The following is a 57,671-nucleotide window of genomic DNA, read 5'->3' as shown; positions in this document are numbered from 1 at the left end:
CCACAATCATTTTTCCACCATGATTACGGAGTTTATCCAGATTCAATTCATCAGGCGGCATCATGAATGACATGGAGCTTTCAGTGTATACATCATTGGTTGCCGATAGTTTTGGATAGTCGGTGTCGAAGTTAAAATTAAAGGCAAATTGTCTAGAATTTTGAGTCACAGTTGGGTCTGGTGGAACCTGAAAAAGAATTCCAACTGCAACTGGGTCTCGTGCTGTTCCCACCGAAGATTCGAATTTCCAGCTTGCCCAGTTACTGCCGACTAAACCGGGGTCGAAAGGCTGGGTTGCATAGAGCGCTTGTCCAGCCGAATTTACAGGACCTCGGTAAATGTTGGCTAATACATCAATTTGTTCGGCGCTCAAACAAGTACCATCTCTTGTGCTTGAACAAACGGGTACATGTTGGCGAATATCAAAAGCCGTACGGCAAGCCTCGACATCTTGAACCAAGCCATCTGCAACACCGTCTAAAGCATCGCATCGATCTAAAATCGCTTTTGCTATAACTTTACGCTCTGAAAGGGTAAGAGCCGTACTTAGGTCATTTTCATCTGTTGCGACACGACGAAGCTGCTGCGCTGTGTAGAGTTGAGCCGCGGCTGCACGAGGTAAATGAAAACCCGGTGTACTTGCCAAAATTCCATCATATTGGTCGCCCAAACGGGTTGCAGCAATCATGGCATGACGCCCGCCGTTTGATGTGCCACCTGCATAGGAGCGATCTGGCAATTTACCATATGCTGTTTTAATTAGATTTTTTGCCATAGGCGTGAGTTTGGTAATTGCGCCATAGCCATAGTTAATTCTGGCTTGAGGGTCTAAACCAAACATTGGATTTTGTGAAGCATTATGTCCTGCATCGGAAGAAATAACAGCAAAACCATCATGTAGAGCATTGGTCAGTGGACCACCGCTGCCGACCTGACCTGTTGCAGGTACTAAGTTACCATCGGTTCCACCATTACCTTGATAGAGAAAACGGCCGTTCCAATCTATTGGTAGGCGCATTTCAAAACCAATTTGATAAGTTTGTCCATCGATAGGGCTTACACGTTGGTCCATATATCCTTTGAGCAAACAATGAGCGCCAATTGGTTTGTTGGCTACAGTTAATGTGCCTGCCTCTTGAAGAGTGGCTGAGCTAATCACGGTATTGTTGTATTGAAATCCGAGTAAGTCTGAACAGCTTCCTGTCATTTTTACACCCACAGCAGGAGACAACTGAGGCGGTTTGGTTGTTGAGGGAGCCGATGTGTCATCATTATCACTTCCACAGCCTACCAAAGCGCCAAGCATGGCAAGCACTAAAGCGGAATGGGTTAAAATTCGTTTATTGTTGGTGTAATTCATTTATTCATATCCTTATTGAATGAATGTTTGCAATTAATCTAAAACCAGAAAATTAGCTGTGCTTCGTGCAATCATTTTGTTGTTTTGCCAAGCTTCACTTTCGAGATTCAGTACGGTTTTGCCTTGTTTAATGAAACGGCATTTTGTAATGACTTCGCCTACAGCACAGGGTCTTAAAAAATCCATCGTTAAGTTGATGGTGGTAGCTGGTTTACGGTCATTGGCGAGATATGCAAAAAGTCCCATCACGTCGTCAAGCATGGCGCAGATCATGCCGCCTTCAACGGTGCCGCGTGGATTGGTAAAGCTTTCTAGTGCCGTGTAGTGGATAGTGAGTTCAGTGTTTTTGTCATTCCAATGGATATTATGTCCACCCAAATGGTGGTGGATGGGCGGTAAGTGTTCTAAAGTTTTTTGATCCATAATGAAGCGTTCATCCTTTTTGTAAGTGTTATAAAAATTATTATTTCAGGGTATAGGCATCATAAATAACCGCTTTGCCCAAGCGCATTGCACTACCTACTGCAACAGTCTGATTAAGCCATGAATATTTTGGTGAGCTGGTTTCAAACTGCATGGTAATTTTGAAATAGTAATTTTTCGGGTCGATATCTTTGCCTTGAGCAAGCTGTTTTAACGTTTCTGCCGAGCCATGTCGGTAACCTTTGGTTTGAAGATAAATGAGTGCACCGTCATCGGTTTCTAACAAATATCGCGTATCAATAATGGCTAGTCCTTTACTATCGACTATTTGCCAATCTGCGCCATTATTTAAAATGCGGCCTTTAAGCGATTTCCCTTCAAATGTTCCACCTGTAATAGGAATAATTCGGCGTTTACCAGCATCACTGGTTGTGCCTAATTCCCAAACAGGCGCATTTAAATCCACACTAAATTTTGCTAAAGGCTCTAGCTGAATGGGCGGTGGGCTATATTGAGTTTCGGCATGAGTCAGGGCAATCAGACTCATTCCGCAGAGTAGCGTTACAACTTTCTTCATGATGAATTTTCCGAAATAAAAAGAGGTTCTATGTGTGACAGAACCTCTCGTTTTGAATTATTTAAATTTCCATGTGTAGTCAATGTTGATGCGGGTTTCGTTTACAGGTTTGATGTTGGCTGTAGAGAGCATGTTGTTGTCATAAATGGCATAACGCGCGCGTAGCCCTAGATTTTTTAACCAGCCACTTTGAACCGTGTAGCCTAAATCAAAGTCTGTTTCGCGTTCTTTTAGATTGGTCCCACCTAAGTTGGGTGCATAAATATTGTGACCTGTGGTGTAACGAGTCATGAAACGTAAACCCGGCACATAATCTTTAAAGTCGTATTCATAGCGGAAGCTATAGGCTTTCTCTTTTGGGTTTAAAAACTCGCCCGGCCATGTGTCTATGAGAAGCCCAGTTTCACCACCAGTCAAATACGGAAACGCGGTGTCGCCGTGATGTTGGAAGGTTCCAAAAATAAATTTATGGTTTTGATGTTTAAGTTCGAAATGCGCATGATAAAGATCATTATCGACTAAGCCTGCTTTTGCTTGTCCGTCATCTCGGCTACGGTAATAGCGTAATTGCGAGCTAAGATTAGTGGTGTCATTAATTTTATGTTGGTGTAGGGCACCGACCATGGTCTGGTTATAAAGATCATCAACATCCATGTAAAAAGCGGTGAGTTTGATTGTTGGATCAAGCTGATAGTTTCCACCTAAATAATAGAGACCATCAGTTTCAGCACTTTTAAATCGTCCATTCACCCCTGAAATTTTAATTTTTTCATAGTTGGTCGAATCCCGATGATTCACTTTATCGAGGTAAGCCGCTTGTAAATCAAAATCTTTAATATCTTTACTGGTCAGTGAAATGCCTCGATAGGTTTGAGGAAGCAAACGAGCAGGTGAAGCCACTAACACCGGATTCATTGGCATGAGCGTACCAATACGTAGCTCGGTCTGGCTCATTTTCGCTTTTGCTGTGACACCAATTTCGCCATAAGAGTCAGCAGGTTCATTAGTACGCGTGTCTCTAGGTAAGTTTCCTGTACCACCATGTTCTGCGTCGGCATCGAGTTTAAAACCCGCCGTTGCAAGCACATCCAGCCCAAAACCAACAGTCCCTTCGGTATAACCTGAGTTGGCTTTAAGAATAAAACCTTGTGTCCAGTCCTTGGCAGCAGGGTAAGCAGATTGCTCTTGGTAGTCGCGGTCAAAATAGAAATTTCGTGTGGTGAGTTCTACTGAGCTGTTGTCAATAAAATTGCCAGCCCACACTGAACCAGAGAGCATGAGGGTAGAGTACATCCATAATTTCGACATAGCATTTCTTCCTGAAATAACATTTTTTGTTTTCAATAAGGCTTAGTTGTTGTGTCAGCCTTGTTTGGTTTTTAAATCGAATTATTTTCCGAGCAGTTCTCGGGCCACGATTTCTTTCATAATTTCATTGGTTCCCCCATAAATTTTTTGTACCCGCGCATCGACAAAAAAGCGTGAAATCGGGTATTCCTGCATGTAACCGTAGCCACCAAAAAGCTGAAGTAATTGATCAATCACTTCACATTGAGCATCGGTAATAAAGCATTTCAGTGCGGCAACTTGAGTGACGCTTAACAGGTGTTGTTGATACAGCGCTGCACATTGATCTACAAAGGCTTGTGCGGCTTTTGCTTTGATTTGAGCGTTTGCGAGCACAAAGCGTGTGTTTTGCATTTGACTTAACGGTTGTCCGAAAGCTTTACGTTCCAAAACATAGTCTTTAGTAATTTCAATAGCCCCTAAAATTGATCCCAAAGCCATCATAGAAATGCTCAAACGCTCACGCGGTAACTCTTGCATTAAATAAGCAAAACCTTGTCCCTCTTCACCCAAACGCTGAGTTGTAGGCACACAGACATCATCAAAAAACAGTTCGGCTGTATCTTGGGCATGCAGCCCGATTTTTTGTAATGAACGGCCTTTTTTAACGCCATCTAACGCAGCATCGACTAGAAAAATCGAAATGCCTTTTGCTTTAGCTTGCGGATCAGTTTTCGCAACCAGAACGATCAGATCGGCATGCAAACCATTTGAAATAAAAGTTTTTGAACCATTAATACGGTAATGATCATTTTCTAAAATCGCTTGAGTGCGTATGGCCTGTAAGTCTGAACCAGCATTCGCTTCGGTCATGGCAATTGCAGTGACGACTTCACCTGTCACCATTTTCGGTAACCAATAGCGTTTTTGCTCTTCAGTTCCAATATTTTGCAGGTAAGGAGAGACCAACTCATTTTGCCCGCCAATGGCAACCGCTAAAGATGCAAAACCAGCTTGAGCAGTTTCTTGAACCAACATGAGTGAGTAGTGCACAGGAGCGCCATAGCCGCCATATTCTTCGGGTACATCGACGCACAAAAAGCCATTTTCCCCAAGACGAAGCCATAGGTCACGTGGGATGAGGCCATCGTATTCCCATTGTTCATAATACGGAGCAACCTGTTCTTTTAAGAATCTGCGATAGCTGTCCCGAAATAGTTCAAATTCTGTATCGTGTGGCATGTTGAACCTTTTTTAGGCAAAAGTGAGGCTGTAGCTCAAACCGAAATTTGAGCTTTCTTTTCTATTTCAATTGCTTATTGCTTTAAGGTGGGCACCCGAATAATCAGTGGGTTATCATTCTGCTTTTGATAAAGCTCATCAATTAAAGCAGCACGACGCTTGGTAATATTGCCTTGATTAAGGTTGCCTTTATCGGTCACTTCACCTGCATCGAGTTGAGGTGGCTCGGTCATTAAATAAAGCATGGAGACTGTATTTGAGCTACCAGTCGCATCTTTATTAAAGGTCGTTAAAAATTGGCGGAACCATTGCTGGACTTTAGGGTGCTGTAGTATCTCTGTTGGAGAATGTTCGCCCAGCTTAAGGCCAGCTTGTTGAGCACAAGCATCTAGTTTTGGAAAAATCAAAAAGCCAACCGCATTCAGGTTTGAACCTGTAATACAAACATCTTGAACCAGTAAATTACCTTGAATGAGTACTTTGTTGCGTAGTGTGCCCACATTCACAAAAGTGCCTGTATTGAGTTTAAAGTCTTCAGCAATTCGTCCGTCGTACATCAGGCCTTTAGTTGGATCATTCACATCGACCAAACGAACAGCATCGCCAGTGTGGAAAAAGCCTTCATCATCAAAAATAGTACTTTGCTGGTCCGCTTTTAAGCGCCAATAGCCTTTCATGACATGTTTGCCACGAACACAAAACTCAAGTTTGTCACCACATGGAACCAGCTTAATTTCACACCCCGGAGCAGGGTAACCAATAAAGCCAGCCATCACCCGTGGACCAGTGGTAAAAGCACAAGAGGGAGCTGTTTCAGTCATGCCCAAGCCGCTCATGATGCGAATTTTTTCTCCGCAATGTTGCTGAGCAATTTTATCGAGTCTGTTCCAGCCCGCTTCGGAAAGCGCTGCACCTGCAAAGAATAGAATTTTAACTTTGGCAAAAAAGCGGTCTCTTAATTCTTCATCTTTTTCTAAAGCTTCGGTGAGTTCTTCCCAACCTTTTGGCACATTTAAATAAACTGTCGGAGAAATTTCTTTCAGATTACGAATGGTTTCATCAAATTTTCCTGCAACGGGTTTGCCGTCATCAATGTAAATGGTACCGCCGTTATAGAGCGCAATACCGACATTGTGACTGCCGCCAAAGGTGTGGTGCCAAGACAGCCAGTCGAGTAGGACAGGTGGCGTTTCTTCAAACTCAGGGAAAGTCTGCAACAACATTTGCTGATTAACACACAGCATTAAATGCGTGGTCGGCACAGCTTTAGGGAGTTTGGTTGAACCTGATGTAAATAAGAATTTGGCAATTTGGTTTTCATCAAGGGTTTGGTAAAACTCTTGAACATTTGAAACAGGCGTATCTAAAAGCGATTGAAAAGATGTGCAGATCTGATCGCCCACAATCCCTTTATTGGTCACCACTTCAATGTCAGGTGTAATACATGCCTGAATGGCTTTGGCAAAAGCTTGTCCATCGCTGGCATAGACCATACCAGGTGTAAGCACTTCAAACACATGTTTAAGTTTGCCAAAGTCTTGAGAAATTAGAGAGTAGGCGGGTGAAATAGCAGAGAAAGGCACGCCTGCCAGCATGGCAGCCATAGACAGTGTTAAATGTTCGAGATCATTACCACTTAAAATAACCAGAGGTCTTTCTTGGCTTAACTTACGTTCATGTAATGCCTGAGCAATGTGCCATGCACGTTGTAAAACTTCTGCATAACTCAGTTTGACCCATTCACCTTGAGCATTGCGTTTTGCTGCAAAAATATGGTCTGGTTTGGTTTGTGCAAAATGAATTAACCGATCTGTCAGTTTTTGTGGATACGGTTTTAATTGCTCTTTTGGGCTGATATAGAGCGTGTCATCTTTATGGTGATAATGAATATCATGTTGCCCTAATTTTACGAACCGTTCGCGGTCTTGTGATTGAGTGGCATTCATTTGCATTTCTTTCACTCCATGGAAAGCGCATCACTGCGCTTTATTTTTTTGCATCATGCAATTTTTATTTAATATGTTGTTGTCTGCATTACCCTGACTAAATCGGGTAATGACGTGATTGGGTTTGAATGGTAATCCAGCGTAAGTCGGTAAATTCGGCAACAGAGACTTTACTACCAAAACGTCCGTAACCACTCGATTTGGTTCCGCCAAATGGCATTTGAGCTTCGTCATGTACGGTTGCGCCGTTAATGTGACAAATACCCGAGTCAATCTGTTGAGCGACTTCTAATGCCTGTGAAATATTTTGGCTAAACACTGCTGAAGAAAGACCGAACTCGCTGTCATTTGCCAGTGCTATGCCTTCTTCAATGCTTGAAAAACGTTGAACTGTGCATACAGGCCCAAATGATTCTTCGCGGTAAAGCAGCATGTCAGGTTTAATATTGAGCACCAGCGTCGGTTGCATGGTGGTGTCTTCAATATGAATACCTAAAGGTAAGTCAGCACCTTTGTTTTGAGCATCTTCCAACAAATGCTGAATACGGTTTGCAGCGCGGCGACTTTCTAAAACACCGAGTACATTGTCTTTTGAGGTTGGATTACCTGCTCGAATAGAGCGAGTTTTTTCAATCAGTTTTTCAATAAATTGGTCGGCAATTTTGTCTTGAACCAAAACACGTTCGGTCGACATACAAATTTGCCCCTGATTAAAGAATGCTCCAAAAGCGACTGCATTTACGGCTTCATTAATATCAGCTTCATTTAAAACCACGACAGGCGCCTTACCACCCAATTCAAGTAAAACAGGTTTTAAATATTTGGCAGCAGTCTCGGCAATAATTTTTCCGACTTTGGTTGAACCCGTAAAATTAATACGCTTCACGGCTGGATGAGAGACTAAACGCTCCACGATTTGTGGTGCATCTTCAGCGGCATGCGTAATTACATTCACCACACCTTCGCCAAGACCTGCTTCATGTAACACTTCACCAATGAGACGATGTGTTGCTGGACAGGCTTCCGATGCTTTTAATACAACGGTGTTGCCACAAGCCAAAGGCATAGCAAGCGCACGTGTTGCCAAAATGACAGGGGCGTTCCAAGGTGCAATGCCAACAATCACACCACAAGGAACTCGCACACCCATTGCAAGATTGCCCGGCACATCTGACGGAATGAGGCTTCCGTCAATTTGTGTGGTCATGGCTGCGGCTTCACGTAACATGTTGGCAGCAAGGTGAACGTTAAACCCATACCATGTTGCAGTTGAACCTGTTTCTTGCATTCCAGTTTCAATGAATTGCTCAGTCTTTTGGTCCATTAAATCGGCTGCTTTTAATAAACGTAAGCGACGTTCCGTAGGCGAGAGTTTCGACCATATTTTAAAAGCTTGTTGTGCCGAGTCTATTGCACGATCAACATCTTCCAATGTTGCAGCAGCAGCTTTAGTTGCCACTGATCCATCAATGGGGCTAATACGCTCAAAAGTTGCCTGATTTGATGCATCAACAGATTGACCGTGAATAAGTAACTGTACATTTTGCATGGGTTGTGTCCTTACATTGCCATTAGAGAATCAAAAGTTAACCAGTACGTTTATAGCTCTGTAAACCCGGTTTAATTGATTTTTCATCTAAAAATTGTTTCAAACCTTCTTGGCGACCATTTTCTGTATCACGGTGGATACATTGATCAAGTTTGGCATATAAGTAGTCTTCGTTTTGATCCCAAGTCAGTTCACGACAACGCTTAAATCCATTTTTAGCGGTACGAAGAACCACAGGGTTTTTCTCAAGTAGACAGTTTGCAAGCTCAGTCACTTCAGCTTTTAGCTGTTCAAGCGGTACACTTTTGTTCACAAGGCCCATGGTTTCAGCTTCTTTACCACTAAAGGTTTTACCCGTCATGATGTAGTACAAAGAGGCACGGTGACCAACAGTGTCTGCCATTGCTTTGCTTACAAGGTTACCCGGTGGGATACCCCAGTTAATTTCAGATAAACCGAAAGTTGCTTCATCTGCTGCAATTGCGAGGTCACAAGCCACTAAAGGTGAGAAACCGCCTCCAAAGCACCAGCCGTTGACCATAGCAATGGTTGGTTTTGAATACATGCGAAGAAGTTGCCACTGCCAACGGCATGAGTCGCGGCGGATACGCTCTTGATAAATTTCAGGCTGCGTATCGACTTCACGGAAATATTCCTTTAAGTCCATGCCTGCTGTCCAAGAATCGCCTGCACCTGTCAACACAAGCACACGTGCATTTTGATCAAGTTCTATCGCTTCAAGTACATCAATCATTTCACGGTTGAGTGTTGGGCTCATGGCATTTTTCTTTTCTGGGCGGTTTAGTGTTACCCATGCAATTCCATCTTCAACTTTAACATCTACTGTTTCCCAGCGGTTTTCATAACTCATCTTCATACTCCTTGAATGATTTTTAGCTGTTCTGGGATTTAATTTAATATCAGTTAAACTTACATTCAAGTCTTTTTTATAAAATTTCATAAATATTTTATAATTCATTGTATTTTAAATATTAATTAATTTTATTGTTGATTTAATATAAAAATATGTTGATTTTTTAGTAAGTTTAACTGATATTTTTGGTGTGTTTAAACAATAATACACAAAGGGCTAAATGGAACGACTAGTCAATAAGGGATAACACAATGGAAAAGATATTAGGACAGTCTGCAAGGGCAAAAATCACGTTGCTATTATGCTTTGCAATAGCAATTTTTGAAGGTTTTGATCTTCAGTCAATGGGGGTAGCCGCTCCAAGAATGCGGGCTGAGTTTATGTTGGACAATGGCCAGATGGCGTGGGCATTTAGTGCTGCAATTTTAGGAACACTACCAGGTGCCATATTGGGTGGTAGATTTGCCGATATTGTCGGGCGTAAGAAAATTCTGATTTTTAGTATTTTACTTTTTGGAATAATGTCTTTGCTAACGGCATATGCTGCTAACTTTAGTTTGCTGTTACTCATTCGTTTTTGTACTGGTTTAGGAATGGGTGGGGCACTTCCAATGATGATTACACTGGCATCTGAAGCTGTACCTGATAAATATAAAGGTACCGCGGTGAGTATTATGTACAGCGGTATTCCTTTTGGTGGGTTACTTACTTCTGTCGTTGCTATGTCGTTGGCAGGTGATGCAGAGTGGCGTCATATTTTCTATATTGGTGGTATCGCGCCAATTTTACTCATTCCACTGATTATGCGTTTTTTACCTGAGTCAAATGATTACCTGCAACGTAAAGGTCAAGCGCAAAAAACGACGCCATTTTTGGAAGTTTTATTTGCGAAAGAACGTCGTATGTCGACCATTCAGCTTTGGGTCAGTTTTTTCTGTACGCTCGTTGTACTGTATTTCTTGTTGAACTGGTTGCCGTTACTGATGGGCGCGCAAGGCTTATCGAAACTTCAGGCAAACTATGTACAGATGGGCTACAACGTTGGTGGAATTTTAGGTTCAATCCTGATGGGTGTATTACTTGATAAATTGCGCATGAGCTTTGTGATTAAACTGATTTATCTCGGCATTTTATTTTCGCTTTGTTGTCTAGCGATATCCCCAACCGTTGCTTTACTTGCACTTTCGGCAGTGGGCTGTGGTTTATTCATTGTGGGCGGACAATCGGCGTTGTACGGTTTGGCTGCCATGTATTATCCAACCGAAATGCGTGGAACAGGTGTAGGTTCAGCGGTTGCGATCGGGCGTATTGGTTCTTTTGCAGGGCCTTTAATGGCTGGTTTTTTACTCTCGCTTGGACAAAGCTCGACCATCGTGATTGGTTCAAGCATCCCAGTGATTTTAATTGCAGCGATCTCTGCATTACTTCTTGTCAAAAAACCTAAACAGCCTGTACATTTAGTACAAAGCTCAGGTGCTCGCTAAGTTTTAACGAAAGTATGGGGTAGATCCTCATACTTTCACTACAGATTTTCTTATGATGATTGAAAGGTTATGGTACGTTCGAATTCAGTTCAAAAAAAAGTAGAAGATGAGCCTAAGTTAAGTTACATGATTGCTCGTGTTGACCGAATTATTAGTAAACATTTAACAGAACATTTAAAAGAGCTTGAGATTACCTTGCCGCAATTTACTGCGCTTTCTGTTTTAGCTTCAAAAAGTAATGTATCCAATGCTAAGCTCGCTGAGCGGTCTTTCATTAAGCCGCAATCGGCCAACAAAATTTTGCAAGATTTACTGGTGAATGGCTGGATTGAGAAAAAACCGGACCCAACCCATGGCCGCCGTATTTTAATTACCCTGACTGAAAGCGGTGTTGATAAGCTAAATAAATGCAATGAAGTGGTTTTAAAAGTTGAAGAAAAAATGCTTGAAGGCATTGATATTAACTTGGCTTATTTAATCCGTAATAATCTCGATATTATGGTCAATAATCTTAAAAACCTTTGATAAAAGGTAGTTTGCAATTTAATTTTTTAAAATCTACAAAAATGCTTAAGCACTGATTCACACAGAAAATTTATTTCATTTTACAAATGAACTTGCTAGCATCGAAGTGACGTTTTTGGTGATGTGTGGCAGCGAATGTCTTCAGGACAACAAGTTTTACTTAAACTAAGAAAAATGATTATTTCAGGGGAACTTGAAGGCGGTGCCAGAATTGCCGAAATTCCGACTGCCGAGTTACTTGGTGTTTCAAGGCAGCCTGTTCGTATTGCCTTTCGCTTGCTCGAGCAAGAAGGCCTCCTCATTAAAAACCCAACTCGTGGTTACACGGTTCGTGAAATTTCAGAACAACTTGTTCATGATGCGCTTGAAGTGCGTGGTGTGCTCGAAGGATTAGCTGCGAAAACTTTGGCAGAACAAGGCTTAAGTGAAGAGCAGAAAAAGACGCTACAACATTGCATTCAAGAAACTGAAAAACTATTTAATGATAAAGACGAGTTTGGCGATGCTGAATTAGAACGTTATCACCATTTTAATGTCATTTTTCATGACACCATTATTGAGGGCGCACAAAACGTTGCCCTCATACAAGCCTTAGCGAAAAACAACCAATTGCCGATGGCTTCTGCTCAAGCCATTACCTATGACCAGAACCGAGCTTTGTCAGAATATCGTCGTTTGCACTATGCGCATTTACAGCATTGTTCGATTTTCGATGCATTGGTAAATCGTCAGGCAGGGCGTGCTGAAACGTTAATGCGCGAACACAGTAGTGTGGTGATTTTAGGTGAAACCCTAAGAAATGTTCTCAGCGCTTAAAGTGAAAAGTTCCTTTATTTTTGAATAAAGGAACTCAAATATTAAAGTTCAATCACAAGGTTTTTAGTTTTTGCACGAGAACAGCAGGGCGTAAATTGGTCATTTAGTGCATGTTCTTCATCGGTCATAAACATATCTCGATGATCTGGAGTGCCTTCTACTATGCGGGTAATACAGGTACCGCAAATACCTTGTTCACATGAAACTGGGATATCAAAACCATTTGCAATTAATGCCTCAGTAGCAGTTTGCTCTGGTAATACTTCAATTCGACGGCCCGTACCTTTAACTTCAATCGTAAAAGCTTCATCGTTAGATGTATCTACTTTTTGAGCGACAAAATGCTCTTGATGTAACTGTTCGCTGTGCCAGCCAGCTTGTTCGGCTGAGCTCATGACAAACTGCATAAACCCTGTAGGCCCACATACATATAAGTGTTTATCTAGTGAACTCTGACCTAAAACCTCTGCCATATTACATTCGGTATCTGGCTGATCTTGAATATGAAAATGAACTTGATCACCAAAGTGCTCGGTTAAATTGCCATAGAAGGCAATCATTTCATGACTACGGACAAAGTAGTGCAATTCGAACGGAATATTGACTGACTTAAGTCGATACGCCATCGATAAAATGGGGGTAATGCCAATACCACCAGCAAATAAAACCGCCTGCTTTGTTTGAGGATGAATCTCAAATAAATTACGTGGTTCACCAATCTTTAAATGATCACCTTCACGATATTCAGTATGGATACAACGTGAACCACCGCGTGAGTTAGCATCATGTAAAACACCAATTACATAACGATGCTTTTCACTGCAACAATTTGAAAGTGAATATTGACGGGTTAGGCCGTTTTTAAGATGCACATCAATATGGGCACCTGCTTCAAAATTCGGTAGCGCTGTGCCATTTGCCGCAACCAATTCAAAGGCACGAATGGTCGGGGTGAGCTGGTGAATTTTTTGAATAATAACGTCCATGTTCATGCTCCTTTAAATAATCCGAATGTTTGGAAACTTCTGAGCGGACGTTTCAGGACGTGTTTTATTTTCTTCGGCAAGTAGTCGCTCAATCACCTTACGAGACTGTACACCGCCTGCGTCGATGTTGAGCATGAGTAACTTGCGATGTGGATTGTTTAAAATATTTTGCTGTTGTTGCTCCAGCATTTCTAAATCTTCAGTAAAGATTTTGCCTTGGCCTTCACGAATTTGATCGGTGAGTTCAGCATTGTCAGGTTGGAAGTTACGTGCCATTCCCCAGAAATACCAGTGCGAGGTTTCGGTTTCTGGCGTAATAAAATCGACCACGATTGAGGAAACTTTTTTGTCTTTTGGTGCGTGATAACCACCATGTCCAGCATGCGCTACACCTACTTCAATGTGGACATTACTTGGCGCAAAGAAGTGGCAACGTTGCCAACGGTCAACAGGTACATCATCAGCCAAATGATTGCCGCGGAGAGCCATTTGCCAAAATGGGGGCGCGATCACATTTTCCATATAGCGTTCGGTAATGACATGGTCGCCGTCAACTTTAGTGACAGGCAAGGATTCATCAATCTCTTTTTGTCCGATGCTGCTTGAGTGAACATAGGTCTCGTGGGTTAAATCCATCAGGTTATCGACCATCAAGCGATAGTCACACTGAATATGAAATAGGCCTCCACCATAGCTCCATTCAGCATGATCTGCCCATTCTAAAGTTGGCAGTTTTGTTTCATCTGCTAAAGCTTTCTCGCCCGGCCATATCCAAATAAAACCGAACTTTTCAACAACTGCATATGATTTGTTGCAAGGAAAACCGTTAACACGTTGAGCTGGCATTGAAACGGTCTTTCCGTCACAACCCATGACTAGGCCATGATAACCACATACAAGGTTGCCATCTTCTACATAGCCAAGTGAAAGTGGGGCACCGCGATGGGGACAAAAATCTTCAACGGCTGCAACTTGGTTTTCTTTACCACGATAAAAAACAATTTTTTCACCACAAATAGTGCGACCTAGTGGTTTGTCTTGGATTTCTTCTGGACGGCAGGCAACATACCAAGCATTTTTAATAAACATTTGTGACGACTCCTTATCACTTATTGGATCCAATTTATAATAAATAAAAATATTGGTCAATTGATAAGCAGTATATTTTTTAAAAAATATTGATCTTTTAATTTGGTTATTTTGTATATTTTTAATTGCTATTAAAGACTTTTGTATTTACTTTGAATTTTAGAGGCTAAATTTTTATTCATCTTAATTTGGATCCATAATGGCTGTGGTTAATCCATTATGGGAGTGTAGAGATTTAGAAATTAACCGTGTAGTGAAGCATCATGCGCTGTTCATTCAGACTTTTGCCATGTTTGGTGTCGTAGTTAATATTTAAGAAAAGAAACTTAAGATTTTTAATCCAAGCATTTAGGTCGTACTGAATCAACACATTACTTTCTTGCTCAAAATCATTTTGATTCATGGTTTGAAATGAATCGCCATAAATATATTTATAGGTCACTTTTAGGCCCTTGATATAGTCTTTAAAGTCATACGAGGCAACGAAATGATAAGATTTTTCATCTGCTTTGGTAAACGCGCCTAAGGTCCAGTTCACCATGTGCGGGATGGGCATATTGTCGAGTTTTGGAATACCATCTTTGCCAAAGTTTTCTTGATAGCCAATTCCAGTTGTAAAGTTTCCATGTTTAATGAAATGCATGGCCCCTACAGATGTATTGTCATATTCGCCAAGTTTTGATTTGCCGACATCATCGTGGCGAAACACACGTAATTTTGTAGTGTGCTGTTTTGTCCATTGATAATCAAAAGCAAAGTAACTTTGATTGATGAGGTCAGTTAAATAGCCATTATAAAATTTCCAATTATATTGAGGCGTTTTCCCATCCCATTGGAAAAAGTAAAGCCCATCAGATTCATGTTTTGAGATGGCAAGTTTGTGGTAGTCCTCCTCATTTTTTGGCGAATAACGGTTAATCAAACCTAGCTCGAAATTTTGTTGTGGTGTCTTATATTTTAATTCCAAGCCTTTATAGTTCACTCGTAATTGATGTGTATCCACTTGTGGTGTAAGTGGTGAATCGGGAGTGATTTCACCTACATTCATGCGAAAGTTTTGATATTCAACTCCAGCACCTAATCCATATTTAACTTGGTCTTGCGCTTGTTTCTTGGTGTTAGGGTCAAAGGGTATGACCATATCATTGGTGTGTTGGTCGTTACTTAGGCGATAAGCATATTGGATGCTTGGATTGAGGTGTAGTTGAACCTCATTAAGTTTGGTTGACCAGTCGCCACGATACATTAAGCCTTGGCTCAAGCTATGAGTATCGGGGCTAATGCCATTTTCATATTGTCTGTCGAAGTTAAATGTTTTGAGTGTGAGTGTATTTTGAAAATTAACATCTACTTCACTGTGAGCTAAACAGCAGGCAAGGGTTGTCCCTGAGAATAAAATCCCATAAATAAAAATATGCTTCATTTTTAAATCCGTTTAAAAGCGTTTTACTGTTCTAAATCCGACATGGCTTGTGGCAAGGTCGAGTTCTTGTGGATGCCTCGCGGCAGCACGATAACGCGCGCAATAGTTGGTTGCGCATAAATAAGATCCACCTTTAATCGTGTATTGCAAAATCTGTTCGTGACTTTGCCGATATTTCGATGGATCTCCCATATGATGATCTCTTGGTCCTGTGTAGGGTGTTTGCGTCCATTCCCATACATTGCCAATCAAGTCATACAAACCAAAGGGGTTTTTACTAAAACAACCAACAGGGGCAACATCCTTAAAACCATCTTCCTGAATGTTTTTATAAGGAAATTCGCCTTGCCAGAAATTGGCTACAATATGGCCTTCGTGGGTCGGGCCAATATCGGAATTTTGTTGAAAACCTTTGGCTGCATATTCCCACTCAAGCTCAGTCGGTAAGTCATGACCTAGCCAGTTCGCATAAGCATAGGCATCATTCCATGTCACCATGCGAACAGGCTCATGAGGCGCAGGTTGTTTAGGGTTGTTTGGGCCCCATGGATGTTTCCAATTGGCCCCTTTTTCAAATTTCCACCACTGTAATTCTTCAACTGGATGCTCAGGTTGTGCAAACATGGCCGCACCGCCTTGCTTCTCTGCATCGGTGACATAACCCGTTTGTTTAACAAACTCTTGAAATTGAGCATTGGTGACTTCAGTTGCATCAATTAAAAAAGCGGGAACGGAAGTTGCCTGTAAATTTAATGGGCGTTCATCTTCATAACCTTGTGTGGTGCCTAAAACAATTTTTCCTTGCGAAAGCTTGACCATGCCTGCTTCTTTATTTTTAGGCCAACCCGAAGGAAGGCCTGAATAGGAAGAACATTTAGCTTTAGTGCCTAGGTCGGGCAAAGGATTTTGTTCTAGTCGAGGTGTAGTTTTTTGGCATGCACAAAGTAAGAGGAAAGATGAAAGCATTATGATTTGTTTCATCTGGTTTTCTCTACTTTTTGTTATATTGCTCAAAATCCACAACGCCGTTTTCATCGGCATATCTTAAATATTTGTCATTTAAGACTTTGACGATCTCAGGATGTTCTTTGTAAACATTATGTTGCTCATTAAAATCTGTTTTTAAATTGTAGAGTTCCCAGCCATGACTCTTAAATTTAGAAGGTGAGTTTTCAACAAGTTTCCATTCATCAGTTTTGGCATAGCGGCTGCCATGTAATTCTTTGAAGTCATAATAATTAACAGGACGAATACGGGCTGTATTATCTTTAAAAGCAGGAATTAAACTAAAACCTGATGGTTTGATTTTGGTACTAGTTGCTGGATAAATTTGACTATTTTGAATGCCTGCTAGCTCCATCACAGTTGGGAATATATCTCTCACTGTCGCAAAGTTATTGTTAATTCCACGTTGTTTAGAAATCTGAACAGGTGACTTAACAATAAATGGAACTCGCACACCGCCTTCTGACGCGGCTGATTTCCAGTAAGTAAATGGTGTGCTGCTCACTTCGGCCCAGCGTGGTCCCATATAAACATATGAACTGGCGTTGCCTATATTTTCATAGCGATTGTCGGCATCACCCATTGGGAAATTATGATCACCACCTTCAGCACCGTTATCTGACATAAACACAATCAAAGTATTGTCATATAAATGATGCTTTTTAAGATATTGAATGACATCACCCACACGGTCGTCTAACTGGGTAACCATGCCCGCATAAACTTCCATTTTACGCGCTTCGTATTTGCGCTCTTGTGATGTCAGTTCATTCCAGCTTTTAGTGCCTAAAGCTTGGTTGCCACGCTCGACTGGGTATTCTGCGTTTGCAGGAATTAATCCTAATTTCTTTTGTCTCTCAAAGCGTTGCTTACGAATTGCATCGTAGCCTTGATCGTATTTACCTTTATATAAGTCTCTGTAATGAGCGGGTGCCTGTATCGGCCAATGTGGAGCGGTATAGGCTAAGTAAGCAAAAAATGGTTTTTGCGCTTTATTTTTGTCTAAATACTCAAACGCTTTTTGTGTAAAAAAGTCGGTCGAATAGTAGTTATCAGGCAGTGTGACTTTTTGACCATTTTCTGTGTATTGGGTATTACGCGGATAGTTTTTAGGTTGGTCTTTAAAATGTAAATCGAAGCCATCGAGCAGAGCAAAAGATTGATCAAAACCACGGGCTTTAGGGTTTTGGTCGGGAGCATAGCCTAAGTGCCATTTACCGACCATGAAGGTGTAATAATCTTTAGTCTTTAAAATTTCTGCGAGTGTGTAAGCATTTTGCGTTAAGTGCCCTGAATAGCCATCAATTTTGAGGAGTGCACGCGGGCTATCGGCTCCAACCAAATTTTCTTGTCGTTTTGACGTTTCATACATGGCACCTAAACCGACCAAGTGATTATCTGCACCAGTCATAAGCTGTGCACGGGTAGGTGAGCACATTGATGAAGCATGAAAATTAAAAAGCATTTTTCCTTGCTTTAATAGGCTATCAATATGAGGGGTTTTAATTTCGCCGCCATAAGCGCCAATATCTGAAAAGCCAAGATCATCGGCCAAAATAATCATGATATTGGGTGGTTGTTGATTTTTTGGAGGTGCTGCTTGCGTTGTGTAAAATAATTGGCTGGCAAAAAAAAGTCCCAATGTAAGCTGACTTACTCTTTTGAGTTTCATAACAACAATCCTTTGATGTTTCTAAATGCATCTTGCATTTCCTAGAAATAAACTGAGCTTTTTTTGGCTAAAAAATGCTCTAGAATCGATCATAATAGATTTTTTAATATGGATCCATAAAAATATTCAAGCATTCTAATTTTATGTTTTTAATAATTTTATACTTATATAATTTATGTGTTTATATACTTTTTAATAATCCATTTATAATTTTAGTTGATTTTTTGGATCCAAATATTCAGTATAGAAAAAGAGCAGGATGCTCAAAAAACAAATATTCCTCTAGGTCATTATGGATACGGATGTGCATAACCACCCAATCGCTCATATCAGCAATGTCGTGTGTATGTCTTATCCAAGGGAGATACACAAATGGAAAGAGACGTTCTAAGTGAGATCAATCAAAACAATATGAGCCGCTATCAATGGTTCGTCATTTTGATCTGTATTTGTCTCAATATTATTGATGGCTTTGACGTGATGGTAATGGCATTTACCGCTCCATCCGTGTCAGCAGAATGGTCACTTTCAGGCGCACAAATTGGCTTATTGCTTAGTTCAGGTCTTTTTGGGATGGCTGCCGGTTCAATTTTTCTTGCACCTTTAGCTGATAAAATCGGTCGCCGTTTACTCATCTTAGTTTGTCTTGTCATTGCAGGTCTGAGCATGCTGGGCTGTGCTTTTGTGCAAAGTCACGGCATGTTAGCTGCACTTCGGTTTATTACTGGAATTGGGGTGGGGGGCATCCTTGCGAGTAGTAATGTATTGGCAAGTGAATATGCCAATGCACGTTGGCGCAGTCTTGCTGTGAGCTTAATGTCTACCGGTTACGGAATTGGTGCGACACTTGGCGGGGTACTATCACTGGCATTGATTGAGCATTTAGGTTGGCGCTCAATCTTTTTAGCAGGTGGGGTGACTACCATTGCAATGTTGCTGATCAGCGCATGGTTATTACCTGAATCTTTAGATTACTTACTTGCAAAACGACCAAAACAGGCACTAGAACGAATTAATGCAACTGTAAATCGTATGGGGCTAAACGAATTACCTGTTATGCCGCATTATGAAAAAATCAGCACGCAAAATGGTAGTGAACTGGGCAAGTTGTTTGCTGGACAACTTGGATTTCAAACACTTTGTTTATGGTTTGCATTCTTTCTGGTGATGTTTGGCTTTTACTTTGTCATGAGCTGGACACCAAAAATTCTTATTTCAATGGGGATGTCGCCACACCAAGGTGTAAGTACTGGCATTTTAATTAGTATTGGCGGGATTTTCGGGGCAGCCATTATTGGTTTATTAGCATCACGTATGAAAATTTTCTATGCCTTAAGTCTATTTTTAGGGCTAACCTCGGCATGTGTTTTCCTATTTGTCGCAGTCTCCGCTCAAGTCAGTGTTGCACTCATGGTTGGGTTATTACTTGGCACACTCATCAATGGCTGTGTAGCAGGTTTATATTCTATTTCTCCAACAATTTACGATGCTGAAATTCGTAGTCGCGGCGTGGGCTATGCAATTGGTTTTGGACGAATTGGGGCAATTTTATCGCCAACGGTTGCAGGCATCTTCCTGGATAAAGGTGTAGCACCCGCAACGCTTTATGCCTATTACGGTGTGGTGTTTATTTTGGCTATTTTCCTGATTTTAAGTTTAGGTAATGCTTTTTACCGCAGTCAAAAAGAGCAAAACTACTCTCTTAAAACAGCACCTTAATCCATTAAAAATTAAATAGTTGAGATAAAAAATGAAAAAGACACCATTATGGGTGGGGGTATGCTTGTGCCCATTATTTAGTCAAGTTGTGCATGCCGAATTTCTTGCAGATAGTAAAGCTGAGCTAACACTACGTAATTTTTACTTTGACCGAGACTATAAAAAAGACCCATATCCCTATACAGCAGCCAGAGATTGGGCGCAGGGTTTAATTTTTAAAGGACAGTCTGGTTACACCGAAGGGACAGTTGGGTTCGGTGTTGATGTACTGGCAATGGCAGGTTTTAACCTGATGGGAAGCCGTGCTGATGACTATGCACGTAGTGGCTTATTGCCAGTGAATACCGATAACTCGCGTGATGATTATTATGGAAAAATCGGCATTACAGGGAAGGCTAAATTTAGAAAAAATGAGCTTTTTGTGGGGGATTTAGTTCCACAATTACCGACCCTATTTTCATCGCCAGCACGTTTGTTCCCTCAGACTTACCGTGGTATACGCTTTGTTTCAAATGAAATTCCAAATCTTCAACTCGAAGGCTTTTATGTCGACGAAGTACGTCAGCGCGACTCAATTCGTTATACCGATGTTGGAACGGACAATATCAACCATCGTTTTGACAAAGCGGCAACTACCGATTCTTTTTATACCTTAGGTGGAAGCTATCAGTTAAAGGATTACCGTTTGCGTGCTTATCATGCTGAACTCAAAGACATTTACCAGCAACAATTTTTAGGATTTAACGGCAAACAGCCTTTAACCGACCAGCTTAATTTTTTAAGCGACGTGCGTTTTTTTAATAGCGAAGAAACTGGAAGCAAAAAAATAGGAGAAGTCGATAACCGACATATTAGTGGCTTATTTGGTCTGAACTATCAAAATCATACGCTTTCTTTGGGCTACATGCAGTCGTTTGGTTCAACTGGTTTACCATTTTTGTCGGGAACTGAAAGTCCAGTCGTGCTTGATTTTATGAGTTCGGACTATTCAAATAAAGACGAAAAAGTCTACTCAATTCGTTATGAATATGACTTTAAAAATGCGCGGGTAGGTGATGTTTCGTTAAACGGTCTGCGCTTTATGACCCGCTACGCAAAAGGTGAAGACATTGATTTGTTGCAATATGGCGATCAGCGTTTTAAAGAAGAGTCGATAGAATTTGATTTGGGCTATAAAATTCCAGAAGGTAAGTTAAAAGGTTTGGGAATGCGAGCTCGTTTTTCTCACTATCGCAACGATATGCCTACCAATATGACTTTTCACTCGGCAAATGAAACACGTTTGAATGTCGATTACACCTTTAAATTTTAATGATTAATATTTAAGTAAATTGAAGACAAGTTAAAACATTGTAAGCAGCAATGTTTTAACTTTAGTTATCAACTGCACAAAATCCCTCTATAATACCGCCAATCTTATTAAAGCCAATTGAGTCTCTCATTAAACACATGGCTTTAATCTCTCATTTTTTTAAGTCAATTTCTTCGCTGTGATTCGGCTTATTTTTCAATATTTAGAATTTTATGTGTCTGTGCTGACACATAAAAATATTTAGGTGCCAGCATGGAAATCAAGGTTAATTATCTCGACAATCTTCGACAGGAAGCTAAGTTCGATGACTTTACGGTAATTGCCGATCAACCAATTCGCTACAAGGGTGACGGTTCGGCACCGGGCCCATTTGACTACTTTTTAGCATCGTCAGCATTGTGCGCAGCGTACTTTGTAAAAGTGTATTGTGCCGCTCGAGATATCCCAACCGATAATATTCGTTTATCGCAAAATAATATTGTTGATCCTGAAAACCGCTATAAGCAAACTTTTAAAATTCAAATTGAATTACCAGCCGATATTTCAGAGAAAGATCGCCAAGGGATTTTACGTTCGATTGACCGTTGTACTGTTAAAAAAGTCATTCAAACGGGCCCCGAATTTATTATTGAAGAAGTGGAAAGCATCGATGCAGATGCACAAGCATTGTTATTGCCAAGCCTAACTTCAGAAAGCCATACTTTTATTCAAGGTAAAGACCTGCCGTTAGAAGAAACCATTGCCAATATGTCTGCCATTTTGGCAAATTTGGGCATGAAGATCGAAATTGCATCTTGGCGTAACATCGTGCCAAATGTATGGTCATTACACATTCGTGATGCACAGTCTCCGATGTGTTTTACCAATGGTAAAGGTGCCACCAAAGAAAGTGCTTTAGCATCTGCATTAGGCGAGTTTATTGAGCGTTTAAACTGTAACTTCTTCTATAACGACCAGTTCTGGGGTGAAGAAATTGCCAATGCTGAATTTGTGCATTACCCAGATGAAAAATGGTTTAAACCGGGTCCAAATGGTGAATTACCTAAAGAAATCTTAGATGAATACTGTCTTGAGATTTACAACCCAGATGATGAGTTACTTGGCACACATTTATATGACACCAACTCAGGCAACGTAGAGCGCGGCATTTGCTCGTTACCTTTTGTACGCCAGTCTGACGATGAAGTTGTATATTTCCCATCAAATTTAATTGAAAACTTGTACTTAAGTAATGGTATGAGTGCAGGCAACACTTTGGCAGAAGCCCAAGTTCAATGCTTGTCAGAAATTTTTGAACGTGCTGTAAAACGTGAAATTTTAGAAGGTGAAATTGTACTTCCGGATGTTCCTGAAGAAGTATTAGCAATATACCCAAGTATTGTTGCTGGTATTAAAGGCTTAGAAGAGCAAGGTTTCCCCGTATTAGTTAAAGATGCATCACTAGGCGGTCAGTTCCCTGTAATGTGTGTGACTTTAATGAACCCACGTACGGGTGGGGTGTTTGCATCTTTCGGTGCGCATCCAAGTTTTGAAGTTGCATTGGAACGCAGTCTGACTGAATTACTTCAAGGCCGTAGTTTTGAAGGCTTAAATGATTTACCTCAACCGACTTTCCAAAGTAATGCAGTCACTGAGCCGAACAACTTTGTTGAGCACTTTATTGATTCAAGCGGTTTGGTATCTTGGCGCTTCTTTAGTTCTAAATCTGACTATGACTTTGTTGAATGGGATTTTTCTGGCGAAGGCGAAGAGTCAAATGCAGAAGAAGCTGCAACATTGTTCGGTATTCTCGAAGAGATGGGCAAAGAGGTATATATGGCAGTCTATGAGCACTTAGGTGCGACCGCTTGCCGTATTTTAGTACCGGATTATTCAGAAATTTATCTTGTTGAAGATTTGATTTGGGACAACACCAATAAGGCACTTTCATTCCGTGAAGACATTCTAAATCTGCATCGTTTAGATGATGAACAGCTTGAGGCATTGGTTGAGCGCTTAGAGGAATGCGAGTTAGACGATTACACTGAAATCACCACGCTGATTGGTATTGAGTTTGATGACAATACAGTTTGGGGGCAGCTCACAATCTTAGAGTTAAAATTGCTGATATATGTTGCCTTACAACAGTTTGAAGAAGCAAAAGAGCTCGTCGAAACTTACTTGCAATATAACACCAACACCGTTGAGCGTGGCTTGTTCTATCAGTGCATGAACGTGGTGCTTGAAGTGATGTTAGATGAAGAACTAGAGCTTGAAGACTACCTGACTAATTTCCGCCGTATGTTTGGTGATACACGAATGGATGCAGTATTAGGTTCTGTCGATGGTAGCGTTCGTTTCTATGGCTTAACACCAACAAGCATGAAACTAGAAGGACTTGATCGCCATTTACGTCTGATTGAGAGCTATAAAAAATTGCATGCAGCTCGCGCTAAAGCCGTAGCGATGTAATTTAAAAAGCGAAATAAAAAAGCCTATTTTTAAATAGGCTTTTTTTTATAAAACAACTTGCTGGTTTAAGCAGAAGCTTTGGTGATCTCTATGGTTTCTGCATCTACTCTATGATCTTGCTGCTCATCCAAAGTATGTTTAGCTGGAATATAAGACATTGCACGTTCCGCAAGAGCTGTAATGGTAAGGCTTGGGTTAACCCCCAAATTTGCACCTAACATTGAGCCATCTACAACATATAAGTTTTTATAGTTAAAGACACGGTTTTGTCCATCTACCACGCCACGTTCTGGACTTGAAGCAATTGCACAACCTCCCATACAGTGGGCTGTAAAAGGTACGTTAAACAAAATTTCGGTAATGGTCGTCATTGGGTGACCATTAAACATTTTGGCAACTTTTTCGGTAAATGCATTGGCCTGCGGAATATACACAGGTAGCTTTTTACCTTCGCTCGATAACACCTTACCAAAAGGCCAGAACCAATTACGTTTCAAGCGCATATTAATAGAGGCATCTGCTGTTTGCATCACCAAGAAAATTAAAGTCTGGCGTGCAAAACTGACAGGGTTACTCATGCGAAGGAAAATAAATGGATGGCAGATTAAGGCCCATAACCAAAAGAAAATACGCGTCCAACCTGGTTTGCCTTTAGCCATGTAAGTACACATGAGGCCCATAGCATCTGAGCCAGTTTGGTAACGAGTTGCTTCAATGTGAGTGTCATGGTCAAGGTAAATACTTGAACCAATGGCAACACCTTTACTCATGTCGACATCTTTACCAAAAAAGCGAACGCCTAAAATTGACTCAGCATTAGTACGAACCCGATTGCCCAAATCATCAGAAACATTTGGCAGAGAACCAGACTGTTTTAAACGGAACAGCATTTCTTGCGTACCTAAAGACGATGCCGAAAAAATCACATTTCGAACACGCCATGTACGGCGTTGTTTATTAAACCATGAGCTTGAACATTCAGTCGTAACTTCATAGCCATCGCTGCCATCGGCTTTACCATTGAGTGGTTTAACATCAACGACTTTGGTTTCTTCGTAAACCTTGGCGCCATTTTTTTCGGCAAAGTACAAATAGTTTTTATCTAAGGTATTTTTTGCGTTGTGTTTACAACCCGTCATACAGCCGCCACATGCCGTACAAGTTCCGCGGTCTGGACCTTCACCGTTAAAGTACGGGTCAGGGTAGGTCTTGCCACCTTCTTCACCTTCGGGTGGAAAAAACGTTGCAACACGAGTGGGCTTAAACGTATGTCCAACCCCAACTGCATCGCCCATTTTTTTGAGCATGTGGTCGGCAGGACCGAAAATTTTATTATCCGTCACCCCAAGCATACGTTCTGCTTCAGCATAATGCTGTGGCATTTCATTTTTCCAGTCCGCTGCATCTGCCCACGTGCCTTCATCCCAAATATGTTCAGGTGGAACAAGTAGGGTATTGGCGTAGGTGATTGAACCGCCACCTACAGCATTACCGCAAATAATGGTGACATGGCGAAAAAAACGCATGTTGAAATAACCGAAAAGTTTCATGCCCGGGCGCCAAATCCAACGACGGGTATTCCAGTTATTTTTAGCAAAATCTTTAGCTTCCCAGCGTCGCCCCATTTCCATTACAGCAACAGAGTAGCCCTTTTCGGTTAGACGGCAGGCAGAAACACTACCACCAAAGCCTGAACCAATAATGAGGTAATCATAGTCATAATTGTTTGTTGTCATGCCGAGGACTCCTCTCTGGCGATATTTTTATATTGACTGTGTATGTTTATCAATGAATTGCCCAATGCGCTCAATCGAGTCATTAGATTCATTTAGTATACCCGCGTGGAACTGAAAAACATGTCCGACTCGGTCATAAACCTTCAAATTCGTCGGAATACCATACTTTTCGGTTTGTTTAGCAAGCCGTTTTGCATCGTCTAATAATACTTCTTCGGTACCGACATGAATTAAAACAGGTGGTAATCCAGTTAAGTCGGCATAGAGTGGGGAACAGGTTGGATCGTTTGCCGATTTTTGTCCGCAATAGTTTTTTGCACACCAAACTAACCAGTCTTCTGACAGCATTGCATCTTGAGCTGCATGAGTTTTCATCGTGCTTCCAGAGAGGCTTAAGTCAACCCAAGGTGAAAGTAAAACTAATGCTGCTGGTAACGGTAACCCTGCGTCCCGTATCGCAATTGCAGTACTTAAACTCAGGCCACCGCCAGCAGAGTCGCCAGCGATCACGAGTTTTTTCGGGTCTTGTCCTTGAGCAAGTAAAGCTTTATAGACTGTAATTACATCTTCAATAGCAGCAGGGCTTGTGTGCTCTGGGGCTAGGCGATATTCAGGTAACCAGACTTGTGCTTGAGCTGCATGTCCGATTTGAGCAGCAAGCTTAGTGTGACTTTTTGAGCTACCCACCACATAGCCTCCGCCATGTAAATACAAGATGCCAAGTCCTGATTGAGTCGTTTTGGGGCGAATATGGACTGTCGGTACTTGAGCAATTATTTGCTTTTTTGTTTTATAGCCACGTGGCCCAAGCACAATTGCACTGGCTGCATCACTACAAAAACGTTGTAGCTTTAGTGGTGTTTTAGGGGATAAAGCTGGACGTAGCGTGGTACGAATAGTCCATGCAAGAAGCTGCTTCATAATAAGGACTCATACTAAGCATTTAATGTCAGTCAGCATCTCTTAAAATGAAGAGTATGCTGACCACTATTTTTATTTTGCTGATTTGTTGAGTAGGCGAGTTTGCAAGGCAGTCGCAGTTGCAAAAATCTTTTGGTAACCCTGCGGAAGAATACGTTGAATCACATCAACGGCTTTCGCATCGGCTCCAATGAGTAAGCGGCGCCGGTCTTTACGAACAGCTTCTAAAATTTGTTGAGCTGCCTCATCCGCAGGGGTGCGAAGTAATTTATCGAAAGCATCCTGACTTTTTAGAGGATCCATTCCTAAAGACTGGACGCTATTATTCATGCGGGCAGCTTTGGCAATATTGGTACGAATACCACCCGGATGCACACAGGTCGCACTCACTCCAGCATTTTGTAGATCGAGTTCTTGGCGTAGGGATTCAGTGAAGCCACGAACGGCAAATTTACTAGCGTTATAAGCACTTTGAGTTGGTTGAGCTGTTAAGCCAAACATACTGGAAATATTAATAATATGCCCATCACCACTTTGCTTTAAGTAAGGTAAAAATTCTTTGGTGCCATAAACCACGCCCCAAAAATTAATACCAATCAGCCATTCAAGATCTTCATAGCTCACACCTTCAGCCGTACTGCCTATTGCGACACCTGCATTATTAAAAATCAAATTAACTTGGCCATGTTCATCTACAACTGCCTTTGCCCAAGTTGCAACTTCATCACGCTTAGCCACATCGACTTTTTGTGTGGTTACTTTGACTGAATAAGGCGTTAACAGCTCGACTGTTTTAGCTAATCCAGCTTCACTAATATCGGAAAGTGCCAGATGGCAACCTTGTTTTGCGAGTGCAATGGCAATTGCTTGTCCAATACCAGAGCCAGCACCTGTCACAGCTGCGACTTTATTTTTAAAAGACTTCATAAAATTCTCCGTTTATTTTTCTCATTTCCTATGGTGAAGCTTTATTAAGAAATAGCCGAAACCTGAGTGTAGTTTTCAACATCGAAGCGACGAGTGCGTTGTCGATATTCAAGGGTAAAGCCCGGCCAGTTATTGGTATTTTTGCCATCAGCAGTTTGATACCAACTAGTACAACCTTGTGCCCAGACAGTTTTCTTCATTTTTTCTTGAATGCTTTGATTAAACTCATGTTGAACTTCTGTACGAACATTGGTGAACAGAAGTTTATTTTGTAGGGTTGTTTGAATGGCATCTAAAATATAATTCACTTGGCTTTCAATCATATAGACAATTGAGTTGTGCCCAAGATTGGTGTTTGGACCATAAAGCATAAAGAAGTTTGGAAAGCCGCTCACAGTTAAGCCGAGATAAGCTTCTGCACCATCTTTCCATGTGTCTTTTAAGGTGCGACCATCAAGACCTGTAATCTGCATTGGCGCCATAAATTCGGTTGCGGCAAAACCTGTACCATAAATAATGGTATCGATTTCACGTAGCTTTCCTTCCGTATCTAAAATGCCGTTTTCGGTAATTTCTTGAATGCCAGTATTAATCACATCGACATGAGGTTGGGTCAGCGTTTCATACCACTGGTTAGAGATTAAAATACGCTTACAGCCAATTGGATAATCTGGCATTAAACGGTGGCGTAATTTGGAGTCTTTAACTACCTTACGAATATGGCGTTGGAATAGATATTCCACCAAAGGCATTTCATTTAAAGAAGTTGTAAAAGCCAACAGACGAATTTCGTGATGTCCATATTGCAAGGCACGATCTAGACTTTGCAAAATCGGTAATTTGCGGAATGCTTTTTTCTCTAAAGGTTGGTAAACCCGATCTGGTTTTGGAATCACGTAAGGTGCTGAACGTTGATAAACGTCTAGATGTGCTACTTGTTTTGCAATTTCAGGTACAAATTGAATTGCGCTTGCACCTGTACCGATCACTGCAACACGTTTGCCAGTTAAGTCATAATCATGATCCCAACGTGCTGAGTGAAATGCCTTACCTTTAAAGTTTTCAATGCCTTTAAGTTTTGGATAGGCAGGGCGGTTGAGTTGGCCTACAGCACCAACTAAAAATTCAGCTTCAAACTGTTCACCAGTTGTACTTTGAATGTGCCATACGCCTTGCAGCGCATCAAATTCGGCACTGGCTATTTCAGTATTAAATTGAACATGTGGACGAATGTCGTATTTATCGGCACAGTGACGTAAATATTGATAAATCTCTTGAGAGGTACCAAAACGGTTTTTCCAGCCGAGTTCTTGTTCAAAAGAAAAGGAATACAAATGAGAGGGCACATCACAGGCAGCACCCGGATACGTATTGTCACGCCATACACCACCAACATCGGCAGCTTTTTCAAATAGAGTAAATTGTTCAAAACCTGCTTGTTTGAGACGAATGGCAAGTCCTAGACCACCAAAGCCAGTGCCAATGATGGCGATGCGTACATTTTTATTTGAATTAGTCGACGAATTAAACATAGGCTGCTCTAAATCCTTAAAAACAGTGGGCGAAAGAATCGCAATTTCCTGTATGCAGAATAGTCGTTTATTTGCTTGATTTAGAGGATGGATGAGGACAAAATATTGTGATTCGAGGACATTTTGGAAAGTACAGTGACGTACGCTTGGGCATTTGAACGCAGCATACATAGTGTCCGACTCATGGCTGATTTTGCAGTAGAAGCAGGAGCTTCTTATCAGACCATTTTAGATGGAACAGGATTGAGTCAACAGCAGTTGCTTGACCCGAATATGGTGGTGTCAGGGCAACAGGAATTACAGCTCATTCATAATCTGGTTGCACAGTTTCCAGACCGACCAGTGTTGGGCTTAGAAGTAGGTACACGCTATCATTTCACAACATTTGGGCCATTAGGTATGGCGCTGATGAGTAGTGCCAGCATTCGTGAAGCGCTTGATTTAGCTCTCACTTATTTTTCACTTACTTTTGCGTTTACCCGTTTTTTAGTTTCAGATACTGATGCAGGAACACGTGTCGATATTGAAGAGGAAGGAATTCCATCTTTGGTTAGGCAATTTATTATTGAACGCGATGCTGCCGCTCTTATTACGGTGCAACGCGACCTCGTACAAGATAACTTTTGCCAATATTTGGCTTTTTCTTTTGAACCTACAGATCATTTAGAGGCTTATGAAAAATTATTTGGGGTCATGCCTGAATTTGGTTCTAGCAAAAGTTTTGTTCTGCTTGATGCACAGAAAATTAATCAAAAGCTGCAAATGGCAAATGAGCTGGTGCTATATACGGCAGAAGAACAATGTCGACAAATTTTAGATAAGCGTCAAACCCAAAAGAAATTTATTAATTTAGTACAACAGCAATTGATGACTGTGCGAGGTGAAATGCCTTCTATGGAAATCGTAGCTGAACGTTTGCATTTAAATATTCGTACTTTACGCCGTCACTTGGCATCTGAAGGAATGACTTTTATTCAGATTCGTGAAGAAGTCAGACAAGTTCTAGCTGAGCAATATCTAGCTTTGCCTAAAGTATCTATCGAGCAGATTGCTGAGTGGTTAGGCTATGCGGAACCTGCTAGTTTTATTCATGCTTATAAAAGATGGCATGGGAAAACACCTCATGCCATGCGTTTAGTACAAAAATAAAAGATGAAGGGTGCTTTTGCTTTCCCTTCATCTAAAGAGTGGTTTATTTAATAAAGCTCAGCTGTTTGCTAATTTTTTCTAAAATCGGGGCTTTCTTGGCTTGAAACTCAACTTTGTTTTGTTGAATCAGGTTGTTGCCTTTAGTATCGATAGAAATAATGAGCGGACCAAATTCTCTCACTCGATTTATCCAAAGAGTTTCTGGCATACCTAAATCCTGCCATTCAGCACCTTCAATCTCTTCAACTAAGGTTGCTGCGAGTACCGCACAGCCGCCTGGAAAAATTGCATGAACGGCAATATTTTCCTGACATCCAGCAGCTGTTTCTGGTCCCATGCCACCTTTACCTACAATAAGCTTAACGCCAGTTTGTTTGATAAATTCCCGTTCGAATTTTTCCATCCGCATACTGGTTGTCGGTCCGATCGAAACCATTTCGAAGTCGTTTTCACCTTTCTTGCGCACAATAGGGCCAGCGTGAAAAATCGCTCCGCCTTCAAGGTTAACTGGTAGTTCTCGACCTTGTTCGATTAGTCTGCGATGGGCAACATCGCGACAAGTTACCAAACGGCCAGTCAAATAAACGACATCACCGACTTTAAGGTCTAAAAGATCTTCATCTTTAATAGGAGTGGTCAGAATTTTTTTCATAGTACAACTCCTTCATGAGATAAGATTTCATAAGACATATCTGGGTTAATCTTAATTTTGCCACGGCGATGTGCCCAGCAACCTGTATTTACGGCAACCCCAATAGTTGATGGGTGGCGTGCAGAAGATTCAATATTGACTCCCATCACGCTGTTATTACCTGTGAGTCCCTGCGGGCCAATACCAATTTCATTAAGACCTTGTTCTAACAGTTGTTCCATTAAGGCAGCGCGTGGATTATCACTTGTTGAGTCAACCGGACGCATAATCGCGAGTTTAGAAAGACGAGCTGCGGTTTCAACCGAAGTTGATACCCCAACACCAACTAGTAACGGTGGACAGGCATTTACACCGCGTTCGGTAATAACATCCATCACAAATTCAGCAACACCTTCATAGCCTTGACCTGGCATTAAAACTTTTGCCGCACCGGGTAGGGTACAACCGCCACCAGCCATATAGACATCAATGGTACAAGTGTCGAGTTCAGGCACAATACGCCAGTCTAACCATGGAATTTGAGTACCAGTATTGGTGCCCGTATTTTTTTCATCGAAGGTTTCGACAGCATTGTGACGTAAAGGACCTATGCGAGTTGCTTCAGCAGTTGCTTCGCTCAAAATATCTTGAAGTTCACCAAGCAAAGGGAAGTTGGCACCTGCTTCAACGAAATATTGAATCACACCCGTGTCTTGGCAGCTTGGGCGGTTGAGCTTATCGGCTGCTTGCTGATTTTCTTCCATCGAGTCATAAACTGACTTAGCCAATGGATTGGTTTCTAAAGTACGCAGTTCAATTAACTTGCTTTTCACATCTTTAGGTAGGCGTTTTCCAATATAAGCCGTAAATTTGGCCATGGTGTCCGTAAGGGACTGGACTGCAATATCTTTGTCCATGTTGTGCTCCTTGAAGAAACTTGTTCAGATCTAATTGATGTAAATAGAGTTATTGGGTTGCTTTGGCAGTGTTTACTTTCACTTTTTGGGAGAAGCTCAGCACTAGTGTCAGTAAGGTCGAGATAATGAGTAGGCCTGCCACAAAATAGAGTCCACCTGTAAAATCTCCAGTTTGATCTTTAATCCAGCCGATCATGGCAGGGCCTGCAAACCCACCTAAATTTCCAATTGAGTTAATCGTGGCAATGCCTGCCGCTGCGGCTGATCCTGACAAGAACATGGTTGGCATGCTCCATAGCGGTGGCTTGGCACAACTAATACCGACATTCACAATGGTAAGTGCGGCAATTAATCCAATGACATTGTGTGTGCCTGCTGCAATTGCGAGACCAACCGCTGCGGTTAAACATGCGAGAGCAACATGCCATGTACGTTCATTGGTGCGGTCAGAGTGTCGAGACCATAAAACCATGGCAATGACAGAAACGATTGGTGGAATGGCATTTAAAAGCCCGACAGTCATAGACGTTACGCCAAGCTGTTTAATAATTTGTGGTGCCCAGATGCCGAGGGTATAAAGCCCAGCCGATGTTCCGAAATAAATCAACGCAAGGGCAAGTACTCGTGGGTTGGCAAGACCGCGAAGAATGCTGTGATGCTGAGGTGCATTTTTCCCGACATCTTCTTCTTTCATGGTTTTTACAAGCCATTCGCGTTCATCCTGTTTTAACCAAGTGGCTTGTTCAGGGCGATCAGTCATATATTTAAAAACGACAACGCCTAAGATGAGTGCTGGTATTGCTTCAATAATGAACATCCATTGCCAGCCAGCGAGCCCCAAAATTCCATGCATTTCAAGTAACGCGGCAGAGATTGGTGAACCAACTGCTGTGGCAATTGGGGCGGCTGCCATAAATAAAGCAATCACACCAGCGCGATGGCGTGCAGGAAACCAGTAAGTTAAGTACAAAATAATGCCCGGAAAGAAACCCGCTTCGGCAACACCGAGTAAAAATCGCATAACGTAAAAGCTGGTTGAGCTTTCTACAAAGGCCATTCCCGCTGCAATCAGACCCCAAGTCACCATGACTCGAGCAATCCAGATACGGGCACCGACTTTATGCAAAATAATGTTGGATGGGACTTCAAATAAGAAATAACCCAAAAAGAAAATTCCCGCACCAAACCCGAGAACTGAGGCGGTAAAACCTAGGTCTTCTTTCATGGTGAGTGCGGCAAAGCCAATATTGACGCGGTCGATATAGGCTACAAGGTATAACAACATAATAAACGGTACGATTCTCCATATGATCCGACGTAACGTTCGCTTTTCAATATCCATTTCCATGTCATGACTCCATATTCATGACTACCAATCCTGATTGGTAGTTTTCGCTTTCTTTACCGCTATTCATACGGCTAGATGGCTTTTTCCCGTTCATCCACAGCATTCCTTCTGCGGACGTTTTTATGCTCTTAAACAAGAGACGGCTTATGTCGGGAAACAATGAAATGGATGTTAAACCCTTTAAAAAACTGATGAATCGATATAAAGTTAAATCACTATTGCAAAAAACTTAATAATCATGAATGCAGATACGGAATTAGCTTTCTTTTGTTTATTGGTTAAACAAGGAAGTCTTGTCGCGACGGCACGAGAGTTAAACCTGACCCCACCTGCGGTTTCTAGACGTTTAACTCAACTTGAAGAGCGTTTAGGAGTAAGGCTTTTAAATAGAACAACACGCAGAATTAGCTTAACCAGTGAAGGTGAGGTCTACTTTGAAAATGCGGTTCGTATTTTAAAAGAGATCGATGAAATGGAGCGTTTGGTTTCAAGTAGTCGAGCAGCACCCAAAGGGGTATTGCGTGTGAATGCGCCTTTAGGCTTTGGTCGTTCTTATATTGCTCCAGCGATTTCTACATTTGCCAAAATCTATCCTGATGTCGATGTCCAACTGCATTTAACTGATCGCCCGATTAATCTGCCAGATGAAGCTATTGATGTGTCAATCCGCTTTGGTGAAATACCCGATTCGCGTCTCATTGCCAAAAAATTGGCAGCCAACCGCCGTTTATTATGTGCATCACCTAGCTATTTAAAAATGGCAGGGCAACCGCTCACTCCCCATGATTTAACACAGCATCAGTGTATTGTGATTCGGCAAAATGATTCTGCTTATGGTAATTGGCGGTTAAGTCATGGCAAACAAGTTGAAACTGTTAAAGTTCATGGGCAACTGAGTACGAATGATGGGGCAGTCGCATTAAATTGGGCTTTAGAAGGCTACGGTATTTTGATGCGAGCAGAGTGGGACGTAGCAAAATATTTAAGAAGTGGCAGATTGGTTCAAGTGCTAGAGGACTATGAAACACCACCAGCAGATGTCTATGCGGTGTATTTAGAGAGACTTAATCTGTCACCTAAAGTCGCGCACTTTTTAGATCATTTGCGCCAATTTTTAAATCAGCATGTCGATGGGCCAGAGCCGCGTTCAAGCTGGTAATGATGGTATTAAGCTAGATTTAAAAAAGCCAACTTAAAGTCTAAGTTGGCTTTCAACATTATTTTCTATTTAAACGTAAATGTAATAAGCGTGTTGCTGAGGTGTGGCGAATTTCATCGATTCGTGCATTAAAATATCGTTCAGTAATGGCTTCACCTGAAAGATCTTCGACCACTTCAAATCCCATCTGTTCCACTGCATGATGTAAATCTATTGGTTTAAATTGACCTAATAAAGGTTCTTTCAGCAAATGGGTAAACTGTGCAACGCCCATACTTCCAAGTCGCTCAATACCGTTTAATTCCTGAAAATCGGTCGAATAGTCGAGTACCACTTCACTACCATTTGCAGCAAATTCTGCAATACTTTTTAAGGTTTGCAAGGTCGTTTGCGGGTTTAAATAGTGCGTTGTGCCTAACCATGAAAAAAATGCAGGAGCAGATGAATCATAGACACTTCTGGTCAGGGCTTCCGAAATAGACTCTTTTTCAAAGTTAATCGCGACAAACTCAACGGTAGCAGGAATATTTCTTAACTTTTTTAGCTTAGTCTGTTTAGCAGCTTGAGTATCAGGATGATCCACTTCAAAAATTTTCAAAGTAGGGTAATGGTGTGATTCACGTAGTGCAAAAGAGTCTAGGCCAGCACCGACTAACACATATTGTTGAGTATCTTGTTGAACTGCCTGAGCAAGTAAATCTTCGGCATAACGGGAGCGCCCGACCACTTGCCCAGTAAGTAAACCTAAAGTACGGTTTAAAACCGAAGAATTCATGACTTTAACAATCAGTGGGTTAGAGAGCAGTTTTTTCCAGCCTTTACTGGTCAGCTCAAAAGCATAAGGGTCTGAAAATACAGGGTTCTTCGTATTTTGAAAATGATTGGCCCGTAATGCAGCAGCAGCTTCGGCGGTACGACTTGATTGACCTTCTTTCATCTTTATCCTGTTTTTTTATTTCTTGAAGATATTCAACGAAGAAGGCAGTGTATTTCATGAAAACCTAAAATACACTGCCTCTTTCTTACAACGGATTTGATCGAAATTACAAATTAGTGAGTTTTCGTCGTTTGATACGTCACTTCATAATCTTTCAAATCTACTTTTTTCAAACGTTGTTTAAGTTTTTTCAATGACCAAGGCCATGCAGCAAAGTTACGCCCGTTGGCATCAAGGTAGTAACTCTTACAGCCGCCGCTATTAAATACCGTTGTTTGTAAGTGCTTTTGCACTAAATCATTATGCTTTTTAATCACATCAGATTTAACATTTAATTTGCTAATTCCTTTGTTTTTAATTTTCAATAAGCCATCTACGATATAGTCGAGCTGTGCTTCTGCCAAACCAATGAAAGAGTCATAAACCAGTACGTTAGGCCCTAAAACTAAAAATGCATTGGGTACATTTTCAATGTTGGTGCCCAAGTAAGCCTCTGGAGAACTACTCTTCCATATATCTTGTAAACATTGGCCTTTTTCATTATGGACACGTTTACCAATCGGTGGGTGAGATACTTCAAAGCCTGTACCCCAAATAATCACATCAACTTCATGACGTTCACCATTGGCAGCAACCACTGTATTGCCTTCTACTTTCACCAAGCCATGCGGAATAAGTGTAGTATTCGGTGCTTGTAGTGCAGGGTAGTAGTTGTTAGCGAATAAAATACGTTTACAACCAATATCAAAGTTTGGCGTTACGTTTTTACGTAGTACAGGGTCATTAATTTGCAATTTAAGTAATTGCTTACCCAATACATTGACTGGTTTTAGGGCAAGTGGATTACGTAAACCAAAGTTAATCGCATTGAGCGTTAACGCTACACTTTTACGCCAGCTCGCCTGAATAGATGGATATTTAGCAATCACTGATTTACTAAATTCGCCTAAGTCTGTATCTGGTTTCGGTAGTACCCAAGGTGCTGTACGCTGGAACACAAACAGCTCTTTCGCTTTTGGTTGAATTTGTGGCACAAACTGAATAGCAGATGCACCAGTACCAATCACGGCAATGCGTTTACCAGTTAAATCATAATCATGATTCCATTTAGCTGAATGGAACATCTCGCCTTTAAATGTTTCTAAGCCTTCAAGACGTGGAATTTGAGCTTCGGTAATTGGACCTGTGGCAAAAATAACGGTTTTAGACAAATATTGACCAGTACTGGTATCAAGTACCCACACATGACGTGAGTCATCCCACGCTGCGTTGAGCAGTTCGCTATTAAACTCGATTTTAAACGTAACATTAAACTCGTTACTCACATCTTCCAGATAACTTAAGATTTCTGGTTGGCGCGCAAATAAATGGCTCCATTTTGCACTTGGTGCAAATGAATAAGAGTAAAGAGCTGAAGGTACATCACAACCACAACCTGGGTAGGTATTTTCACGCCATGTTCCACCAACACGGCCAGCTTTTTCAATAATCTTATAATTGGTATAACCAACTTGATCTAGGCGAATAGCAGCGGCAATACCTGAAATGCCAGCACCCACAATAAAAGTATCGAAAATATGATTTGGTGATTTGACAGCTTTTTTTGCTGAAGCATTTGTTTTCATTTGAGCAGTCATATGTGTACTACCTATAAATTTCTTATTTAAATAATTTGTACGATGTGCCAAGGAACTTGTTATACAAGCTTGGAGATGCACGTTTCATGAACCAGAATAACTTTGCATCAATTTGAGGAATGGTATACAACTCATCCTGATCAAGGCGATTAAGTGTTAATCTTGCAACATCATCACTTGTCGTGAAGGCATAGTTCATCAGCGCATGGTCTGCTAGCTTTGAATAACGTCCTGGAATTCGACCATTTTTAATGATATTGGTTGGAACCAGCGTCGGGCAGAGTACATTCACTTTAATATTAAACTTATGCAGTTCAGCCGAAAGCGTTTCTGAAAGCGCACGCACGCCTGCTTTAGTCACGTTATAAGCGGTCATTTCTGGTGCAGCAGTGTAAGATGCCGCAGATGCCACATTAATAATTGCACCGTAACCTAACTTTTTAAACTTTGGAACAAATGCATGGCAACCGTGAATAACACCCCAAAGGTTAATATTCATGACCCAGTTCCAGTCTTCTAGGCTTAGCTCGTCAAACTTGCCACCCAAACCCACACCAGCATTATTAATGACAAGAGTTACAGGGTGTCCAAGTAAGATTTCAGCAGTTTCAGCTAGATGATTAACCTGTTCAGCATTACCCACATCACAACGCATAGCAAAAGCTTTAGCGCCTTCTTGTTCAAGAAGTTTTACTGTTTCTTCAGCAGCTTCGAGATTAATATCTGCACACACTACGCTGCCACCACGTTTTGCAAGTTCAAGTGCAAAACTTCGACCAATCCCACTGCCTGCACCCGTCACTACGGCATAAGCTTTTTGGCTTGGTTTAACTTTCTTTTTGCCAAATAAAATCATGATTCATCCATAAATAGCTTGAAGAGATACCAGCTATCTGTTTGATAGCTGGAAATACAGGACGATTAAGACATGCGTACTGGTGGGGTAAATTCTTTAACAAAGTAAGGTGCAATCGCGCCGCCTTCGTTCAGTAATTTCTGTTTGTAATACTCAAGATATTCAGTTGTATCATGATCATTTGGATGGAAGTCTGGACGTAAATAGTCAAGAATTTGACCAATCGTACTGCCAAAAACACCATCTTTTGGACCAAAGATTAAGCCTACACCACGACGAGCATCTTTCCAGAATTTTAAGGTCAGCATCTCTTGCGGCTTTCTTAATACAGGGACAAATAAAGTAGTCGCAGGGATTAAGCCTAAAATCGTAAATAGCGCAAGGAAGAAACCAGATGCGCGCAGTGGATAGCTGCCATTTAAGATTTGATAAACATCGTAGGCAATGTCTTTATGTTCAGATTCTTCAAGCATATGCCACATCCACAACGCACGGCTTTTTGCATCATCTGAATAATAGAAATTCTTTTCATGCTTCATCATGTATTCAGCAAGTACCGCAGTAAAATGCTCAATACCTGCCATCATTGACAATTTTAGTGGTTGTGGAAATTTCAAAAATACATATTTAAAGAAGTTCGAACCAAGAAAGCGATATAGCGCAACAGGATATTCAGCATCTTGAAGGGCATCGTTATATTCATTGTGCAATTTAGAATGAATTGCTTCTTGGCCAATTAAAGAAGTTACTCGCTGCTTTAATATTGGATCTTTGATAAATTCACGGTGATGGCGAGCGGTTTCAATAACCAGATCTTCACCATAAGTTAAAAACACCGAAAGCGTGGCAAAAAACAAAGTAGCAAATTGATTGTCCATATAGAATCTGACATCAATTTCCTTTCCATCAAAACCAATATTTAAATGTCGGATTGGAATTGAGCTTTTGCTAGAAAAATCCGGTAACTCAATTTCACGCTGAAATTTAAGTTTGTTAAATGATTTTTTAACTGCGGTCGAGATCATGGCGACACCCTGAGGCAAAGTAGTGGTGCATTTTGATGAAAATCAATAAACTCAATGATCAACAAAGCACTGTAAAATTCCATTTTCAAAAGCAGATGATTCTCTGCATTGACTACGGTGTTGTTGCTCCGTTATTTGTTTGATTATTTGGCTGAATAACGGAAAGAAGAGTAAAGATAGACAAACTATTTAGTGACTCTTCTTTAATTTTTTCATATTAATCTGACTTTATGTTCGGATTCAATTCGGGTAAATTTTTAAAAATATCAAAGTATTTTATAGACCCGTTCTGCAATAAAAATTTTAGATTTAATGATTTTATATATTTGAAAAACAATAAATTAATTTAAATTTTAGCTATTGCAGTAGTCACTTAAAAACACAGTTTCACTCATAGTTTGGGGCATGTTTTTCCCATTTCTTTTTACTAAGTTTGACAACTATTCGGATTTTGTTTTTATATTTCTACTGAGTCAAATTACATGCTAATCTGACTTTATGTTCGGATTATTGATTAGATCGTATGACTACGCGTAAACCTCGTCAAACTCGAGCCAAAGTCACTGTCGACACGATTATTGAAGCAGGTTTTATTGCAGTGGCACTTCACGGACCAAGTGGCACTACAACACGCCATATTGCAGAGATTGCAGGGGTGAGTGTCGGGTCTTTATACGAATATTTTAAAAATAAAGAAGAAATTTATGATGCGATGAATCACTTTTTTGTTCGGGAAATTCTGGACATGATTACAGAGCTTACACCGACGATTTTACAGTTGGAGTTAGAGCCTGTCATCGAAATGATTTTTTATACTTTTAGTGATTTATTAAAGAAAAATAATGACCGCTATTTGACTGTTTTGCGCTATGCAGGGGAATTGCAGTACGACAAATACATCCCAAAAATTGAACAGGCTTTAATGGAAGTGATCATGAAATATATGATGCACAATCCTAAATACCTAAAAATCAATAATTTGCCTGTAATTACCTACATTTGTATCAATAGCGGAATTTTTAATGTCGCGCGGCATCTTATTTTGCCAAACCCTTATATTAGTTTTGATGAAATGGTGCAGGGGCTAACCACGATGATTATGAGCTATATCAATACAGAGATGGCACGTTCAGAAGAACATTGAGCTGAGTTAGAATTTTATAAGTCCGATCAACAATAAAAAAGCCCTCGCATAAATTTTATGCGGGGGCTTAGTTGCATTATGGCATGGTTGGAACTTCTTCAGGACGCATATCGAAAATCAAAATTTCGGCGTTATCACCATTGGTAAACGATAAACTTCCACCTTCACGAATACGTGCAGCATCGCCAGTGTTAAATGTTTTACCATTTACATCAACACGACCTTTGGCAACGTGTAGGTAAACATATCGACCCTCAGGAATTACAAATTCAGCAGTTTCTTCACCATCAAAAAGACCTGAGTAAATATTAATGTCTTGTTTGATCGATAAAGTTTTCTCGCCACCTTTTGGTGAGATGATCAAATGCAATTTACCACGTTTGTCTGCTTCATCAATATGAACTTGTTGATAGCCCGGATCTGTATTCACTTCATTTGGAACAACCCAAATTTGCAAGAAATGAACGCCTTCATGAGCTGAATGGTTAAATTCACTATGAGCAACGCCACGACCTGCACTCATGAGCTGAATGTCACCCGGCACAATCACAGAACCTGTACCCATTGAGTCTTTATGCTCTAATGCACCTTCAAGCACATAGGAAATAATTTCCATATTGCGGTGAGGGTGAGTACCAAAGCCTTTAGATGGAGCAACGTTATCATCATTAATTACAAGTAGATCAGAAAAACCAACTTGTTTAGGATCCCAATAGTTAGCGAATGAAAAGCTATGTTTTGATTGTAACCAACCATGATGTGCTGCACCACGCTCGTGAGATAAACGCATATCAAACATGATGTATTCTCCTGATTTAATTTTCTATCTGAGCGTAGTTTATCGTAGCGTTTATCGTAATAAAGCACTGAAAATGGAAAGCTTGGTACGATTTTTAGAACGATTAAATGAAAATTATTTGTTAAGTAAGAAAATGAGCTCTTTGGGTTAAAATTGAAATTTTACTTTTAAAGCTAAAGATGAAAATCGGGAAATAGCGAGATCGCCAAACACTTTTAAATAGAACAATTGAAAGAAAAATGAATCTTTTTATCCTATTTAATTGGTAGAAAATTTAGAGATATTTCATGCGATATACACATTAGTCTACCCTGTGTCTTTAAATGAACTTAATAATAAAAATGAATAAAAAGCTAATATTAAAAATAACTAATGCTAAACTGTTTTGAAATAAAGTTACTTTTCAATGGAAATGTTTTGTATTTATCACATATTGAAATGATGAATTTAAAATCACCTTTCTTTTCAATAATTTGAGTAAGAGTGTATTATTGTAAATAAATGTGAAAATATTCACAAAGCTATAATTTTTTGTTAAGATCATTAACATTAAAAACATAGAGATAATAATAATGATCAATAAAGTATTAATAGTGTTGTGCGTGGGTATCGTCTTTGTATTGGGATATTGGGCCTATTTAGATACTCAAAATAAAAGACATCAAGAGCTCATGCGGATCATTCAAGAAGCAGAACAAAATTTACAAAGTATCGAACGCAATCCTAATCATGCTCACCACAGCAATTTAGCTTCTTATAATTTGCAAGGATATATAAGTGAGAAAAGAATTATTTTCTAAAAATATTGAATGATAAATTTCTGAATTTTACTTTGTCATTGGTCATATCTTTTCATAAATTTTGATCATGTTTCTGTTGAATCTGTTAAACTTATTTAACGTATAGTAAAAAAGCTGCATAGGGGTTATGCAGCTTTTTTGTGTTTCAAGAGGGGCTGTGGCTATTTCCTATGTAAGAACTAGAAACCAAATGAGTGGCATATTTGTTGCTTCATAAGTTTGAGATTCTTGTTTATAGGGCTGAACAGAAAAACAATATTGTTCAGCGACCTACATAGAAGTAAATATTCCACAGTTCAGATTTTGCATAGAGGCTACTTATGGCGGCGCCCAATTCTTCGGCAGGCTGGTTAGAGCGTTTATTTAAGTTAAGCGACAATAAAACCACTTTCCGAACTGAAGTTCTTGCTGGTGTAACTACATTCCTAACGATGTGTTACATCATTATTGTCAATCCACTCATTTTATCTGAAACCGGCATGGATCATGGTGCCGTATTCGTTGCGACCTGTTTGGCAGCAGCAATCGGATGTTTAGTAATGGGGATCATTGCAAATTATCCAATCGCACTGGCCCCTGGTATGGGTTTAAACGCTTACTTTACCTACTCGGTTTGTATGGGGATGGGCGTGCCATGGCAAACAGCTTTAGCGGCTGTTTTTGTTTCAGGCCTTGTTTTTCTTGCAATTAGCTTCTTTAAAATTCGTGAAGCGATTGTCAATGCGATTCCGATGTCACTTAAGTTTGCAATCGGTGGGGGTATTGGTTTATTCCTGGCACTGATTGCACTAAAAAATGCTGGAATCATTGTTGATAACCAAGCGACATTAGTTGGTTTGGGCGATATCAAACAACCTACAGTATTGTTAGCGCTTTTCGGATTTTTAATGATTGTAGTTTTACACCAGTTGAAGATTCGCGGTGCAATCATTATTAGTATTTTAGTCGTTACAGGCATTGCTACTGCTTTAGGTCTAAACGAATTTAAAGGTGTAGTGGGTCAAATCCCTTCAATTGCACCAACGTTCATGCAAATGGACTTTAAAGGTCTATTTACAGCAAGTATGGTCGGCGTCATCTTTGTATTCTTTATTGTCGATTTATTTGACAGTACGGGTACTTTAGTTGGTGTTTCACACCGGGCGGGTCTTTTACAAGACGGTAAATTACCTCGTTTGAAGAAAGCATTATTTGCAGACTCTACTGCAATTGTTGCTGGTGCTGCATTAGGTACATCTTCAACTACGCCATATATTGAATCAGCTTCAGGTGTAGCAGCGGGTGGACGTACTGGTTTAACTGCTGTTGTGGTTGCTGTCTTATTTATCTGCTGTTTATTTTTAGCACCTCTTGCTCAATCTGTACCAGGTTTTGCAACAGCGCCAGCTTTATTGTTCATTGGTGTGTTGATGATTCAAGGTATCACTCATATCGATTGGGATGATATTACTGAAGCTGTTCCAGCCTTTTTAACTATTGTATTTATGCCATTTACCTATTCAATTGCTGATGGTATTGCAATGGGCTTTATTAGCTATGCATTAGTTAAATTATTCACGGGTAAGGCAAAAACTGTACCGTACATGGTATGGATTATTGCTGCACTTTGGGTATTTAAATTTATCGCATTTGGCGGTTAATATGATTTTTTATAATTTTCTTCTTGAGCTATCTTAGTCATAGTTTCTAATAAGAAGAAAGTTATAGAAGGGTGTGATTTTGACCACACCCTTTTTTCTTTAGATGTGGAGTTAATATGAATCAAGTCGAGCTGATTCGCGCCTTACCAAAAGCCGAATTGCATGTGCATATTGAAGGGACTTTTGAACCTGAATTAATGTTTGCAATTGCCCAGCGCAATCAGATTCAGATTCCTTACAAATCTGTTGAAGAAGTAAAGCAAGCTTACAACTTTCATAATCTTCAATCATTTTTAGATATTTACTATGCTGGTGCGAATGTTCTTGTACATGAACAAGACTTTTATGATTTAGCATGGGCTTATTTTGAGAAATGTGCCGAAGATCATGTTGTTCATACAGAAATGTTCTTCGACCCGCAAACTCACACTGACCGTGGTGTTGCGTTCTCAACAGTGATTGGTGGTTTAAAGCGTGCGTGTGCAGATGCCAAAGCTAAGTTTGGTATCAGCTCTCAACTGATTATGTGTTTCTTACGTCATTTAAGTGAAGAAGCTGCATTTGAAACACTTGAACAAGCTTTACCATTTAAACAAGATATTATTGCAGTCGGCCTCGATTCAAGTGAAGTAGGGCATCCGCCAGCTAAATTTGAACGTGTTTTTGCTAAGGCTCGTGAAGAAGGTTTCTTAATCGTTGCTCACGCTGGTGAAGAAGGTCCACCTGAATATGTATGGGAAGCTTTAGATCTACTCAAAGTGAACCGTATTGATCATGGTGTGCGTTCTGAAGAAGACGAACAATTAATGGCGCGTTTAATTAACGAAAAAATGCCGTTAACTGTTTGCCCTTTAAGTAACTTAAAGCTATGCGTTGTTAAGGATATGAAAGATCATAATATCCGTCGTCTATTGCAAAAAGGCGTACACGTGACGGTTAACTCAGATGATCCTTCATATTTCGGTGGATATATGAATGATAATTTCTTTGCTATCCAACAAGCTTTAGACTTAAACAATGATGAGTTGAAGCAACTCGCAATTAACTCTTTTGAAGCCTCTTTCATTTCAGATGAAGAAAAACAAAAGTGGATTGCAGAAATCCAAAAAATTTAAATAAAAAAACCGCCTATCTCAGGCGGTTTTTTTATACATACGTTTTATTTAGGTTGTTTAGTCATGCTATTTAAAATATTGTCTTTATCAACAAAGTGATGTTTTAAAGCTGCAAGCACATGCCCAACAATCAGCAAGCCTGCAAACCAAGAAATATAAACGTGTAATGGTTTAACAACAGCTAAAAGTTCTGGGTTATCTTGTACTAAACGCGGAATTTCAAATAAATATAAAACAGGCGCAGGGTGACCAGCGCTCCAGCTAAATAAACAACCAGTGACAGGTAAAGCCACCAAAATCACATAAAGCAATAGATGACCAACATGTGCCAAAGTTTTCATCATTGGGGACATGGTGTCAGGTAGTTTTGGAGCTGGATGTGTATAGCGCCATAAAATCCGGATAATCACCAAAAAGATAATGGTGGTCGCAATATTTTTGTGCAGCGTAATGACATCGCCTTTAAAGGGACCATCAACGTCATAACTTAAAAAATTTCCACTATAGAAACCAATAGCCCATGCTGCGATGAAAATGATTGCCATCACCCAATGCAGGATTTGTGCGGTACGGGTGTAATACTGAGATGAAACAGCAGGCATAAAAAACCTATTTTTTTGTCGTTTTGATTTTCAATTTTATGAGAAAGCACTGATTTTGAGAAATGTTTTAAATGTAACAGAGCGTGCTAAAAACAGAACGTTTAAGGAAAAATGCATTTGATAAGCTGAGTTTTGCTGGGGAAAAAAGATTGCATAAATGCATCAAATTATTTGTTTCTTCTAAAGTCGAGTTTAGGCACAATACGCGCTGCCAACGTTCAATCAAAGGAAAAAATGATGAAAAAATTGATGCTCGCTCTAGCGCCAGTTGTTTTAGCTTTAACAGCTTGTGCAACGACTACAGGTACGGGTACAGGCGCTACTTCTGCACAAACAACAACTCAGCAGTTGGGTGTGGCTGCATTAAAAGTTGCTGTAAATGCGAAATGTATTACAGAGATTAATAATGTTGCCGCTTGGAAAACAGCAACAAAGCTTATGACTGCTGAGCAACGTGATAGCATTCAAACTAATGTTTGTGGTTGTGTGAGCGAAAAGGCACCAAATAGTGTAACGGCAGTAGAATTGGCAGCGGCTGCATTTGATGTAAATGCACGTGCTACAATTGTAAACCAAGTGGTTTCAAAAACTGTAAATGAGTGTGTGGCAGAAGCTTTACAAAAGTAATTAATGATTTTTGTATTAAAGAAGGCTGATTACTATTGATCAGCCTCTTTTGTTTAAAGGTGAAGAGTAAATGTTTATTGCTGGTGTAGATGAGGCGGGACGTGGTCCGTTAGTAGGTTCCGTTGTGGCAGCGGCTGTTATTTTAGATCCGAATAATCCAATTGAGGGATTAAATGATTCTAAAAAATTAACTGAAAAGAAACGTGAAAAGTTGTTTATTGAAATACAAGAAAAAGCCTTAGCTTGGTCAATTGCAGAAGCAACGCATGCTGAAATCGATGAATTAAATATTTTACAAGCGACTTTTTTGGCCATGCAGCGCGCAGTTGATGGTTTAAAAGCTCAACCACAAAAAGTGATTGTAGATGGAAATCAAATTCCAAAAGGAATCATTATTCCTTGTGAAGCTATTGTTGGGGGGGATGCGAGTCATCCTGAGATCAGTGCGGCGAGTATTCTGGCAAAGGTTACACGTGACCGACAAATGGCAGAATTAGATCAGCAATATCCATTATTTGGTTTTGCCAAACATAAAGGATATCCAACTAAAGCACATTTTGAAGCAATTGCAACGCATGGGGTAATCGATCAGCACCGCCGCAGCTATGCTCCTGTTAAACGTGCTCTAGGCTTATAAATACAAAGTCCTAAAAAATTTAAAGCGACTAGAAAGTCGCTTTAATTAGGGAGAGAATAACTTCATATTAACGATTGAAGTTTTTCTGTGCATAATTATCATCTTCAAAAGAAACTTGATAATCTTGATCAAGATGTTGAAGGTGTTCATGCATTGCACGTTCATGTTGAATACGTTGATAAATTTCTTCGCGATGAACAGAAACCTCTTTTGGTGCATTCACACCAATACGAACCTGGTTTCCTTTGACGCCAAGCACAGTAACACTGACTTGATCCCCAATCATTAATGTTTCCCCGACACGGCGGGTCAGAATCAGCATGTTTATCTCCTTGCTAAACGCTTAAAACTGCAATATTGGTACCCAAATAAAAGCTCAACCTCAGTTTTCAGTCAGATTCTAACAGAAATATGAGAACAAAGTCATATTTTGATAATCACTGCCAAAAAACTTTCCGTTTAATATAACAGAGCCGCTATAAAAAAAACTATAGCGGCTCTGTGTTTTCTTTGATTATTGTCGGACAAGTAAACATTTTTTAATGAATTATTGACCGTTTGGTAAAATTAAGCGCGGGCGCTGCTTTCACCATGTTCACGATCTAAACCAAAAGCGGTATGTAGACAACGAACAGCAAGTTCAAGATATTTCTCATCAATAATGACAGAAACTTTAATTTCAGAAGTTGAAATCATAAGAATGTTGATGCCTTCGTCAGCTAGGGCAGTGAACATCTTGCTCGCTACGCCTGCATGTGAACGCATACCTACACCTACGATAGACACTTTAACGATGTCATCACGTGTTGAAACTTCACGTGCACCAATATTTTTGGCAGTTTCGTTCAAGATTTTTTCAGCTTTCGCTAAATCAACACGGTTTACAGTGAAAGTGAAATCTGTTGTGCCATCTTCTTCAACATTTTGCACTATCATGTCGACTTCAATATTGGCATCACTTACTGGTGATAAAATTTTAGAAGCGATACCTGGTTCATCAGGTACACCTAAAATCGTTAATTTTGCTTCGTCACGGTTAAAAGCAATACCTGCAATGATTGGCTGTTCCATAGTATCTTCCGCCTCAGTCGTAATGAGTGTACCTACATTTTCTTTAAATTCTTCGTCAAACGCGCCGTCGTTATCATTATCAAAACTTGATAATACACGTAAAGGAACTTGATATTTCCCGGCAAATTCTACTGAGCGAATTTGTAAAACTTTTGAACCTAATGAAGCCATTTCTAGCATTTCTTCAAAAGAAATACGGTCGATTTTTTTAGCTTTAGGAGCAACACGCGGGTCAGTGGTGTAAACGCCATCTACATCAGTGTAAATTTGGCATTCGTCTGCTTTTAAGGCAGCAGCAAGAGCAACACCAGAAGTATCTGAACCACCGCGGCCTAGCGTTGTGATATTTCCGTTAGCGTCAAAGCCTTGGAAACCTGCAACAACAATAACACGGCCTGCATCTAGGTCATTGGTCATGACATCTGTATCAATAGACTCAATACGCGCCTTGGTAAATGCACTGTCAGTTTTAATACCGACTTGACGTCCGGTATAGGATTTAGCTTCCACACCAATCGAATTAAGTGCCATAGCTAACATGGAAATCGTCACCTGTTCACCGGTTGAAACCATTTGGTCTAACTCGCGTGGGTCAGGTGTTTCGGTAATGGCTTTAGCGAGAGCAAGTAAGCGGTTTGTTTCACCACTCATTGCAGATACAACCACAACAACCTTGTGACCGTGATCATGCCAACGCTTAACACGACGAGCAACATTTAAAATGCGCTCGGGGGTACCCATAGAAGTACCGCCATATTTTTGAACGATTAATGCCATAGTTTTTCCATATAAGCCATGACCCTGAGAGGCTTTTCAGGGTCAGTTACACAAAAAGTGAAGTCTTATTTTTGTTCAAGCCATGCAGGTAATGCAGCAATAACTTGTCCAAACTTCTCGTTAAGTGGCGCGCCACCTTGTGCTAAGTCAGGTTTACCACCACCTTTACCACCTAACTCGGTTGCTAGATGTTTGATGATGTCACCTGCTTTTAGATTTGCAGTGTATTGTGATGCAACTGAAGCAAGTAGGCTAACTTTGTCACCCTCTACGCCAGCTAACACAATAACTGCATTCTCTAATTTTGATTTAACACTGTCGTGCAAGTTGCGAAGTGATTTCGCATCTACACCTTGAACAGTGGTAATAAGCGTTTGACGACCAGAAATCGTTTGTACCTGATCAATCAATTCTGACGCTTGGAAGTTTGCCAATTTCTGATTGAGCTGTTCAATCTGCTTTTGTAATGCAGAAACAAGTTCTACATTAGCCTGTACACGCTCAACAGTTTGGTCTTTCTGTGCTTTTAATAAGCCATTAATGTGCTGGATATCAGCATCAGTTTTTTGTACTACTTCTAAAGCTTTAGTACCAGTCACTGCTTCAATACGACGTACACCAGCAGCTACACCGCCTTCAGAAGTGATTTTAAATAAACCAATATCACCTGTACGCTTAACGTGAATACCACCACAAAGTTCAATTGAGAAGTTTTTCTCATCAATCACTGAACCCATAGCGAGAACACGAACTTCGTTACCGTATTTTTCACCGAACAACATCATTGCGCCTTTTGCTTTTGCCGCTTCGATGTCAAGGAGTTCAGTGGTTACAGCTGTATTTGCAATAATTTCTGCATTAACTAGACGCTCAACCTGTTGTAACTGTTCAAAAGTTACAGGTTGGTCGTTAGCAAAGTCAAAACGTAAGATATCACTTGCAACTAAAGAACCTTTTTGTTGTACGTGTGAACCTAAGATTTGACGTAGAGCAGCATGTAATAAGTGTGTTGCTGAGTGGTTGCGTGCAGTAGCTTCACGAATATCTGCTTTAACAATTGCTTCAACGTTTTGATCAGCTTTAAGGTTGCCAACGGTCACAATACCTTGATGAACAAAGGCACCGCCTGACTTTTTGGTATCTTGAACTTCAAAAATACCAGTTTCGTTTTTGAAGATACCTGTGTCACCAATCTGACCACCACTTTCTGCATAGAAAGGAGTCTGGTTTAAAACGATAAGTGCTTCGTCGCCTTCAGAAACTTCATCAACTTGTACGCCATCTTTATAGATCGCTACAATTTGGCCTTGACCAGTAGTGTTGATGTAACCATCAAACTGAGTTTCGCCTTCAACTTGTACAATGCTGTTATAGTCAATAGCGAATTTACCTGCATCACGAGCACGTTGACGCTGAGCAGCCATTTCTACTTCAAAACCAGCTTCGTCAATAATAAAGTCACGTTCACGTGCAATATCAGCAGTTAAGTCTGTTGGGAAGCCGTAAGTGTCGTAAAGTTTGAAGACTGTCGCACCAGGAATAGTCTTGTCTTTTAACTGAGCAAGTTCACCTTCAAGTAGTTTTAAACCTTGCTCAAGTGTTTTTGCAAATTGTTCTTCTTCACGAACTAGAGTTGCTTCAATCACATCTTTACGAGCTGCGAGTTCAGGATAAGCCTCACCCATAACTTCGATTAAAGGTTGCAACATTTTGTAGAAGAACGTACCAGTTGCACCAAGCTTATTACCGTGACGCACAGCGCGGCGGATAATACGGCGTAGTACATAACCACGACCTTCATTGCTTGGGTTAACACCATCAGCAATTAAGAAACAGCATGAACGCGCATGGTCTGCAACTACACGTAAAGAAGGCTGACCTTCGTCTTCAATACCAATAATGTTTGCAGCAGCTTTTAATAAATGTTGGAACAAGTCAATGTCGTAGTTTGAATTAACATGTTGCAATACAGCAGAAATACGCTCTAAGCCCATACCTGTATCAACAGATGGGGCAGGGAGAGGGTGAAGCACGCCATCAGCAGTACGGTTGAACTGCATGAAAACGTTGTTCCAGATTTCAATAAAACGGTCGCCATCTTCTTCAGGTGTGCCTGGTAAACCACCCCAAATGTGATCGCCATGGTCAAAGAAAATTTCAGAACATGGACCACATGGACCGGTGTCACCCATTGCCCAGAAGTTATCAGATGCGTATTTTTCGCCTTTATTATCACCAATACGGATAATACGTTCAGGTGCTAAACCAATTTCTTTATTCCAGATGTCATAAGCTTCATCATCGGTGTGATAAACGGTCGCATATAAACGATCTTTAGGGAGGGCTAACCATTCATCGCTAGTCAAAAATTCCCAAGCGAATTTAAGTGCATCACGTTTGAAATAATCACCAAATGAGAAATTACCTAACATTTCAAAGAATGTATGGTGACGAGCAGTGTAACCAACGTTGTCTAAGTCATTGTGTTTACCACCAGCACGTACACATTTTTGTGATGTAGTTGCACGTACATAGTCACGTTTTTCAAGACCTAAGAAGCAGTCTTTAAACTGGTTCATCCCAGCATTTGTAAATAATAAAGTTGGGTCGTTGGCAGGAACAAGAGAACTCGACGCGACACGTGTATGCCCTTGCGTCTCAAAGTAGCGCAAAAATGCTTCACGAATTTCAGCAGATGTCATTAAACGAGTACTCACAACCAAGTCACTCCATATTTTCGAATTTGGCTAAATGTATCAATGCCTGTTTGTTTTATGCCAAACCTTAGCATGTGATACGGGGCTTATTTTTTAAAAACGCTAAATTGTAGCGGAAAAACCCCACCGAACCAACGATTTTAAAAGGAATATCTTACAAAACTGTGATTTGGCTAAAAATCTATATTCAATTAGGCGTGACGTGCTTTACTATATGCCTTCTTTAGCCTGTAGTTTTGTAGATAAGGATAGGTTATGCAACGTATCGCCATTAATGGGTTTGGCCGAATTGGACGTAATGTGTTACGTGCCTGGTTTGAGAGCTCAAAACAATTTCAATTTGAAATCGTGGCGATTAACGACATAGCAGATGTGCAAACATTAGTGCATTTATTTAAATATGACTCAACACATGGCCGCTTCAATGGAAATGTGGAAATATTCATTGAAAATGAAAAAGTTTTTTTGAATATTCAGTCAAATCAACGAGCGTTAAAAGTTGAGGTTTTAAAGCAGGAACAACCTGAACTTTTACCATGGTCTAGTTTAGATATTGATGTGGTACTTGAGTGTACAGGACTGTTCCGTTCTCACGCTGATGCAACGCGTCATCTACAAGCAGGGGCGAAGCGGGTGATTATTGGGGCAGCGCCTTTTGATCATGTCGATGCAGCCATTGTTTATGGTGTAAATCATCATGAAGTCAAAGTGACTGATCAGATCATATCAAGCGTTTCATGTACTACGCAGGCTTTGGTTCCATTGGTGAAAATTATTGATGATGCTTTTGGTATTGAAACAGCGCTTATGACCGAAATTCATGCAGTAACGGCAGACCAATCTGTACTTGATCATGCACATCGTGATTTGCGCCGCGCTAGAGCTTCAGGACAAAATATTATTCCGACCACGTCTAGTGCACTTGGTGCATTAAAACGTGTTATGCCTAAAATGGAAGACCGTATAGACGGTTATTCAATTCGGGTACCTACTATTAATGTAGCTGCAATTGACTTAACTTTTATCGCGCAATCTCCAATTACTGTGCATCATATTAATGAATTGCTAATTAAAGCATCTCAAACCGACTATGCGGAAATTATGGCAGTGACTGATGAGCCATTAGTTTCAAGCGATTTTAACCATTCTCCTTATTCACTCATTGTTGATTTAACTCAAACTATGGTTGTCGGGCATCAAGCTAAAGTATTTGCTTGGTACGATAATGAATGGGGCTATGCAAATCGATTATTAGATTTGTGCGATTCTTTCTGAAAGTGAATTAAAGTAATAAAGGATGTTGAATAAACATCCTTTTTGTAATTATTAATTTGAAGTATAAAAAGTTAAAAATAATGAAAATTATAAATATTAGTGTTGTGTAAAATTATATCTATTTGTATGATTCGCAAACATTAAAATTTTAATTATAGAGTTCATATGAAATTTAATTCAAAAAGAATAAGTGTTTTTTTAATTTTTACATCTACTATTATTTTAATTGCTTGTGGTGGTGAAAGCTCAGATCAAAATACCAATGGTCAAGCTGAAAATAATTTAGAAAAAGATGGCTCGATTTACCAAGTTTATTATCAATCTTCTGATATTTCTTCAGGTATCTATAGTGATTCTTTTGAAATTACTCAATATCCAATTAATAATAACGAAATCTTTTTTGCAAAGTCACGCAATCAACCATTAAAAAATGATTTTTTAACTGAACAGAAAATTTTAAATAAAGAGACACTGCAAACAAATATTGTAAAAAGGTTAACACCTAGTAGTTGGACTTATGAGTTAACTCCTGATTTGAAAAAAAATTTAAAGTTTGAAATTGTGAAGTTAGATGGTGAAAATATCTTTGATCGTGTATTGCCGGGCTATAAAGAAAATAAAAATCTAGAAACAGGCCTTCATAATCAGCTTGATAAAAATTTAATTGAATTTTACCAAAACTATAAGAATGTTACGTTTCCAAAAAATAGTTATTGTTATCGTTTAAAAGAGACTCAATGGAATCAATCTTATATTTCATATATATCTAGTTTTAATGCCAATCCCACGTTTAGTGAAAAAAAGCAGTCAATAATCGAAAGATATAATAACTTAGGTCAAGATAAAAAGTATTTTAGGCTTCTAAACTCGCAGTGGCATGGCTATAACTTAACTGTTTTAGAAAACTTGGAAACTGGTGATATTGAAAGCGTACTGGGGAATAATAATGACCAGTCTGCTTCTATAGAGTTTGTATCAAGCAGTGTATGGGATGCTGATAGAAGTTTGGCGTATGAGAAGTCTCACCTTTATTCTATAGAAGATAACCCGCTTAATAATACGCATTCATTAACTGCTTTCAGACAAAAATTAAAAATCGCAAATCTTGAAAAAGGTTGCTTTGCTTTTAATACTCAAGCAGCTCAAGCTATTCAAAGATTAAATTTAGTTAACTGGCAACCCGGCGATAGTTCAGATATTAGCCCTTTCTTTAGTCGAAGAACTTTAGTAAGTAACTAAATTGGATGAGAGTAAGGCTTTGAATACTATTGTTTATTCTTATTATCTTCTTTTTGACTTTAGAGTTTATTAAGAAAGATTTATGCAAATTGTCAGGTGCATGGCAGAAAGTATCATGCTACACTAAGAGAAATCGGGTGTGTTCCCGATTTTTTTATGTGGGGTCGTTCCACGTTGATCAGATTTTAGGCTTGAAATATGACCATTTCAGAGACATGGTTGCTGCCTGACGGGGTAGCAGATGTATTGCCGGAACAGGCACAAGTCATTGAAAAACTTCGCCGTGAAGCTTTAGATTTCCTCGCGGTGCGAGGTTATCAATTGGTATATACACCATTTATCGAATACATCGAATCGTTGTCTTCATTATCAGAATCAAATCAAGACTTAGATTTAGTAACTTTTAAGGTTATTGATCAGCTCTCAGGCCGTTTACTCGGTGTTCGTGCTGATATGACGCCACAAGTTGCACGTATTGATGCACATGTAAGACCAGTTGAAGGTGTTGCACGTTACTGTTATTCAGGGACTGTATTACATACTAAACCACAAAATTTCAATGCCACACGTGCACCTTTGCAATTAGGTGCAGAGTTATATGGCCACGATAGTATCGAAGCTGATGTCGAAATGGTCGATGTTATGCTGGGATTGATTGAAAACATCTACACATTACAAGGCGCACATTTAGATTTGGGCCATGTAGGCTTGTTCCGCAGTCTAGTGAAGTATGCTGGCCTGTCAAAAAATGAAGAACATGAACTGTCTGATCTTTATCAAAGAAAAGCATTGCCAGAGTTAGCAGAGTTTACTCAAAGCCTTAACATGGGTTCTGATTTCTATGCGCTTGGTCGTTATTCTAGTGATCTAGAAGCATTGCAGACCAATTTAAGTGCCAATATTTTGCAAGATGCTGAATTTAAGTCAGCATTAGATGCACTGAAGACGACACTTGAGCAAATAAAAGGTCGTTGGCCAAATCTCAACATCGGTATTGATGTTGTAGAGCTACGTAGTTATCACTATCACACTGGCTTAATGTATGCAGTCTATGCACCAAACCGTGCTGCGCCGTTAGCGCAGGGTGGCCGTTATGATGGTATTGGTGAGCACTTTGGTCGTGCGCGTCCTGCTACTGGCTTCAGTTGCGATTTATATGCCTTAGGTGCAAATCAGTTCGCCGAAATAGAAACTGTTGTTGCTCCAAAAGGCTCAGAACAAGATTTACTCTCAGCAATTTCGAATGCACGCGCTCAAGGTTTACGTGTCGTTCAATTGTTAGGTAATGATGATTTAAGTTCTATTCCATACGCGACCCATCAACTCGTGGCGCAAAATGGTCAATGGGATATTGAAAAGATTTAAACGCCAACAGTAAGTTTTTACTGGTGGTTTCCAATTTTAACAGCATGATGTAATGAGGCTATTATGGGCAAAAATGTTGTGGTACTTGGTACCCAATGGGGCGACGAAGGTAAAGGTAAAATCGTCGACCTGCTCACAGATCAGGCGGCTGCGGTAGTACGTTATCAAGGCGGACATAACGCAGGTCATACTCTTGTCGTAGGTGGTAAAAAGACTGTATTGCACCTCATTCCATCAGGCATTTTACGTGAAAACGTATTGTGCTTAATTGGTAATGGTGTGGTACTTTCACCAGCCGCGTTAATTGAAGAAATGGGAATTTTGGAAGCAGAAGGTGTTCCTGTTAAAGAACGTCTACGTATTTCTCCAAACTGTCCACTCATTTTGCCTAACCACATTGCACTTGATCAGGCACGTGAGAAGAAACGTGGTAATGCTAAAATCGGTACTACAGGTCGTGGTATTGGTCCTGCTTACGAAGATAAAGTGGCTCGCCGTGCAGTGCGTGTTGCTGACCTTGTTCGTGGTGGCGCAGCATTAGAAGAAAAACTGTCTGAAATGCTTGAGTTACATAACTTCCAGTTAACTCAGTTCTACGGTGTAGAAGCTGTTAAATTTGAAGATGTATTGGCTCTTTGCAACGAATGGCGCGAAGTGCTTGCTCCATTAGTGATTGACGTGACTAAAGTGTTACATGACTACCGCAAAGAAGGTAAGCCTGTAATGTTTGAAGGCGCTCAAGGTTCACTTTTAGACATCGACCACGGTACTTATCCATACGTTACAAGTTCAAATACAACTGCTGGTGGCGTAAGCTCTGGTTCAGGTATGGGACCTTTACATCTTGATTATGTATTAGGTATTACTAAAGCTTATACAACACGTGTAGGTGCTGGCCCATTCCCAACTGAATTGGTTTACGATGCAGCTGCTGATGCTGGTGACCCAGTGGGTAAACACCTTGGTACAGTTGGTCATGAATTTGGTGCTTCTACTGGTCGTCAACGTCGTTGTGGTTGGTTTGATGCTGAAATCCTTCGCCGTTCTGTAGATGTAAACTCACTTTCTGGTATTTGCTTAACTAAACTAGACGTTCTAGATGGTTTAGAAGAAGTAAAAATCTGTGTGGGCTATGAAAATACAGACTCAGGTTGTGTAGGTTCTTCTGATGCGGTTTCTTTTGAATGCTTGAAACCAATTTATGAAACTATGCCAGGTTGGAGCGAATCGACTGTTGGTTTAACCAGTATCGATCAATTACCAGCAAATGCTTTAGCTTATGTGAAGCGTATTGAACAATTAATCGAATGTCCGATTGATATCGTTTCAACTGGTCCAGACCGTGCAGAAACAATTGTTTTACGTCATCCATTCTCTGCTTAATTAGCAAAGATTAAAAAAGCCTCCTAAAAGGGGGCTTTTTTATACCCGACTAAAGTGCAGTTTTCGTTTTATTCGATTCAGATTAAAACGTTAGATAGATAAGGAATGATGGGCTCAGGATGAAGCTACAACCAACTATTTCGAAAACAATTTTTTATTCTTTTTTATTCGCTATTGGTGGTTCACCGACACTGGCGATGTTAGTTATTTATGGTCAAGAATATCATGAAGATTTCTTCATGACCGCGTTTATGAGTTTGTCGGTATTGTTCGCATGTGTGTTAATTCCTGTGGTGCTCATACAAAATAGTTATTTACTCTGGAAAAGAGAAAGTCCTAATCTTGAAGAGAAAGTTAAGTTTTTAAGTTATGTTTATCTTGGCTTAAATATAATATGTCTAATTTTCTGGATTTATTTGATGACTTTATCGGCTTGATCGTTACATAAATACTATGATCATGAAGAAATGAGACATTCAAAGTGTAAGCGGTATTTCTTATAATAAGTGCAAAAGAATAAACAGCTTTTTCTCGATTTAGGTGATCCATGTTATGAATAAAAAACTCTTTTTAAGCTTGTGTGCGGCAAGTGTGATGACCATTTCTGGCTGTGCAACAGTAGCGGACATGGCGGGTGCAGATACTGCAACCTTAAATGCCCAATCTGCTCAAGGTTTTAATAAGATGGTGCAGGAAGCACGTGGCAAAGGAACTTTGGATACAAGTTCAAGTACCTATAGCCGTATTAATGCTGTTTTTAACCGTTTAAAACCTTATGCGAACCAGATGAACCAGACTGGTCAGCCTTTTAGCTGGCAGTTGGCAGTACTGAAATCAGATACGATTAATGCTTATGTAGCACCAGGTGGTAAAGTGGTGTTCTATACAGGCATTGTAAATAAATTGAACCTGACAGATGCTGAAATTGCAGCTGTTATGGGACATGAAATGACTCACGCCTTAGAAGAGCACGCAAAAAGTAAAATCGGTGCTCAGGCTCTAACTGATTTAGCTCTTGGTATTGGTTTAAGCTATGCTGGCAATAATGTTGGCCAACTTGGTACTGCTGCGGCTCAGCTAGGTTCACAAGTGGGTGTAGGCTTACCATATTCTCGTAGTTTGGAAAGTCGTGCTGACCAAGGTGGCTTAATGCTAATGGCACGTGCAGGTTATAATCCAAATGCAGCGATTACACTTTGGGAAAAAATGAATAAGCTTGAAGGTGGTGGTGGTTCATCATTCTTATCTACTCACCCATCTAACTCTCAGCGTATTAGCGATATGCGTCAAAACTTGCCTGCAGCAATGGCTATTTATAATGGCCGTAAATAAGATATAAATTTTTTATAGATAAAGAAAACGGATGCTTAAGCATCCGTTTTTTTATTTAAGGAGCAGGGTTGGGCTGTTGGACATGAATAGCTTCAATACCTTGTAAAACTTCGGCAGGTAGTTCAATTTCAAATGCCTGAATATTTTCTTTAAGTTGGTCTAGATTAGTGGCACCAATAATTGTGCTGGTCACAAAGAATTGTTGTTTAATAAAAGCTAATGCCATTTGAGTTAAGCTTAACCCATGTTTCTCAGCTAGCTGTGCATATTGTTCAGTTGCCCACTCACTTTGAGGGTTACTATAGCGGCTAAAACGTGGAAATAATGTGACACGAGCATTCGCGGGACGAGCGCCATTTCTAAACTTGCCAGAGAGATAGCCAAACGCAAGAGGAGAGTAAGCGAGTAAACCAACATCTTCATATTTAGCAATTTCAGACATACCTATTTCATACGTACGGTTGAGAAGGCTATATGGATTTTGAACACTTACAAATTTACTTACACCTAACTTTTCAGCCAAATGTAAAAATTTCATAGTGCCCCACGGCGTTTCATTCGATAAGCCAATATAGCGAATGCGTCCTCGGTTAATCTCTTCTTGTAGAGCAAGTAATGTTTCTTCTAGAGGGG

50 protein-coding genes (2 of these 50 running past the window's edge) are annotated in these 57,671 nt (G+C 40.2%); 20 read left to right on the top strand and 30 right to left on the bottom strand.

Going from position 1 to position 57,671, the window contains the following annotated elements; genetic code table 11:
* The 8 genes from AOLE_RS13780 to AOLE_RS13745 all read right to left on the bottom strand — a co-directional run.
* Window positions 1–1,360: the 5' portion of a tannase/feruloyl esterase family alpha/beta hydrolase gene (locus tag AOLE_RS13780; protein WP_013198534.1), read on the bottom strand. It extends 392 nt beyond the left edge of the window; 1,360 of the gene's 1,752 nt are visible here — the first part of the coding sequence; it begins with the start codon at window positions 1,358–1,360; its stop codon lies off the left edge, out of view.
* 33 nt (window positions 1,361–1,393) lie between these two features.
* Entirely contained in the window at window positions 1,394–1,783 is a 390-nt protein-coding gene (locus AOLE_RS13775) for a PaaI family thioesterase (protein WP_000372406.1), read from the bottom strand.
* Between the two features lie 40 nt (window positions 1,784–1,823).
* The gene (locus tag AOLE_RS13770; protein WP_023274293.1) at window positions 1,824–2,360 is read right to left on the bottom strand and encodes a DUF3237 domain-containing protein; all 537 of its coding nucleotides are present in this window, start codon (window positions 2,358–2,360) and stop codon (window positions 1,824–1,826) included.
* Between the two features lie 57 nt (window positions 2,361–2,417).
* Window positions 2,418–3,668 (bottom strand): OprD family porin, encoded by a 1,251-nt coding sequence (locus tag AOLE_RS13765; RefSeq protein WP_013198532.1) that lies wholly within the window; start codon window positions 3,666–3,668, stop codon window positions 2,418–2,420.
* 81 nt (window positions 3,669–3,749) lie between these two features.
* Window positions 3,750–4,889 (bottom strand): acyl-CoA dehydrogenase family protein, encoded by a 1,140-nt coding sequence (locus tag AOLE_RS13760; protein WP_013198531.1) that lies wholly within the window; start codon window positions 4,887–4,889, stop codon window positions 3,750–3,752.
* 74 nt (window positions 4,890–4,963) lie between these two features.
* Entirely contained in the window at window positions 4,964–6,850 is a 1,887-nt protein-coding gene (locus tag AOLE_RS13755) for a feruloyl-CoA synthase (protein ID WP_171056854.1), read from the bottom strand.
* Window positions 6,851–6,932: 82 nt separating this feature from the next.
* Window positions 6,933–8,384, bottom strand: coding sequence for an aldehyde dehydrogenase (locus tag AOLE_RS13750; RefSeq protein ID WP_013198529.1), 1,452 nt, complete (start codon window positions 8,382–8,384; stop codon window positions 6,933–6,935).
* Between the two features lie 37 nt (window positions 8,385–8,421).
* Entirely contained in the window at window positions 8,422–9,261 is an 840-nt protein-coding gene (locus AOLE_RS13745) for a p-hydroxycinnamoyl CoA hydratase/lyase (RefSeq protein WP_171056853.1), read from the bottom strand.
* Window positions 9,262–9,509: 248 nt separating this feature from the next.
* On the opposite strand from AOLE_RS13745, the gene mhpT reads away from it, so the two are divergent.
* The 3 genes from mhpT to AOLE_RS13730 all read left to right on the top strand — a co-directional run bounded on the left by mhpT (window position 9,510) and on the right by AOLE_RS13730 (window position 12,083).
* The gene (gene mhpT, locus AOLE_RS13740) at window positions 9,510–10,742 is read left to right on the top strand and encodes a 3-(3-hydroxy-phenyl)propionate transporter MhpT (RefSeq protein ID WP_013198528.1); all 1,233 of its coding nucleotides are present in this window, start codon (window positions 9,510–9,512) and stop codon (window positions 10,740–10,742) included.
* A gap of 69 nt (window positions 10,743–10,811) precedes the next feature.
* Complete coding sequence (locus tag AOLE_RS13735) at window positions 10,812–11,267, top strand: MarR family winged helix-turn-helix transcriptional regulator (RefSeq protein ID WP_004793816.1); 456 nt, start codon at window positions 10,812–10,814, stop codon at window positions 11,265–11,267.
* A gap of 123 nt (window positions 11,268–11,390) precedes the next feature.
* Complete coding sequence (locus AOLE_RS13730) at window positions 11,391–12,083, top strand: GntR family transcriptional regulator (RefSeq protein ID WP_081399181.1); 693 nt, start codon at window positions 11,391–11,393, stop codon at window positions 12,081–12,083.
* 41 nt (window positions 12,084–12,124) lie between these two features.
* On the opposite strand, the gene AOLE_RS13725 is transcribed toward AOLE_RS13730, so the two are convergent.
* The 5 genes from AOLE_RS13725 to AOLE_RS13705 all read right to left on the bottom strand — a co-directional run bounded on the left by AOLE_RS13725 (window position 12,125) and on the right by AOLE_RS13705 (window position 18,258).
* Window positions 12,125–13,069 (bottom strand): PDR/VanB family oxidoreductase, encoded by a 945-nt coding sequence (locus AOLE_RS13725; RefSeq protein ID WP_013198526.1) that lies wholly within the window; start codon window positions 13,067–13,069, stop codon window positions 12,125–12,127.
* Window positions 13,070–13,081: 12 nt separating this feature from the next.
* The gene (locus AOLE_RS13720; protein WP_013198525.1) at window positions 13,082–14,158 is read right to left on the bottom strand and encodes an aromatic ring-hydroxylating dioxygenase subunit alpha; all 1,077 of its coding nucleotides are present in this window, start codon (window positions 14,156–14,158) and stop codon (window positions 13,082–13,084) included.
* Window positions 14,159–14,393: 235 nt separating this feature from the next.
* Window positions 14,394–15,581 carry an OprD family outer membrane porin gene (locus tag AOLE_RS13715; protein WP_013198524.1) on the bottom strand — a complete coding sequence of 396 codons (1,188 nt, stop codon included), beginning with the start codon at window positions 15,579–15,581 and terminating at the stop codon, window positions 14,394–14,396.
* A gap of 12 nt (window positions 15,582–15,593) precedes the next feature.
* Window positions 15,594–16,547, bottom strand: a complete 954-nt coding sequence (locus tag AOLE_RS13710) for a formylglycine-generating enzyme family protein (protein WP_013198523.1) — start codon at window positions 16,545–16,547, stop codon at window positions 15,594–15,596.
* 25 nt (window positions 16,548–16,572) lie between these two features.
* Complete coding sequence (locus tag AOLE_RS13705; protein WP_013198522.1) at window positions 16,573–18,258, bottom strand: arylsulfatase; 1,686 nt, start codon at window positions 18,256–18,258, stop codon at window positions 16,573–16,575.
* Window positions 18,259–18,630: 372 nt separating this feature from the next.
* Between AOLE_RS13705 and AOLE_RS13700 the strand changes: the two genes are divergently transcribed.
* From AOLE_RS13700 to AOLE_RS13690, 3 genes are all read left to right on the top strand, one after another.
* Window positions 18,631–19,977, top strand: a complete 1,347-nt coding sequence (locus AOLE_RS13700) for an MFS transporter (protein ID WP_013198521.1) — start codon at window positions 18,631–18,633, stop codon at window positions 19,975–19,977.
* A 31-nt stretch (window positions 19,978–20,008) separates the two neighbouring features.
* The gene (locus AOLE_RS13695) at window positions 20,009–21,289 is read left to right on the top strand and encodes an OprD family outer membrane porin (RefSeq protein ID WP_013198520.1); all 1,281 of its coding nucleotides are present in this window, start codon (window positions 20,009–20,011) and stop codon (window positions 21,287–21,289) included.
* A 252-nt stretch (window positions 21,290–21,541) separates the two neighbouring features.
* Window positions 21,542–23,740: an OsmC domain/YcaO domain-containing protein gene (locus tag AOLE_RS13690; RefSeq protein WP_013198519.1), complete on the top strand. Its 2,199-nt coding sequence runs from the start codon at window positions 21,542–21,544 to the stop codon at window positions 23,738–23,740.
* 65 nt (window positions 23,741–23,805) lie between these two features.
* Here the strand turns inward: AOLE_RS13690 and AOLE_RS13685 are convergent, their stop codons facing one another.
* The 4 genes from AOLE_RS13685 to AOLE_RS13670 form a co-directional block, all read right to left on the bottom strand.
* Window positions 23,806–25,476 carry a GMC family oxidoreductase gene (locus AOLE_RS13685; RefSeq protein ID WP_013198518.1) on the bottom strand — a complete coding sequence of 557 codons (1,671 nt, stop codon included), beginning with the start codon at window positions 25,474–25,476 and terminating at the stop codon, window positions 23,806–23,808.
* Between the two features lie 27 nt (window positions 25,477–25,503).
* The gene (locus AOLE_RS13680; protein ID WP_013198517.1) at window positions 25,504–26,397 is read right to left on the bottom strand and encodes an alpha/beta hydrolase; all 894 of its coding nucleotides are present in this window, start codon (window positions 26,395–26,397) and stop codon (window positions 25,504–25,506) included.
* A 72-nt stretch (window positions 26,398–26,469) separates the two neighbouring features.
* The gene (locus AOLE_RS13675) at window positions 26,470–27,324 is read right to left on the bottom strand and encodes an SDR family NAD(P)-dependent oxidoreductase (RefSeq protein WP_013198516.1); all 855 of its coding nucleotides are present in this window, start codon (window positions 27,322–27,324) and stop codon (window positions 26,470–26,472) included.
* Window positions 27,325–27,368: 44 nt separating this feature from the next.
* A complete protein-coding gene (locus AOLE_RS13670) occupies window positions 27,369–28,856 on the bottom strand; it encodes a flavin-containing monooxygenase (RefSeq protein ID WP_013198515.1) in 1,488 nt (495 codons plus the stop codon).
* A gap of 135 nt (window positions 28,857–28,991) precedes the next feature.
* Between AOLE_RS13670 and AOLE_RS13665 the strand changes: the two genes are divergently transcribed.
* Window positions 28,992–30,005 carry an AraC family transcriptional regulator gene (locus AOLE_RS13665; protein WP_035331466.1) on the top strand — a complete coding sequence of 338 codons (1,014 nt, stop codon included), beginning with the start codon at window positions 28,992–28,994 and terminating at the stop codon, window positions 30,003–30,005.
* Window positions 30,006–30,048: 43 nt separating this feature from the next.
* Here AOLE_RS13665 and ttdB read toward each other — a convergent pair whose 3' ends face one another.
* Genes ttdB through AOLE_RS13650 form a run of 3 tightly spaced genes read right to left on the bottom strand, consistent with a single transcriptional unit; the run spans window position 30,049 to window position 32,901 of the window.
* Window positions 30,049–30,657 (bottom strand): L(+)-tartrate dehydratase subunit beta, encoded by a 609-nt coding sequence (ttdB, locus tag AOLE_RS13660; protein ID WP_000722967.1) that lies wholly within the window; start codon window positions 30,655–30,657, stop codon window positions 30,049–30,051.
* The gene (gene ttdA / locus AOLE_RS13655; RefSeq protein ID WP_002163154.1) at window positions 30,654–31,553 is read right to left on the bottom strand and encodes a L(+)-tartrate dehydratase subunit alpha; all 900 of its coding nucleotides are present in this window, start codon (window positions 31,551–31,553) and stop codon (window positions 30,654–30,656) included. The genes ttdB and ttdA overlap by 4 nt, the downstream gene beginning before the upstream one ends.
* A gap of 49 nt (window positions 31,554–31,602) precedes the next feature.
* Window positions 31,603–32,901, bottom strand: coding sequence for an MFS transporter (locus AOLE_RS13650; protein ID WP_023274290.1), 1,299 nt, complete (start codon window positions 32,899–32,901; stop codon window positions 31,603–31,605).
* Between the two features lie 238 nt (window positions 32,902–33,139).
* On the opposite strand from AOLE_RS13650, the gene AOLE_RS13645 reads away from it, so the two are divergent.
* Entirely contained in the window at window positions 33,140–34,060 is a 921-nt protein-coding gene (locus AOLE_RS13645) for a LysR family transcriptional regulator (protein WP_013198512.1), read from the top strand.
* Between the two features lie 58 nt (window positions 34,061–34,118).
* Here AOLE_RS13645 and AOLE_RS13640 read toward each other — a convergent pair whose 3' ends face one another.
* The 4 genes from AOLE_RS13640 to AOLE_RS13625 form a co-directional block, all read right to left on the bottom strand.
* Window positions 34,119–34,997, bottom strand: coding sequence for a class I SAM-dependent methyltransferase (locus AOLE_RS13640; RefSeq protein ID WP_013198511.1), 879 nt, complete (start codon window positions 34,995–34,997; stop codon window positions 34,119–34,121).
* Window positions 34,998–35,110: 113 nt separating this feature from the next.
* Window positions 35,111–36,634, bottom strand: coding sequence for a flavin-containing monooxygenase (locus AOLE_RS13635; RefSeq protein WP_013198510.1), 1,524 nt, complete (start codon window positions 36,632–36,634; stop codon window positions 35,111–35,113).
* A gap of 22 nt (window positions 36,635–36,656) precedes the next feature.
* Entirely contained in the window at window positions 36,657–37,490 is an 834-nt protein-coding gene (locus AOLE_RS13630) for an SDR family NAD(P)-dependent oxidoreductase (RefSeq protein WP_013198509.1), read from the bottom strand.
* A gap of 65 nt (window positions 37,491–37,555) precedes the next feature.
* Window positions 37,556–38,515: a metal-dependent hydrolase gene (locus tag AOLE_RS13625; RefSeq protein WP_013198508.1), complete on the bottom strand. Its 960-nt coding sequence runs from the start codon at window positions 38,513–38,515 to the stop codon at window positions 37,556–37,558.
* Window positions 38,516–39,038: 523 nt separating this feature from the next.
* Here AOLE_RS13625 and AOLE_RS13620 point away from each other — a divergent pair.
* On the top strand, window positions 39,039–39,659 hold the full coding sequence (locus tag AOLE_RS13620; protein ID WP_002163161.1) for a TetR/AcrR family transcriptional regulator: 621 nt from the start codon (window positions 39,039–39,041) through the stop codon (window positions 39,657–39,659).
* A gap of 76 nt (window positions 39,660–39,735) precedes the next feature.
* Here AOLE_RS13620 and AOLE_RS13615 read toward each other — a convergent pair whose 3' ends face one another.
* A complete protein-coding gene (locus tag AOLE_RS13615) occupies window positions 39,736–40,458 on the bottom strand; it encodes a pirin family protein (RefSeq protein ID WP_005299292.1) in 723 nt (240 codons plus the stop codon).
* Window positions 40,459–41,030: 572 nt separating this feature from the next.
* On the opposite strand from AOLE_RS13615, the gene AOLE_RS13610 reads away from it, so the two are divergent.
* From AOLE_RS13610 to AOLE_RS13600, 3 genes are all read left to right on the top strand, one after another.
* Entirely contained in the window at window positions 41,031–41,258 is a 228-nt protein-coding gene (locus AOLE_RS13610) for a hypothetical protein (protein ID WP_013198505.1), read from the top strand.
* Between the two features lie 320 nt (window positions 41,259–41,578).
* On the top strand, window positions 41,579–42,898 hold the full coding sequence (locus tag AOLE_RS13605) for an NCS2 family permease (RefSeq protein ID WP_004793782.1): 1,320 nt from the start codon (window positions 41,579–41,581) through the stop codon (window positions 42,896–42,898).
* 116 nt (window positions 42,899–43,014) lie between these two features.
* Window positions 43,015–44,013, top strand: a complete 999-nt coding sequence (locus tag AOLE_RS13600; protein ID WP_013198504.1) for an adenosine deaminase — start codon at window positions 43,015–43,017, stop codon at window positions 44,011–44,013.
* 44 nt (window positions 44,014–44,057) lie between these two features.
* Here AOLE_RS13600 and AOLE_RS13595 read toward each other — a convergent pair whose 3' ends face one another.
* A complete protein-coding gene (locus AOLE_RS13595) occupies window positions 44,058–44,615 on the bottom strand; it encodes a cytochrome b (RefSeq protein ID WP_005299282.1) in 558 nt (185 codons plus the stop codon).
* A gap of 237 nt (window positions 44,616–44,852) precedes the next feature.
* Here AOLE_RS13595 and AOLE_RS13590 point away from each other — a divergent pair, with 237 nt between their 5' ends.
* Window positions 44,853–45,242: a hypothetical protein gene (locus AOLE_RS13590; RefSeq protein WP_004793775.1), complete on the top strand. Its 390-nt coding sequence runs from the start codon at window positions 44,853–44,855 to the stop codon at window positions 45,240–45,242.
* Between the two features lie 70 nt (window positions 45,243–45,312).
* Window positions 45,313–45,879, top strand: a complete 567-nt coding sequence (gene rnhB, locus AOLE_RS13585) for a ribonuclease HII (RefSeq protein ID WP_013198503.1) — start codon at window positions 45,313–45,315, stop codon at window positions 45,877–45,879.
* Between the two features lie 67 nt (window positions 45,880–45,946).
* Here the strand turns inward: rnhB and csrA are convergent, their stop codons facing one another.
* From csrA to alaS, 3 genes are all read right to left on the bottom strand, one after another.
* The gene (gene csrA, locus AOLE_RS13580) at window positions 45,947–46,201 is read right to left on the bottom strand and encodes a carbon storage regulator CsrA (protein WP_004793773.1); all 255 of its coding nucleotides are present in this window, start codon (window positions 46,199–46,201) and stop codon (window positions 45,947–45,949) included.
* Window positions 46,202–46,446: 245 nt separating this feature from the next.
* Complete coding sequence (locus tag AOLE_RS13575) at window positions 46,447–47,727, bottom strand: aspartate kinase (protein ID WP_004793772.1); 1,281 nt, start codon at window positions 47,725–47,727, stop codon at window positions 46,447–46,449.
* Between the two features lie 65 nt (window positions 47,728–47,792).
* Window positions 47,793–50,429 (bottom strand): alanine--tRNA ligase, encoded by a 2,637-nt coding sequence (alaS, locus tag AOLE_RS13570; RefSeq protein ID WP_023274289.1) that lies wholly within the window; start codon window positions 50,427–50,429, stop codon window positions 47,793–47,795.
* A 270-nt stretch (window positions 50,430–50,699) separates the two neighbouring features.
* On the opposite strand from alaS, the gene gap reads away from it, so the two are divergent.
* The 6 genes from gap to AOLE_RS13540 all read left to right on the top strand — a co-directional run bounded on the left by gap (window position 50,700) and on the right by AOLE_RS13540 (window position 57,038).
* Window positions 50,700–51,719, top strand: a complete 1,020-nt coding sequence (gene gap / locus AOLE_RS13565; protein ID WP_005299057.1) for a type I glyceraldehyde-3-phosphate dehydrogenase — start codon at window positions 50,700–50,702, stop codon at window positions 51,717–51,719.
* A gap of 165 nt (window positions 51,720–51,884) precedes the next feature.
* Window positions 51,885–52,958: a hypothetical protein gene (locus AOLE_RS13560; protein WP_013198501.1), complete on the top strand. Its 1,074-nt coding sequence runs from the start codon at window positions 51,885–51,887 to the stop codon at window positions 52,956–52,958.
* 198 nt (window positions 52,959–53,156) lie between these two features.
* Window positions 53,157–54,323 carry an ATP phosphoribosyltransferase regulatory subunit gene (locus tag AOLE_RS13555; protein ID WP_013198500.1) on the top strand — a complete coding sequence of 389 codons (1,167 nt, stop codon included), beginning with the start codon at window positions 53,157–53,159 and terminating at the stop codon, window positions 54,321–54,323.
* 63 nt (window positions 54,324–54,386) lie between these two features.
* On the top strand, window positions 54,387–55,706 hold the full coding sequence (locus AOLE_RS13550; protein WP_013198499.1) for an adenylosuccinate synthase: 1,320 nt from the start codon (window positions 54,387–54,389) through the stop codon (window positions 55,704–55,706).
* Between the two features lie 119 nt (window positions 55,707–55,825).
* Window positions 55,826–56,143 carry a hypothetical protein gene (locus tag AOLE_RS13545; RefSeq protein WP_013198498.1) on the top strand — a complete coding sequence of 106 codons (318 nt, stop codon included), beginning with the start codon at window positions 55,826–55,828 and terminating at the stop codon, window positions 56,141–56,143.
* A gap of 115 nt (window positions 56,144–56,258) precedes the next feature.
* Window positions 56,259–57,038 (top strand): M48 family metallopeptidase, encoded by a 780-nt coding sequence (locus tag AOLE_RS13540; RefSeq protein ID WP_013198497.1) that lies wholly within the window; start codon window positions 56,259–56,261, stop codon window positions 57,036–57,038.
* 55 nt (window positions 57,039–57,093) lie between these two features.
* Here the strand turns inward: AOLE_RS13540 and AOLE_RS13535 are convergent, their stop codons facing one another.
* Window positions 57,094–57,671 carry the 3' portion of an NADP(H)-dependent aldo-keto reductase gene (locus tag AOLE_RS13535; protein ID WP_013198496.1) on the bottom strand. The gene runs 472 nt beyond the window's last position, so 578 of the gene's 1,050 nt are visible here — the last part of the coding sequence; its start codon lies beyond the right edge, outside the window; the stop codon is at window positions 57,094–57,096.

Origin of the sequence: Acinetobacter oleivorans DR1 (assembly GCF_000196795.1) — a bacterium.
In the GTDB taxonomy this organism is placed as follows: domain Bacteria; phylum Pseudomonadota; class Gammaproteobacteria; order Pseudomonadales; family Moraxellaceae; genus Acinetobacter; species Acinetobacter oleivorans.
Note: the sequence above shows the minus strand (reverse complement) of the source record. Positions and strands in the feature narration are given on the sequence as shown.

Coding starts and splice junctions, on each gene's coding strand:
- AOLE_RS13775 (WP_000372406.1), bottom strand. CDS start 1,783: ATGGATCAAAAAACTTTAGAACACTTACCGCCCATCCACCACCATTTG.
- AOLE_RS13770 (WP_023274293.1), bottom strand. CDS start 2,360: ATGAAGAAAGTTGTAACGCTACTCTGCGGAATGAGTCTGATTGCCCTG.
- AOLE_RS13765 (WP_013198532.1), bottom strand. CDS start 3,668: ATGTCGAAATTATGGATGTACTCTACCCTCATGCTCTCTGGTTCAGTG.
- AOLE_RS13760 (WP_013198531.1), bottom strand. CDS start 4,889: ATGCCACACGATACAGAATTTGAACTATTTCGGGACAGCTATCGCAGA.
- AOLE_RS13750 (WP_013198529.1), bottom strand. CDS start 8,384: ATGCAAAATGTACAGTTACTTATTCACGGTCAATCTGTTGATGCATCA.
- AOLE_RS13745 (WP_171056853.1), bottom strand. CDS start 9,261: ATGAAGATGAGTTATGAAAACCGCTGGGAAACAGTAGATGTTAAAGTT.
- mhpT (WP_013198528.1), top strand. CDS start 9,510: ATGGAAAAGATATTAGGACAGTCTGCAAGGGCAAAAATCACGTTGCTA.
- AOLE_RS13735 (WP_004793816.1), top strand. CDS start 10,812: ATGGTACGTTCGAATTCAGTTCAAAAAAAAGTAGAAGATGAGCCTAAG.
- AOLE_RS13725 (WP_013198526.1), bottom strand. CDS start 13,069: ATGGACGTTATTATTCAAAAAATTCACCAGCTCACCCCGACCATTCGT.
- AOLE_RS13720 (WP_013198525.1), bottom strand. CDS start 14,158: ATGTTTATTAAAAATGCTTGGTATGTTGCCTGCCGTCCAGAAGAAATC.
- AOLE_RS13715 (WP_013198524.1), bottom strand. CDS start 15,581: ATGAAGCATATTTTTATTTATGGGATTTTATTCTCAGGGACAACCCTT.
- AOLE_RS13710 (WP_013198523.1), bottom strand. CDS start 16,547: ATGCTTTCATCTTTCCTCTTACTTTGTGCATGCCAAAAAACTACACCT.
- AOLE_RS13705 (WP_013198522.1), bottom strand. CDS start 18,258: ATGAAACTCAAAAGAGTAAGTCAGCTTACATTGGGACTTTTTTTTGCC.
- AOLE_RS13700 (WP_013198521.1), top strand. CDS start 18,631: ATGGAAAGAGACGTTCTAAGTGAGATCAATCAAAACAATATGAGCCGC.
- AOLE_RS13695 (WP_013198520.1), top strand. CDS start 20,009: ATGAAAAAGACACCATTATGGGTGGGGGTATGCTTGTGCCCATTATTT.
- AOLE_RS13690 (WP_013198519.1), top strand. CDS start 21,542: ATGGAAATCAAGGTTAATTATCTCGACAATCTTCGACAGGAAGCTAAG.
- AOLE_RS13685 (WP_013198518.1), bottom strand. CDS start 25,476: ATGACAACAAACAATTATGACTATGATTACCTCATTATTGGTTCAGGC.
- AOLE_RS13680 (WP_013198517.1), bottom strand. CDS start 26,397: ATGAAGCAGCTTCTTGCATGGACTATTCGTACCACGCTACGTCCAGCT.
- AOLE_RS13675 (WP_013198516.1), bottom strand. CDS start 27,324: ATGAAGTCTTTTAAAAATAAAGTCGCAGCTGTGACAGGTGCTGGCTCT.
- AOLE_RS13670 (WP_013198515.1), bottom strand. CDS start 28,856: ATGTTTAATTCGTCGACTAATTCAAATAAAAATGTACGCATCGCCATC.
- ttdB (WP_000722967.1), bottom strand. CDS start 30,657: ATGAAAAAAATTCTGACCACTCCTATTAAAGATGAAGATCTTTTAGAC.
- ttdA (WP_002163154.1), bottom strand. CDS start 31,553: ATGGACAAAGATATTGCAGTCCAGTCCCTTACGGACACCATGGCCAAA.
- AOLE_RS13650 (WP_023274290.1), bottom strand. CDS start 32,901: ATGGAAATGGATATTGAAAAGCGAACGTTACGTCGGATCATATGGAGA.
- AOLE_RS13645 (WP_013198512.1), top strand. CDS start 33,140: ATGAATGCAGATACGGAATTAGCTTTCTTTTGTTTATTGGTTAAACAA.
- AOLE_RS13640 (WP_013198511.1), bottom strand. CDS start 34,997: ATGAAAGAAGGTCAATCAAGTCGTACCGCCGAAGCTGCTGCTGCATTA.
- AOLE_RS13635 (WP_013198510.1), bottom strand. CDS start 36,634: ATGACTGCTCAAATGAAAACAAATGCTTCAGCAAAAAAAGCTGTCAAA.
- AOLE_RS13630 (WP_013198509.1), bottom strand. CDS start 37,490: ATGATTTTATTTGGCAAAAAGAAAGTTAAACCAAGCCAAAAAGCTTAT.
- AOLE_RS13625 (WP_013198508.1), bottom strand. CDS start 38,515: ATGATCTCGACCGCAGTTAAAAAATCATTTAACAAACTTAAATTTCAG.
- AOLE_RS13620 (WP_002163161.1), top strand. CDS start 39,039: ATGACTACGCGTAAACCTCGTCAAACTCGAGCCAAAGTCACTGTCGAC.
- AOLE_RS13615 (WP_005299292.1), bottom strand. CDS start 40,458: ATGTTTGATATGCGTTTATCTCACGAGCGTGGTGCAGCACATCATGGT.
- AOLE_RS13610 (WP_013198505.1), top strand. CDS start 41,031: ATGATCAATAAAGTATTAATAGTGTTGTGCGTGGGTATCGTCTTTGTA.
- AOLE_RS13605 (WP_004793782.1), top strand. CDS start 41,579: ATGGCGGCGCCCAATTCTTCGGCAGGCTGGTTAGAGCGTTTATTTAAG.
- AOLE_RS13600 (WP_013198504.1), top strand. CDS start 43,015: ATGAATCAAGTCGAGCTGATTCGCGCCTTACCAAAAGCCGAATTGCAT.
- AOLE_RS13595 (WP_005299282.1), bottom strand. CDS start 44,615: ATGCCTGCTGTTTCATCTCAGTATTACACCCGTACCGCACAAATCCTG.
- AOLE_RS13590 (WP_004793775.1), top strand. CDS start 44,853: ATGAAAAAATTGATGCTCGCTCTAGCGCCAGTTGTTTTAGCTTTAACA.
- rnhB (WP_013198503.1), top strand. CDS start 45,313: ATGTTTATTGCTGGTGTAGATGAGGCGGGACGTGGTCCGTTAGTAGGT.
- csrA (WP_004793773.1), bottom strand. CDS start 46,201: ATGCTGATTCTGACCCGCCGTGTCGGGGAAACATTAATGATTGGGGAT.
- AOLE_RS13575 (WP_004793772.1), bottom strand. CDS start 47,727: ATGGCATTAATCGTTCAAAAATATGGCGGTACTTCTATGGGTACCCCC.
- alaS (WP_023274289.1), bottom strand. CDS start 50,429: ATGACATCTGCTGAAATTCGTGAAGCATTTTTGCGCTACTTTGAGACG.
- gap (WP_005299057.1), top strand. CDS start 50,700: ATGCAACGTATCGCCATTAATGGGTTTGGCCGAATTGGACGTAATGTG.
- AOLE_RS13560 (WP_013198501.1), top strand. CDS start 51,885: ATGAAATTTAATTCAAAAAGAATAAGTGTTTTTTTAATTTTTACATCT.
- AOLE_RS13555 (WP_013198500.1), top strand. CDS start 53,157: ATGACCATTTCAGAGACATGGTTGCTGCCTGACGGGGTAGCAGATGTA.
- AOLE_RS13550 (WP_013198499.1), top strand. CDS start 54,387: ATGGGCAAAAATGTTGTGGTACTTGGTACCCAATGGGGCGACGAAGGT.
- AOLE_RS13545 (WP_013198498.1), top strand. CDS start 55,826: ATGAAGCTACAACCAACTATTTCGAAAACAATTTTTTATTCTTTTTTA.
- AOLE_RS13540 (WP_013198497.1), top strand. CDS start 56,259: ATGAATAAAAAACTCTTTTTAAGCTTGTGTGCGGCAAGTGTGATGACC.